Consider the following 55,900-nt stretch of genomic DNA (forward strand, 5'->3'; position numbering starts at 1 on the left):
GCCATGGCCGGGCTCGCGCCGCGCCCCATCATCGACGAGGTGGTGATGATGCGGCCGTATTTGCGGGCGATCATGCCCGGGGTGACCGCGGCCAGCGTGTTGAACACTCCGGTGAGGTTGCTGCCGATCACTTCGTGCCACAGCTCGGTGGTGTGCTCACCGATCGGCGCCACCCCTGTTACCCCCGCATTGGCGACCGCGATATCCACCGAGCCGAGTTCGTCTTCGGCGCGCCGCACCAGCTCGTCCATCGCGGCCCGGTCGGCGGTATCGGCCCGCACGCTCACGCACCGCCGGCCGAGGGCGGTGACCAGCTCCTCGGTATGCGCGAGGTCGGCGGGGGTGGCGAGCGGATAGTCCAGGGCGGCACTGTCCGCGCACCGATCACACAGGACGATATCGGCACCGCGCTCGGCGAACGCGAGTGCGTGGGCGCGGCCCTGACCGCGTGCGGCGCCGGTCACCAGCGCGACCCGGCCCTGGAATTCCTGTGACATCGGTGTCCTCCTCGGGTGCGCGACCCGCGCACAGCAGTAGGTACGGCCACGATCTGCGCGCGGACCGCGGCGCTCACGCTAGGGGTGCGCGGCCGGTGCCGCGGCCGCCGCTCTCACTGGTCGGGACCGCGACCACCGGGCGGCGGTGCCGGGTCGGTAGCGTCGAGTCCGCGGCGGGCGGTCCCACCCGAGGAAGAGGCCCGCTGCCGGTCTCGGGCGGCCGGTGCCGACGTGACGGATACCGGGTGGTGGGACGAGGAAGGGGAGATATGCCGAGGATCGCCGAGACGCGCGATGCCGCGGCACCGAGTTCCACCGAGCAGCATGCCCGGGTGGGCCGGATCCTCGACGCCGCCGCGACGCTGGCCGCCGACAAGGAACTCGACCGCGTCCAGATGCACGAGGTGGCGAAACTCGCGGGTGTCGCGGTCGCCACCCTGTACCGGTACTTCCCGTCCAAGACCCATCTGTTCGTGGCGGTCATGCTCGATCAGATCGACCGGATGCGCGCGAAGTACGCCCGGCGGCCCCATCCGGAGCAGAGTGCCCGGGACGCGGTCCACGACCGGTTGCTCCAGGTGGTCCGCGTACTGCTGGGCCGGCCGCTGCTGGCCACCGCGATGATCCAATCCAACAGCGCGGCCCGGGCGTCCGCGGTGCCGGATACGGCCGGGGTGGACCGCAATTTCCGGCAACTGCTGTACGACGCCGCCGGGATCGAGCAGGTCACCGAACGGGATGCCCGGCTGCTGCGGGTACTGACTCATGCGGTCTTCGGCATCATCCAGTCGTGTCTCAACGGCCGGCTCACCATCGCCGACGCGGAAGCGGACCTGCGGACGGCATGCGATCTGCTGCTCGCTGAGTGGCCTGAGTCGTTCACGCGGTGAGACCGCGCCGGATCACCTTCCCGGTGGCGTTGCGCGGCAGCGGGTCGGTGGTGATCCGCCAGCGGCTGGGCACTTTGTAATAGGACAGCCGCGCGACGGCATATTCGTGCAGTTGTGCCTCGTCGACGGTCGCCCCCGGGCGTACCACCACGATCGCCGCCACCTCCTGCCCCAGATCCTCGTGCGGGACACCCACGGCCGCGCACTCGGCGACGTCGGGATGTTCGTCCAGGCACTGTTCGATCTCGGTGGGGTAGACGTTCTCGCCGCCGCGCAGGATCAGATCCGAGCGACGCCCGGTCAACCGCAGCCGACCGTCTTCCAGGACGCCGAAATCGCCGGTGCGCAACCAGCGGTCCGGGGTGATCGCGGCCGCGGTGGCCGCCTCGTCCGCCCAGTAGCCGAGCATGACGAAGGGGCTGCGCACGCACACCTCACCCTCGGTGCCGTCGGGGACCCGTTCGCCGAACGGATCACGGATCTCCACCGATACCGTGAGAATCGGCCGGCCGAGCGTCCCGGGGTGCTGTTCGAGGTCGGCTGTCGTGGCGACCGCGATGGCGGTACTGCATTCGGTGAGACCGTAGCTGTCGACCAAGGCGTTGCGGGCGAACGGGAACCGCTGCCGCAGCCGGTTCTTGAGCGCGATCGACGACGGGGCCGAGGCCAGCGCGAAGGCCGTCAGCGACGAGAGATCGTAGCTGTCGATATCGCCGTGCTCGAGCAGACGGGCGGCCATGGTCGGCACCGCGCCCCAGTTGGTGACCCGTTCCCGTTCGATCAGTCCGAGCACCGTATCCGCGGCGAAGGCGCCCTGATACATCACCACGGTGCTCCCGGTCGCCAGCCGTGGCACCACCAGGTTGTGCAGGCTGGCGATATGGAACAGCGGTGAGGTCAGCAGATAGCGCTGGGGGCTCGGCTCGGTGTCGGAGTAGACCCGTCCGGTGAACGCCGCCGCCAGCGCGTCGGAGAAACGGTGGTAGTCGACGACCGCGAGCAGGTTGCGCTGGGAATGCAGCGCGCCCTTGGGCCGGCCGCTGGTGCCGCTGGTGTAGAGGATGACCGACGGATCGTCCTCGTCGACCTCGGCCCGGGGCAGTTCGGCGCCGGAGTGGGCCGCGACGAGCCGCGGCAGATCGTCCTCGACGGTGAGTACGGCGATCCCGGTGGTATCGATATCGGCCAGTAGCGCGGCACGTTTGGCATCGACGATCAGCACCCGCGGCCGGCTGTGCCCGAGTCCGTACTCGATCTCCCGGGGCATCCACCAGCTGTTCAGTCCGACCGCGATCGCACCCAGGCACTGCGCGGCCCAGAACGCGGTCACCCATTCGGGGGAGTTGGCGGCCAGCAGCGCGACCCGGTCGCCCCGGCCGACCCCGTACTCGTCGCGCAACGCGGTGGCCAGCGCGGCGACGGCCTCCGCGTGCTGCGCATAGGAGATACGGCGGTCGGCGGTCACCAGGTAGTCGCGGTCCTGCCAGGCCCGGGACGCGGCCACCAGGTCGCCGACCGCGCGCCCGCGCTGCCGCAGCACGGGCATGGTGGTGCCGAGTACCTCTTCCACGGTGATCTCGAACCGGCCACCCGGACCGGTCAGCCGCGTGATGACTTCGTTGAGGAACTGCTGTGCGTCTGCCGGTGTCGTCATGGTGGCGACCCTCTCGTTCACGGTGCGTAGCGGCTGACAACCTCTCACGACGCGCCGGAAAGGCCGGCGGTCGTTGCCACTGAGCGAGACCACCGTCCGCGATTCGTTCGGCCCCGCGGCTAGCGTCCGGTCTCGCGGTGCGGGCGCGTGGTCCCGCGGCACCTCGAGCAGTGGGAGACGATATGGGTTCTTTGGACGGCAAGGTGGCCATCGTCACCGGGAGCGGGCAGGGCGTGGGGCAGGGGATCGCCTACGCGCTCGCCGCGGCCGGCGCGGCGATCGCGGTGGTGGGACGAACCGAGAGCAAACTCCTCGCCACCACCGAGCATATTCGCGCGGCCGGTGGGCGGGCCGCGCCGGTGGTGTGCGATATCGGCGCGACCGACCGACTACAGCCCCTGGTGGAGCAGGTGGCCGAACTCTTCGGCGGAGTGGACATCCTGATCAACAACGCCAATCAGAGCGCGCTCGGGCCACTGCTCGACATCACGCCGAAGCATATGAACGAAGCGCTGACCACCGGGCCGGTCGCCACCCTGCGGCTCATGCAGGCCTGCCACCCGTATATGAAGGCCCGGGGCGGCGGGGCGATCGTCAATATGGTCACCTCGGCGGCGGTGCGCTGGGATGCCAGCGGTTACGGCCTGTACGCGGCCACCAAGGAGGCGATGCGGTCGCTGACCCGGACCGCCGCCAGCGAATGGGGCCGGGACGGTATCCGGGTGAACGCGGTCGCCCCGCACGCCCTGTCACCGGGCCTGAAATGGTGGACCGAACGCAATCCCGAGGAGGCGGCCGAATTCGTGGCCACCATCCCGTTGGGCCGGATCGGTGACTGCGAGAACGATATCGGCCGCGCGGTCGCCTTCCTGGTGGGACCGGACGCGGGCTACCTGACCGGGGCGACGATTCCGTTGGACGGGGGTCAGGCGCGCTGGTCCTGAGGGCCGAGCAGGTCCACGGGGAGAGAGGTACGCGCGGCGGTTGCGGGCCTGGTCCGGACCGGGTCACGAGCTGTGCTCGCAAGTAACTCGTCATTTCCGCTCCGCGGGAGCCGACGGGTGTTACTCTGACGCGAGAATCAATTTCAGTTTTTGCCTATGAAAGGCTTCTGAGCAGCTCTTTTGGAGAAGTCGATGACCATCATTGATTCGGGCGACGCCACTGCCGAGCAGTCCGGCGAGCCGGACCTGCCGCTGTCCATGGTCGAGCGGATGACCCGGATCCTGGATGCGTTCGACAATCGGAGCTCGCGGTTGTCTCTCGAAGAGGTCGCGCGGCGCGCGCGGCTGCCGCGCTCCACCGTCTACCGCATCCTGCACCAGCTCACCGAGTCGAGCTGGGTCGAGCACACCTCCGTGGGGTACGCGCTCGGCCGCCGCGCCCGCGGTCTCGGCGGTGACGGGCACGACCGGATCCGGGCGGCGGCGGCCCCGCTGCTGCACGAACTGCATCTGCGGACCGGTCTGGTGGTGCACCTGACCGTTCTCGACGGCGGCGACACCGTCTATCTCGACAAGGTCGGCGGTCGATTCGCCACCCGGCTGCCCTCCCGGGTGGGCGGATCCGCGCCGGCCTATTGCACGGCCGGCGGCAAAGCGATTCTGGCGGGTATGGAACCGGAGTCGGTCGATCGCCTCTATCGCCCGGCGCTGCCACGCCGCACCGGCAAGACGATCGCCGAGCGCGCGAGCCTGCACCACGAACTCAGCCGCATCCGGTTGCGCGGCGGGCTCGCCTTCGACGACAGCGAATCGGCGCCCGGGGTGGCATGTGTCGGTGCCGCGGTGCGCGGTGACGTCGGTCCGGTCGCCGCGGTCTCACTGTGCGGTGACGCGCGCACCGCACAGCTCGACCGGGTCGCGCCGTTGGTGATGAACCTGTCCCGCGAGATCTCACGCACTCTCTTCCCCGTATCGGGTGACCGGACGGAGCCGCCCACGGGCATTCGACCGCTGGCGGCGCTGGGATCGCACTGAGCTGCCGAACTCCGGTGATCGTCTCGCTCATCGGACGGCTCTGTGACAGAACAGCGAAACGGCTGGCAGCCTCGGCGGTGGAAGACGTGGGCGGCGGGATATCGAGCAGGAAGTTGGAGCGATGGGTCAGGTAACGGACCGGATCGAGCAGTACGCGGAAGAGATCCGCGCCGCGGGTGCCGAAGGGGACAGGCTCATGCGGCTCGCCGACACCTCGGCGCGCCGGCTGCGCGAATCCGGTGCGATACGGATGCTGCAGCCCAAGACGTACGGCGGACTCGAATGTCATCCCCGGGAATTCGCGGAGACCACCATGGCCATCGCCGCGATGGACGGAGCGGCAGGGTGGGTCACCGGTATCGTCGGCGTGCACCCGTGGGAGCTCGCCTTCGCCGATCCCCGGGTGCAGGAGGAGATCTGGGGCACCGATCCCGACACCTGGGTCGCGTCACCGTACGCGCCGATGGGTGTGGCGACTCCCGTCGACGGCGGCTACCTGCTCAACGGACGCTGGTCGTTCTCCTCCGGAACCGACCACTGCCAGTGGGCGTTCCTTGGCGCGCTGGTCGGCGATGCCGACGGGAAACCGGTCCTGCCGCCGGACTCGCTGCACGTGATCCTGCCCCGGACCGACTACGAAATCGTCGCGGACTCCTGGGACGTGATCGGGTTGCGCGGTACCGGATCCAAGGATCTGATCGTGCGGAACGCGTTCGTTCCCGCCTACCGCACCCTGTCGGCCGCGGAGGTGATGGACGGTACCGCCGTACGCCGGGCGGGCCGCACCGAAACCCTGTACCGGATGCCCTTCTCCTGTATGTTCCCGCTGGGTATCACCTCCGCGGTGATCGGTATCGCCGAGGGAGCGCTGGCCTGCCATATCGCCGCCCAGCGCGAGCGCGTCGCGGTGACCGGTATCCCGATCAAGGAGGACCCGTACGTGCTGTTCGCGATCGGCGAGGCGGCCGCGGAGATCGCCGCCTCCCGGGCCGCGCTGCTGGAGAACGTCGACCGGTTCTGGGACAGTACGGAAAAGGGCCGGGAAGTCGACTTCGAGGAACGTGCGATCGGCCGGCGCACCCAGACCGCGGCGGCATGGCGGGCGGTCCGCGCGGTGGACGAGATCTTCGCCAGGTCCGGCGGCGGGGCGCTGCACTACCGGTTCCCCATGCAGCGGTTCTTCCGCGACGCGCACGCCGGACTGGCGCACGCGATCCATGTGCCCGGCTCCATCTTCCACGCTTCGGCCTTGACACAGCTGGGTGGGGAACCACAGGGTATGCACCGATCGATGATCTGAGAAGACCGATCGATGTCGCCCGAGTGACAGCACTGTGCACCGTTCGTGAGAAGAGTAGTCATCGACCCGTCTCGCCCAACTCGCCCGCTGCTAGCGCCGGTGGGTGATCTCGGCGAGGCGTAGGTCGCGGGTGCGGGACTGGTAGGTCGCAATAGTTTTCGCCGAGCGTTCGGGGCCGCGGGCGCGGATGGCCTCGAAGATCTGGATCTGCTCGTCCTCGAAGAGGTCCAGGTCGTCCCTGGTGCGCGAGACCGCGCGGCGCGAGGTGAGGGCCGGTACGCCGTGCCGAAGGCCTCATCCAGTCATCCAGCGCGCCGACCCTGCTACCCGGGAGCTCGGGTCCGGCCAGAGTCTGCCGGAAGACCTCGCGGTCCTGTTCCGGCCGGATCTGGAGCACCCGCTCGGTCATGTGCTGCCGGTCGGCTGGGTGGACCCGCTGGACATCAGTAACGCGATGCTCTTCCTGGCTTCCGACGAGGCGCGCTACGTCCCCGGGGTGCCCCTCCGGTGGATGCCGGCAGCCCGCTGAAATCAGCGTCGCGGGGTGATCGCCCCGCGACGCTCGGCCGGTGGTGCGGTATCGCCGTCAGCGGTCGCCGGACGGTCAGTCCCGCAGCGCGCGGGCGCGCAGGGTCGCCAGCGTCCGCGACAGGACGCGCGAGATCTGCATCTGGGAAACGTTCAGTTCGGCCGCGATCTGGGCCTGGGTGCGGTTCTCGAAGAACCGCATGTGCAGCACCCGCTGGTCGCGGGTCGACAGCTCCCGCAGCAGGGGCGCGAGGGTCATGGCGTTCTCGGTGAGCTCATACGACGGATCCTCGTCGCCGAGCGAGTCGGCGCTCTTGGCCGCCGCCCCGCTGTTGTCGTTCTGTTCGACCGAGGCGTCCAGCGAATCGGTGCGATAGGCATTGCCGGCCAGCAGCGCCTGGGTGACCTCGTTGAGGTCGAGATTCATCGCCACGGCGATATCGAGCGCGGTCGGGGTGCGGCCGAGCTCCTGGCTGAGGCGTTCGATGGTGGGGCCGAGGGCGAGCTGGGTCTCCTTCAATCGCCGCGGGACGCGCACCGCCCAGGTGTGGTCGCGGAAATGGCGGCGGACCTCACCCATGATGGTGGGCACCGCGAAGGCCAGGAAGCTGGCGCCCCGGGAGGCGTCGTAACGGTCCACGGCGAGCACCAGACCCAGGGAGGCGATCTGGTGCAGATCCTCGTAGGTCTCCCCGCGGCCGGTGAACCGGCGCGCGATGTGATCGGCGAGCGGCAGACAGCGGCGCATGATCTCCTCGCGCAACTCCGGCCGCCCGGGGTCGTCGCCATCCATCGCCGCGAGCTGCTCCAGCAGCGGCTCGATCCCGTCGTAGCTGTCGGTACCGCGGCTGGCCCGCCGCGCGGTGGTGGGGGAGTCGTATGCGGCCACAGTTGTCATCGAGAACCTCGCTTTCCGTTGCCTCCGCCTCGATCGGCGCCGTCGGAGGGCGACACGACCCCCGGCTACCGCCGGATGCCGAGAGCAATCAAGATCGGCACACCTTCTTCGTTTTGTGAATCCCCGAGGTTGGCGGGTTTCGTTTTCCGGACAGCCGAGCCGGTCGATCGGTCGCTCCGCGCATCCGGGCGGCGCCGTTCACGGATACTGGGCATCTCCGGGCATCCCGTCCGGAGGCGACAGCACGACCTGGCAATGCGCCGGCCCGGTATCGGCTCGGTGCGCGGCGGTCATGAGCGTGGTGCGGGCTTCTCCGTGACATCGCCCCGTCGGGAATCGGAGGGTCGGCCGGGCCACCGCGTTCGCCGACCGGTTTGCCCGGGACGACGACGCATGGTGTCGTAGAAGAGAACGACCAGCGTTCCACTTGCTCGGCGGCCGGTGGCGCGTTCGAACCGGCGAGAGGCTGTACATGCGGAGTTTGGCGTTCGACAGCGAGGACCTCGGCGCGACGGAGGCATTCCTCAACGACGCCTACACCAGCATGCAGATCGGTAACGACAGCCCCCGCGGGGTGCGCACCCGCATCCGCCGCGACATGCTCGGCCCGGTCAGTCTCGACCGACTGGACCTGGGTTTCGATATGGCCTACAACGCCGACCCGCTGAACAGAGTCTGCCTGGTGACCGTGCACTCCGGGACGGTCGAAGAGGAATATCACGGTGTGGGCCGCGACACCTTCGCCCCGGGCGACTCCGGCCTGCTCACCCCGCACGACCTGCCGTACACCGGGGTGATTCGCTCCGCGCGCTACGACATCACCATGTTCGGCCCGGCATTGCTGGACCGTCTCGCGACCACCACCGATGCGGCCGACCCCGTCCGCCTCAGTGGCCACCGGCCGGTGAACCAGGCGGCGAACCGGCAGCTGACCGCGGTGATCACCCATCTGCAACGGGTCGCCACCGACCCCGCCACCGCGGACAGTCCGCTGCTCGCCGCGGCCGGCGCCGATTATCTCGCCGCTACTGTGCTCGCCACCATGCCGACCACGGCGGCGACCGAGGCCGCGGCCACCGACCGTCGCGACGCCCATCCCGAGACGGTGCGCCGCGCCGTGGCCTATCTCGAATCGCATCTGCACGAGGATGTGACGATCACCCAGGTGGCGGCCGCGGCGTTCGTGACGCCGCGCGCCCTGCAACTGGCGTTCCGGCGCCATCTCGGCACGACACCGCTGCGATATCTGCGCAGGCTGCGGCTGGCCGGCGCGCACGACGACCTGTGCGCCGCCGTGCGCGGGGACGGGCGGACCGTCGCGACCATCGCCTACCGATGGGGTTTCGCCCATCCGGGCCGTTTCGCGATCGCCTATCGCCATCACTACGGACGCTCGCCGTCGGAGGTTCTGCACACCTGAATCCGCAGCGCCGCGATATGCGCTACTCCGCCGGGAAACGTCCCGGCGGCGCAGGTGTGCGTGGCCGGCCATCGGGTAGCACGCCGGGGAGATCCGTCGACCCGACCGAGGAGCACACCATGACGCATGCGGCCGAAATGCTGGACCTGTACCCCCACGACCTGGACGGAATCGACCGCACCGCCCTGACCCGGTGTATCGAGGAATGTTTCTCGTGCGCGCAGGTGTGTACCGCGTGCGCCGATTCCTGCCTCAGCGAAGCCGTAGTCGCCGACCTGGTGACCTGTATCCGCACCGACCTGGACTGTGCCGAGATCTGCGATACCACCGGTCGCGTGCTCACCCGGCACACCGGGGGCCGTACCGCGCCGACCCGGCCGCTGCTCGAGGCCTGCGCCGCCGCCTGCGCGGCGTGCCGGGAGGAATGCCTGCGGCATGCCGGCACGCATGAGCACTGTGAGGTGTGTGCGGAGGCGTGCCGCCGTTGCGAACAGGCCTGCCGGGACCTGCTCGCGACGCTCGGCTGACCGCCCGTGGTGAACAGCCGGGACGAAGCGGCGGGCCGCTGTGGCCGTGCTCATCGCCGCGCGGCGTCCGCGGTTCTCGGGGCACCGGGCACGACCGTGAACTCGAGCCCGTAATTGTTCAGGGTGGCGGGCAGTGGTGCGGCCGGGCCGAGTGGTGGATGTGAGCGCAGGCGGAGTTCGGGGCCGGACACCATATGCGCGAGCAGTGCGCTGGTGGCGAACAGGACCAGATTCCGTCCCGGGCATTCGGCGGGGCCGGCGCTGAACGGCACCAACTGCGGGTACTCCTGCGCTCGCCCATCCAACCAGATGTCGGGTACGAACCGGTCGGCGAAGGGTAGCGTGTCGCGATCGCGGTGGAAGGCCGGCGCCACGATCACCGGCGCCGCCCCGGGCTCCAGCGCGAACTCCGCCGCACCAGCCGCCACCACGCGGCCGTGAACGTGCCGACGTCCAGTAGCCCGCGCCCCCGGGTACGGGTGAGCAGATCCTGTGCTTCGTCGGCGACCTTCGCCGCGAAGGGGGCCGCGAGACGATGCAGTGGTGCGCCGGTATCCAGCGCCGCCTCGCTCCACCATGCCGCGGTCCAGGACGCCGTCACCCACGACACCCCTGCCGGGATCGCGTCCGCGCCGGCGGTGCACTGTTGCCACCTCGACCTCGGGCCGTTCGCGGCCATCGGCGCCTGGAAGGACCGATATGTGCCGGGCGGGTGGGCGCGTCCGTGGCGCGGCAAGGTCGGGTCGAAGGGCCGGATGAGCGCCGCCGCGGCCCTGACCGCGCTGGCGGGCCGACCCCACGGAACGGGGCACCACCGACCGCGCATGTTCGGTCCGCAGGTGCGGCGATCGGTCCCTCGGACGCGGTAGGGTTCCGGTCGTGGCCGGGCGGCGTCGCAGTTCCCGCCATCCGCCCGCGCTGCGCGCGGACCGCGTGCCCCTCGTCCTTCATCGGTATTCGCGGAGGTACATGATGTCTCAGGCCATCGAGGGCATCGACCCGGCCGTGCCGCCCAGCGGCCCGGGGTGTGTCGAATGCGAACGGGCCCAAGGCTGGTGGGTGCATCTGCGGCGGTGTGCCCAGTGCGGACATATCGGCTGCTGTGACTCGTCTCCTGCCCGGCACGCCACCGCGCACTTCACCGCGACCGGGCACCCGTTCGTGCAGAGTTACGAACCGGGCGAGGACTGGTTCTGGGACTATCGGTCCGGCGAAATGTACGAGTCAGGGCCGGAACTCGCGCCGCCGCGGAATCATCCGAGCTCGCAGACCGTGCCCGGGCCGCGGGATCGGGTACCGGCGGACTGGCAGGACCACATCCACTGAGGTCGGCCGGCCCCCCTCGCGTCCGGGGCGCCGATCCGGCGCGGCACTCCGGCCGTATCGAACCCGTAGTCGCGGTGCGGCCGGAACCTGCGCGCGACGGGAAACCGCTGACCCACTCCGTCCCCCGCGGACAAACCCTCCAGCGAATCGAGCACCGAGTCGATGCGCATTGCGTCGAATGGTGGCCGGATCGGGTACTCGACCGATCACCAGCACAGCGAGCGACCTGGAGGCGGCGTGCACGGCGAGGCGGACGAGAACACCAGCGACGGCGTCCACACATTCGCCGAGCTGTACCACTATCGGATGTTGTACAACGCGCTCGTATTCAACGAATGGGCGCGCGGCGACCGATACGACGTGCACAAGAGCATCCGGCACAGCGACGGGGAACTCTGTTTCGGTGGTGGCTGGTTCGTCGTGTACGCGACATTGCCGACCGGGCAGATCGCCAACCACTACCGGATGCGGCACTGGGGGCTGTTCCGGATCCCGGTACGGCCGGTGCCCGCTGTATGGGACGGGCACAGCGCGCACGAGGCCGCCGAGCGGATGCTCCGGTTCCTGCGGGAACCGCCGCCGGGATTCAGTCGGACGCCGGTGACCTGATCGAGGTCGCGCGGTATCGCCGGCGTGCGGTTGCGGCGCGGTCTGCCGAGGTGGCGGCCACCGTGGGTGCGGTGGAACACGCCCGGTCCACGACAGTGCCGAAGCCTTTCCGGGGCGGTGGGGGCACCCGTCCGGAGGCGCGGCCGCGCGCCGGCACTCTCGGACGAGAGTCCAAGTGGCTCTTTCTCATTGGTTTCTCAGCGTTTCTGAGGCGGTATTCGAGGGTGATACCAGTACGGTGTCGCGTGCCGGGTCGGCCGGTGGTGTAGTGAGTGAAGGGATGTGGGTGTGGCGCGCAGGGTAGTTGTCACGATGGTCGATGATCTGGATGGCGAATCCGTCGCGGCGGAGACGGTGTCGTTCGGCGTCGACGGATTGCTGTACGAAATCGACCTCTCCGAGGAGAATGCGCGGGAATTCCGCGCGGCACTGGACAAATGGGTGCCGTTCGCGCGCAGAGTCGGCAAACAGCGCCGGGCGAAAGGTCAGGTGCCGGACCGTCCGCAATCGGCGAAAACGGTGCGGGAATGGGCTCGGCGCAACGGGCACGAGATACCCGATCGCGGCCGTATCCCCGGTGCCGTGCTGGCGGCGTATCAGCGCGCCGCCGGCTGACGCCCGGGCACCACGGTAGGCCGTGGTGTTCCCCGGCCGGCGATCAGGTCGCCGGCTCGGGCGGGGCGTGGACGGCGATCTCTCCGCTGAGCGTCCGGCCGCCGTTGAGCCGCAGGCGGTCTCCGCTCCAGAATCGGCCGGGGTCGTACCAGTCGGGGCGGCGGGTCTCCGGGAGCAGACCCATCGCCTGGTAGGTGGCCGCCACGATCTCCGCGCAGTAGGCGTTCTCCACCTCGCGGGCGGCGGGCGGGCGGGAGCGGCGGCGCGGCAGCCTGACCCGGCCGCGGAACCAGCGCCCGGCGAGTGCCGCGGTGGACGGGAACGGGGTGCCGTCGAGCCGCGCCACCGTGCGTAGCACACCGTCCTCCATCTCCTGGGTGGCGGGCGGTTCGAGCTGCCGCAGCCAGGCCTGCTGACCGTAGCGATTCGCCCAGGTCAGTACCGCGTCGCGCAAATTGTGCAATTGAGCGCCGCGGTGCGCGGTGCCCGACCACATATCGGGTAGCGACCGGCCGAGTTCGGCGTGCCAGATCAGCGCGGGAAGATCGTCGATCACCACCGACATGCCCACGTGGTTGACCGGACTGTTCGTTGTCATCCGGATCATCCGATCGGCCGTGGAATGCCCACGGAACAACCAGATATCGCCTGTCCTGGTGATCTCGACAGCCCGGTCGAGATCGAGATCCGCACCCGCCATGGAAGTAGCCTATGCGCTATGAGGTGGTGGAAGGTATTGGGTTTGGCGGGAGCGGCCGGTGTGGTGGCCACCGGTGTGGTGGTGGTGCGCGCCGAACGCCGCCGTCGCGCCTACACTCCGGACGAGGTCCGCGAGCAGTTGCATGCTCGGTTCGCGCAGGCCGTGGCCGCCGAGCAGACAGTGCGGATTCCGGACCCGGAACCCCGCGCCGCCCGGCTCCGCGCTCAGGTGCGTCGGCTCTTCGGGCGCTGACGGCCCGCGCGCCGCCGCCGTTCAGACGACGGTGGCGGTCCGGGTCTGCGCGTAGGTGATGATCTCCTCCGCGAACTCCGACGCCGCGCGATCGGCGAAGCAGGTCCGCAGCCGGCGGATCGCCGTGTCGAGGTCCGGGCCGGGCCCGCGGTCGGCGAGCAGCACGACGATCGCCTCCCGGGTGCCGATACGGTCACCGGGTTGGGCCAGGAGTTCGGTCAGGTAGCGGTCGGGGTCGGCGAGCTGGATCGCCCGGCGCGCGTAGGCGTGGACGCGGCGGGGGAGTTCGGCGCGGATGGTGTCGAGATCGGTCTGCAGTGCGTGCCCGCCCGGTTGCTCCGGGTCGACCCGCAGCGACCACGGCCGGGTGAGTTCCTCGGGCAGGCCGTGATCGTCGATGAGGTCCGGGCCGGTGGCCTCCTCCAACGGGATCGGGGCCAGACCCAGCCGTTCGTTGCGCCAGTTGCCGAATTCCCACCAGGCCCGCGGCGTGGCGTCGAGATGCAGTCCGAATCGCAGAACCTGCTGACCGTCGGCCCAGATCCGCGACACCCGGGTGCGGCCGACGGACGCGACGCCCTCCGGCTCGACCCGCACCCAGGGGGCATCGGTGCCGTGAAAACCATACGGCTGGAGCAACTTTCCTGTTTCGCGTAGCAGGCGCCGCAGTGCCGGATCCGGTCTGATCATCCCGGCAGACTATCGATTCGCCCCGACACCTCGCCGCACCCGGCTCGCCCGGCGGGTTCGCGCGGGTCCGGCCGGACGATGTTCGGGACGCCGCCGCGGCCCCGGTCGCCGGCGCACCGGCATGGCCCGGAACCGTGTATCCAGCTGATGGGCGCACTGTCCAACGAAATTTGCCGGAGACCGCGACTTCATGCGCCGTGGACGGTGTACCGGTCGGCCGGAACGATCTCACTGCCGGAGGGAAGCGCCGACGGCGGAGTGGGCGCGGGGGTCCTCGGCGATCTGGGCGCCGGACTGACCGGTCCCGACGACCAGTACGGCACCGGTCGCGGCCCGCCGAGGTGCCGGTGATCATCACCCTCTGGCGGATCCCGTCGAGACGGACGGCCGCCGCCGCGACTTCGGCGAGCTGATGGGGGCGTTTCACCGCGACCGTCTGCCCGGCGGTGAGCGATGCCTCGATCGCACAGAAACGGCAGCGTTGGTCGGCGGTGTACCGGACACAGGTCTGCACCACGGTGGTGGCGAGTACGTCCGCGCCGTGCAGCCGGGCGATCCGGTCGTAGGCGACGCCGTCGGCGGTGCGCAGATCGTAGAAGCGCGGGCGCTGTACCGGTTCCACCGTGACCCCGGCATCGGCGCCCTCGAACAGCAGGCGGTCCCCGCGTATCGAGTACGGACTGTCGGACCGGATGGGGACGGCGGCACCGGCGCCCTCGAACAGCGCATGCCCGTCGTCGCTGGGACCGGCCCCGGAACGGCGCTGCACCGGAACGTCGACGCGGATACCGAGCAGTGCGAGGTCTACCCGGGTGGACACCTCGGTCATGACGGCGTCCTGGACCTGGTAGGTGGAATTGATGATGGCGCCCTTGCGGGCGTAGTGGATCAGGGCGTCCTGCACGTCCAGCGGATGTGCGGGAACCACCCCGGCGATGAGATCCTCCTCGCGCGCACCGTGCAGAGCGAGCCCGAAGCGGCGGGCGAAGACGGTGCCGCCTTCCTCGATGAAGGCCGCCAGCGCGTCGTTGCTGTTCTGGGCTCCGGGGAATCCGCTGTCACCGGTGCGTGGGAAGCCACGGTTGGCGATGCAGTTGATCGCGCCGGGACCGTAGAAGTAGCTGGCGGATTCGAAGCCTTTGCGCAGCGCTCGGGTGGCCTGCGGTGTAACCGTGCTCCTGCGGTTTCGCGGCCGGCGTTCACAGTACGCCTACGCGCGGCGCCGGATTTCGTAACCGGCGCGAAACCCGGCGCCCCGTCGCATGGATGCTCAGGCGGTGGTGGCCCGTTCGAGGTTGCCGATGATGCGTGCCATGACATCCATCATCTGGGCGAACTCCTGCTCGCTCACGCCGTCCGCCGAGAGGTCGCGGATGCGGCCGACCGAGTCGGCGGCTGTCGCCCGGGCGGTGCGTCCGGCTTCGGTGAGGACGTATCGTCCGTCGCCGTCGCGGCCGACCCATCCACGCGCGATCAGCGCGGCGACCACGTCGCGCGGGTCCTCGTTCTCGACCTCCCAGAACGGGCGGAGCGCGTCGGTCAGTTCCGCGTCGTCGGCCGGGCCGGCGGCGAGGGCGTTGAGGGTCTGCCATTCGCGCCGGGAGAGGCCGGCTTCGGCCACCAGCCTGTCGAAGGTCAGTTCGATCAGCTGGTCGAGACGTTTGACCTGGTAACCGATGAGCCGGTTCTCGCCCGCGGGTGCCGCTTCCGCCGGGGCCGGGTCGGTAGCCGGTTCGCCGCAGGCGGCGGCCAGCGGGATGAGCAGTGCGGTGGCGGTGCCGAGTAGCAGGGTGCGGACGTTCATCGAGTCTCCTATCAGATACATGAACAACCATAATTAGTTGATATTCGACATGTATATATCCGTAATAGCATGTCCGGGTGGACGATGTCGAGCGCGTAGAACGAGCGATGATCGCGATCCGCCGTCGGCAGACCCGGCGAGCCCTCGCGAAAGAGGGCGAAGCGGCCGGCCAGTCCTTCGAAGTGCTGGACGTGATCGAGGCGACGCCGGAACCCACCGTGTCGGCGGTGGCATCCGCCCTGGCCGTGGATCAGCCGCGGGCCAGCAAGCTGGTGGCGGCCGCAGTGTCCGAAGGCCTGGTTCGCCGGGTCGCCGATCAGTCCGACGGCAGACGTTCGGTGCTGGTCCTCACCGAACGCGGCCGGCAGATCCTCGAGCGGTCCCACGCGCGGCGCCGGGCCGCCTTCGATACCGCCATGGACGGCTGGACGGCGGGCGAGCGCCGCGAATTCGCGCGGTTGCTCGATCGTTTCGTGCGGGCGATGCCCTGATGCCCCGGCGGATGGAGATGCCGGGGTACCAGGGGTATCCGGGACCTGGTTCGGTCCGAGCACGGTGAGTCCGGTCGGCACCGTCCCCGGGTCCGCAGGGCCGGGTCAGGTCCGGCGGCCAGGTGCCCCGCCTGCGCACTGTCGCGGAGCCCGCGCCGGAACGCTCCTCCAGCGACCGGCCCTCCGGCGGCAGCGAACCCGCGACAACGTACTCCTCGCGGATCGGGACCTTCCCACGCCCCCGGCGTTCGATCAGACCGTCCCGGCGCAGCAAGGGATCGAACCGGTGAGCACCCCGGTCAGGGTTTCCGCCATGCGGGCCCGGAACACCGGGGGAGCGAACGTTTCCGCGTGCTTGCGAATCCCGGCCGGATCCAGATCGGTGGTGGACGGGTCGCGGAGGGCGGCCGCGAAACCATCGATCACCTCCTCGTCGACTCCGCCCGCGATATGTCCGCCGGTGCGCCCGGGAATCACGGTGTCCAGGGCCCCGCCCGCCCCGACCGCGAGGACGGGCGCCCCGCAGGCCATCGCCTCCACCGGCACGATCCCGAAGTCCTCCACTCCGGGCATGAGCAGGGCGCGGCAGCGACGGTACATATCGGCCAGGACGGCGTCCGGGGCGGCGCCGAGGAAGGTGGTCTCCGGGCCGGCGATCGCCTCCAGCCGGCGGCGGTACCGGCCGTCACCGACCACGACCAGGCGCAGGCCGGCCCGCTGGGCGGCACGGATCGCCAGGTCGGGACGTTTGTAGGGGACCAGGCGGCCGGCGAAGAGCAGGAAATCCTCACGCGGTACCGACGGATCCGCGGCGAAGCGGTCCAGGTGCACCGGGGGATAGACGACCGTGGCGGGTCGTCCCCACCAGTCCCGGACCCGGTCGGCCACCGCGCGGCTGTTCGCGACCACCGCCGCGAGCCGGGGCGCCGCGGCGGTTTCGGTGCGCCGGGCCAGTACACCGAGCGCGGCGAGCGCGGTGCGCCCGGCGGGGCCGTCGGCTTCCCGGGCCCGGAACGCCGGATCCCAGGCCCAGCGGGCGGGGCTGTGTACGTAGGCGATCACTGGGGCGTCGGTGGCGAAGACCGCCTGGGTAGCGAAGGCATGATGGCTGACCACCACCGCGTCGTACTCCGCGCGTAGGGGGAGCCGGCGCAGCGCCCGGGGGACCAGGGGCAGTAGCGGTGCGTGGGACCGCTTACCGGTGAGCGCGTAGAGGCGCGACAGCCGGGTGCCGGCGACGGTGTCCCACGGTGGATGCGCGAGGGCCGGTGCGGCGGCGGGATCGACGATCGGCGCGAACACCCGGGCGTCCGGCCAGGTCCGGCACAGTTCCCCGACGACCGCTTCCGATCCGCCGTATTCGGTGAACCGTTCGTGCACGATCGCCAGCCGGGGGCCACCCGGCCGGGCGGTCGCCGTGGGCCGACCGCTCGGGTCGGCGGGCGTGGGCGGGGCAGGGGTGGCGGCGTTCGTGGTCACCGGGCGACCTCCGCGAGCAGCCGGCGAGGTGCGGCGTGGGCACGCAGCGCGGGGGCCACCGGGCGGCCTTCGAGCAGGCCGGTGACAGTGCCCTGGTCGAGGGCCCGCCGGTAGACCGCGGCGGCGTGGCGGCAGGCGACGATCGTGTGGTCGATATCGCGGTCGGTATGCGCGGCGGAGGTGACGAACGATTGCCCGAGTACGCCGTGGCGCAGCAATTCCTGGAGGAAGAGGGTGCGGAACTCCTGGGACGGGTTGCCGTCGGGATCGAGTGTCCGGAACAGCAGGCACGATGGGCGCCCGGCGAGACACAACCGGTCGCCGATACCCATTTCGGCGGTGATCTCCTCGACCCCCGTCCGCAGTCGCCGACCGGCGGCCTCCATCCGGCCCACCGGATCGGTGGTGGCGTAGGCGTGGACGACGGCCCGGAAGGCGGCCAGTCCACCCGTTTCCGGGCCGTGGGTGGTCGACAGCAGGAACACCCGGTCCGCGTCGGTCCGCAAGCCGCCCAGTTCGAGATATTCCCGGCGCCCGGCGAGGGCGGCGATCGGGAAACCGTTACCCATCGCCTTGCCCCAGCACGACAGATCCGGCACCACGCCGTATACCTGCTGCGCTCCGCCGGCCGCCCACCGGAAACCGGTGATCATCTCGTCGAACACCAGCAGCGTGCCGTAACGGTCGCACAGTTCTCGCACGCCGAGTAGGTAGCCGGGCGGCGGTTCCTGGAGCGCGGTCGCGGCTTCCATGACCACGCAGGCGATCTCGCGTCCGGCCAGGACCTGTTCCAGGGCGGGTAGGTCGCCGTAAGGGAAGGAGACTGTCGGCTGGGGTGGGATCCCGGCCGACATCGCGGTGGTCCCGATGAACCAGTCGTCCACGGAGAAGAAGGGTTGCGCGCAGACCGCGACGGTGGTCCGGCCGGTCACCGCACGCGTCAGCCGCACCGCGGCGGTGGTGGCATCGGAGCCGTTCTTGGCGAATTTCACCATATCCGCGCCGGGCACCAGCGCCAGGAAATCCTCGGCGGCGGCCAGTTCGGTGACGGTGGGCCGGGAGAAGCCGACACCGTCGGCGATGGCGGCGGTTACCGCGTCGACGACGGGTCGGTAGCCGTGCCCGAGCGTGACCGACCGCAGGCCCATCCCGTATTCGACGAATTCGTTGCCGTCGCAATCGGTGACCCGGCAACCCTGTCCGCGCACCAGTACCGGCGCCATATGCTCGGGGTACTGGTCGGCGCCGCGGGCATAGGTGTGCGCGCCGCCGGGTACCAGGTCGTGCAGCCGCGCCTGGACGGCGGCGCTGCGGCCGAAATCGGTGATCACACTCGCTCCTTCGCGGCTCAGCAGCCGGATTCGGTGAAGGCCTTCAGATACCCGGCGGTCTGCCGCACGTACATCCAGGCCTGGAACACGGGGTCGGTACGGCTCGGGCTGGCGACCATGGTGAGTTCACCGTCGAAGCAGCGGCCGACGATATAGCGGGCCCGGGAGACGTGCGGGGTGAAAGTGACGACGATGATGTGCCGCCAGCCGCCTGCCTCCGCCCGGCGGCGGATCTCCTGGGCTTCCCCGCGGGTGGTCCACGGGTGTGGTTCGAAACAGGTCACCCGGAACGGGTATCCGGTGCGGCAGTAACGGTCCATCCGCGGATCGTCGAGACCGGTGGACGCGGCGATCAGCAACTCCGGTGCCCACTGTTGCCGCACCAGCTCGAGTCCGACATCGAATCGTTCGTACGGGGTCCCGCCGAGCACCACGATGGCATCGGCGCGGCGCAGCGGGTCCACCTGCGGTCGTACGAACACCGGCCCTCCGGCGACCGCCGCCAGGGTCGCCAGGACGACGAAGGCGGCCGCGACCCGCCACCGCCGCGGCCGGCGGGTTCCCGGGATGTGCGCGGTCATCTCAGCGCACCGGGCGGTCACGGCCCAGCGGCGCGGTGCGCAGGGCGCCGTCGGGAGCGACCACCAGGCGCCAGTACCCACCCTCCGGATCCCGCAGGACGACACCGGCGTCGGCGTGGTCGGACAACCACGCCCCGCTGGCCAGCACCGAGGCCAGGCCCGCACCGTCGGGGGCGACGGCACGCAGGATCTCCTCCGCGCCCTCGGCGCGGGCGGTGACCGGACCGGTGAACGTCGGCCGGTGGGTCTGGCCGCGGCCCAGGACCTGCCAGTTGCTGGGGAACACCCGCGGGCCGATTTCGGTGCCCGCGCTGGAGATCAGGTTCACCGCGATCCCCTCCGGGCATCCGGCTTCGGCGATCCGCAGTTCGACCGGGCTGCCGCCGGGGTCGGCGTCGAAGGCGATATTCGCCAGATACGGCTGCCGGCAGTAGATCAGGTCGATATCGCACGAGCGCGCCGCGACCTTGCAGTTCACCATGCCGAACTGGGACGGGCCGCCTTTGCCCGCGGTGCCGACCTGCACCGCGATATCGGCGCCCTCGAACCACACATTGGTGAGCCACCAGTTGTTGGCGGCGCCGTCGACGAACAGGTGGCGGTCGGTGGTCGCCGGGTCGTTGTCGGAGACGAATTCGACATTGGTGAGCGATAGTCCGGCGTTGTGGTCGTTGCCGGTGCCGAGCACCCCGATCCGGTTACCGGAGAACTTCGAGGAGGTGACGTAGTTCTGGATACAGGAGGTGGCCAGGCCGATACCGAAATTGTTGATATCGCAGTCGATGAACGAGGTGCCGCCGGTGTTCGCCTCCAGCACCACACCCGTCTGCGCGGCGTAGCGGGGATAGTTGTCGGAGAGGTGGTTGCCGCGGATGAGGACGGTATCGAAACTGCAGCGGAAGCATTCGGTGAGCCGGACCGCGGTGGCCTCCGGGCCGGACAGATAGAACCCCATGCGCGCGAACCGGACCCGCTGTTTGCCCTCCAGATCGACCAGCGTGACGTCCTGGTCGCAGAACACCGTGGTCACATCGGCGCCGTCACCGTAGACCACGGAGTGGTCGGGTAGGTCGGGCCAGGCGGTGACCCGGTAATCCCCGGCGGGGAGATACACCACCGGTGGGGCGCCGTCGGTGCGGCAGGCGGCGGCCAGCGCCTCGGTATCGTCGGCTTTCCCGTCGCCGACCGCGCCGAACGCGCGGATATCGCGCACGGTCGGCGAGGCGGTGCCGGTGGCCAGCACGATGGGCGCGGGCGGACCCGACGCGGCCAACGGTACCGTGACGGCACCGATTCCGGCGGCGCCCAGGCTCGCCGCGAGCAGATCACGCCGCTGGATCCGCCGCCCGCCCTCGTCCCGGCGTGCTCGCTTGTCGCTCACGAGCGCCGCCACCAGGTCCGGCGGGGCGCCACCGCGACCACCCCGGATACGGTGGCCCCGGCGGCGGTCAGCGCGGTGAGTGCCGACTCGATCCGGCCGCGGCGGCCGCTCCCGAGCCGCACCACCGCGACGGTGCCCGCCGCCTTCGGCGCGACGGCCGGGGCGTCGGCGTCGGCGATATCGACGATCACGCGGTCGAAGCGTTTCGTGACCTCGCCGAGGATCGTCTCGAAGCGTGTGGAGGCCAGCAGATCCGGTGTCCGTTCGTCGGCGCTACCCAGGGCCAGCACGACCACCGACCGCTGGGGCCAGGCGACGAAGGCTTCGTCGAGATGGACGTCCTCGCGCAGGACGGCGGCCAGCCCGTCCGCCGCCCACGGGCCGGTCTCGGTGGGGACCGCCGGCACGGATGCGGGCAGTTCGTCGAGCGCCGCGGCCGGTTTGGTCCGCAGATCGAGTTTGACTGTCGGCGGGTCGAAGATCTCCCCGCGGATCGCCGCGGAGGTACGGCCGGACGCGGCGGTCACCAGCTCGCGGGCCTGCTTCCTGTCCCGGACCGGCCAGTCGCCGGTCGTCGCGGGCGACTGGAGTGCGGATTCGGGCAGCAGGGCCGAGACACCGTGCCCGGTCGTGTTCGCATCGATCACCAGGACCTCTGCGCCGGTGGCGCCGAGTACCGAGGCCGCGCCGAGGACAAGTGCGGGTTCGTAATTCGCGTCCAGTGCCGTGAAGACCAGCGGCTTGGCCTCGGGCAGCCGGGCCCGCAGCGCCCGCAGCCCGGCCGACTCGCGGTCGGTGCCCGGCGCGACCGTGGCCAGCACCGGCTGTCCCAGCGCCGCGAGTTCCGCGCTGTCGCGGACCCGGGTGTTCAGCCGATTCAGCAGGTAGGCGAGGGCCGCGCCGAGCAGCAGGCCGCCCAGCGCGCCGACCGCGTACAGCCGGGACCCACCCGGGCCACTCGCCTCGGCGGGAGCCTGCGCGGCGTCCACGACCGCCACGCGCGCTGCGGGGGCGGCGGTGACCTCGATGGTCTCCAGTTCGTCGACCAGCGCGCGGAACTGGGCGACCACCTGATCGGTGAGCACCCGGCTGGTCTCGGGATCCTCGTCGGTTACCGAGACCCGCAGCAGCGAGGTCGCCGGCGGGGTATCGGCGGTGATCGCGGCGCGGAGTTCGTCACGGTCCAGGTTCAGCCCGAGCTGGCCGATGACCCGGTCCACCACATGGTCGCTGGTGATCAGCTCGAGATAGGACCGCACCCGTTGCTGGGCGGCCAGACCGCCCTGATAGGAATCGGCCACCGAGGTACCGGTGGCCATCGATACGTACAGGGTACTGGTGGCCGTATAGGTGGTCGGCGTCGATTCGACCTGATACGCCGCCAGACCCACGCCCAGCGCCACGCCCGCCAGCAGTACCGCCCAGTAGCGGCGCAGCAGGCGCAGGTAATCGGGCAGTTCCATCATCGTGTTCCTTCACTTCCCACGCTTGCGCCGACCGGTACCGCGACGGGTCCGGCCGGTGGTTGTCCATCGGGTGCAGCGGGCGGCCCGTGGACGCGCCGCCACTGGCCCACGGCCAGCCGGACCAGCCAGGCCAGCACCACGACCTGGAGGTATTTTCCGAGAGTTTCGGCACTGCCGAGCATGCCGCGTTCGAAGACGACCGGCACCTCGATCAGCGCGATACCGAACAGCGCCGGCACCAGATGCCGCGCGTAGAGCGACCGCGCCCAGCCCACCAGGACGACCGCGGTGAACATCACCCCGACGACGACCCCTGGCAGGCCGGCGATCACATAGCCCTCACTGATATTGCCTTCCGCCAGCGATACCGACACCTGGCTCATATCCACCGAGGCGCCGCGTACTTCGCTCGCCCAGGCGGTTCCGGCGTGCAGCTTCTCCTCGGCCAGCAGTTGCGCCGGCACCATGCTGCGCGCCAGGTGCCCGATCACTTCGCCGGGGCTCAGCCACGAGTTCGGCCCCAGGTAGTAGGCGTCGGTGGCGGCCTCGAGCAGGTCGAACCGGCGCAGCAGGCTCAGGAACGGGCGCACCCCCTCGGGATATGCCCCGTCCACGGCGGCCGCTTCGGCGCGCAGATACGGTGAGGTCTTCAGCGATTGCAGCCAGTCGAAGCCGGCGATACCGGTCATCGAGACCGCGCCGATGCCGAGCACCTTGTCCCGGGTCCAGCCGGTGAGCGCGAAACGTACCGCGACCGCCAGTGCGGCGCCCAGGATCGGCGTTTTCGATTCCGTGGCCGTGGTCCACCACAGTTCGCCGGCCATCAGCACGCCCAGTACCGCGATGGTGCCGGACTGCCGGGGCGGGCGGGCGAAGACGATCAATCCGATCGCGCCCAGGATGGCGGGCATGGTGAGCAGGCTCAGCACCGGTGAGGCGCTCTGCACATCGCCGGCCTGTCCGGCGGCGCCGGTGGCCACGCTGAGCAAGCGGGCGAAGGTGCCCAGTAGGTAGAGGACCCACAGGGTGGCGATCAGATCCGGATCACCGGCCAGCGGTGCCCGCCCCGGCCGGGGCCGGGTCCGGGTCCACAGGGCGAAAACCAGCACGATCAGCGCGTAGACGGTGAGACCGAAGGCCACCGGACGCAAGGCGGCCTCGATCCCCACGTCGTATCCGATCTCGGCCAGCCGCGGGTCGGCGACATTGTCACCGAAATGCGGATCGGGCCGCACGGTCAGCAGCACCACGGGGCGGGCGACATACGACATCGCCCAGTACACCGCCTGCGCGATCAGCAGCACCCGCAGCACACCGTGGGTGAGCAGGGCGGCGCACACCATGGTCGCCAGCGCCGCGACGACGACGAGCAGCGGCTCGTTCGAAGTGATCAGGTCCGGGATCACCATCGGCACCCTCGCGCGATCCGCGATTCAGTCCAGCGCACGCAGGATCTCCTTCGCCCGGTCGGTATAGGTGTGACCGCCCTCGACGATCCGGCGGTACCCGGCCTCGGCGGTTTTGGCCGCCTGATCCGGGTACAGCGCGCAGCGTTCGAGGATCTCGTCGAGTTCGTCGCGGCTGGAGAAGAGGAAGGCCTCGGTGCCGTCGTCGAGCAGTTCGGCGTGTTCGTCTGTGCGTTCACCGACGAACAACCCGCCCGACGCCGGCACCTCGAAGGTGCGGCAGGTGTGGGTGTCGCGGTTGGCGGAGTTGAGCAGCACCAGGTTCGCCGTCACCGACGCCACCGCGATCGCGAAATCCTCTCCGTACACCGGTCCGGCGACCGCGGCCCGGGTGGTCTGCAATTGGCGTACCCGCCGCCAGCCGGGACCGCGCACCAGCAGCTGGGATCCGTAGGTGCGGGCCAGGGACACGATGCCGGGCCGCCGGTCCGGGCGGCAGGCGCCGATGAAACCGACCAGGAACTGCCGGGTACCGCGCCGGGCCGCCGGATGATGCCAGGCCGGATCGTAGGCGCTGCGCACGAAGAGGGTCCGGGAGACGCCACGGCCGGCGAGTTCGGGCAGGTTGTGGCGTTTGGTGGTGACCACCATGTCCCATTCGGACTCGTGCGCGAGATAGTCCGCGGTGGTGTTGTCCGGATTCGAGACGTCGTCGGGGCTGTAGTGCACGTGATGCGCCGCCGGGATCTCCAGTAGCCGGGCCTGATCGAGATACACCGATTTGAAACCGAACACCAGGTCGGGGTGCAGTTCGGCGGCGGCCCGCTCCAACCGGGTGTGCACCCGGTCCACTGTCCACGGCGCCCGGCGCCCACCGGTTTTCGCGTACAGCCACGACGGTGCCAGCCGGGGCGGCAGGGTCACCGGGGTGGAGTCGACCACGATTACCTCGTGGCCGAGCCGGCGGAACCCTTCGGCGAGTGAGCGGGCATTGCTGCCCAGCCAGTCGTCGCCGACGAACAGAATCCTCATCGTGTCCCTCTCCTCTGCGCACCGACGGGCAGCGCAGTGCCCGTGGTACGTTCCCGCACGATCAGTGCGCGCATCCGCGCGAGATACCAGATCGCCACCGCGAATTCCGCGGCCACGATCCCGGCGGCCAGCGTCCACACCGAATGGGTGCGCAGGGTGAGCAGCAGTGCGCACCCTGCCACGACGGTCCCGGTGGCCGAACCGATCAGCACTCCGACGGTGTCCTGCCGCACCGGCAGGACCGCGGTGGTGACGAACGAGGTGACGGTGGTGGCGGGCAGTATCAGTGCCTCCAGGCGCAGGACACCGGCAGCGCCACCGAACTCGTCGCCGAAGACCAGCCCGATGATCAGCGGCGCCGCCACCCACAGCGCCGCGGTCGCCACACACGCCGCCGCCACACAGACCCCGAGCGCGCGCAGCGCGTCCGGCCAGAACCGTTCCTCACCACTACGTTTGGCCATCCGCGGCAGCAGCGCGAAACCGATCGGGTCCAAGAGCGACTGCACTGCCCGCACCAGCCGGTCCGCGGCGGAGTACAGCCCGAGCGACGCCGCGTTCAGGACCGCGCCGTAGACGGCGGCCGCGCCCTGCCCGTAGCTGGTGGTCAGCAGCCTTCCCGTCACGACCGGCAGGGCCGCGCGGATCAATTTCCACGCGCCGTGCGGACGACCGGGCGGACCGAACGCACGCCAGGTGTCCCACCAGGTCAGGGCCAGGCTGATCACCGAGGAGGCGAGCAGGCACAGCATCGCCATGGCGGCGCTGGGGAACCGGGGCAGCAGGGTCAGCAGCGCGACGAGATAGCCCACCCGGGCGATCGACTGGTACAGGGTGGACGCACCGAAACGGCCCTGGCCGATCAGCACCCAGTCCTCCGACATCGACCAGAAACCGCCGACGAACAACCCCAGCAGCACCATGCCCAGGTAGTCCGGCGCGCCCGCGGGAACTGCCGTCACCAGCGCCACCGCGAGCACACCGAGGATCCCGCCACGGATCGCGAGGTAGGTGCCGCGGGTGTGGTTCACGACCTCCCGGTCGGTCCCCGATTCCTGGATACGCGCGGCCAGATAGGAGGTGATACCCAGGTCCACGATCAGCGAGCCGAGGAAATACGCCGACATCCCGATGGCCAGCAGTCCCATTCCGGAGGCGCCGAGCAATCGCGCGATCAGCGGCAGGGTCGCGACCGTGACCAGGTACTGGCCGTATTTGCCGAAGCTGACGTAGGCGATATCGCGGAGGACCGTCGCCAGTTCCCGCAGTCGTGTCGCCTTGGTCCGCGGCTCCGTCTCCGCCGGCGGGATCGTCGTGATCAGCGGGAGTTTCTCGGTCGGCCAGTCGGCGAAGGCCGGGATGATCTCGGTCGGCAGGTCGTAGTCGGGGACGCGCAGGCCGTCCATCGACACGGGGTAGTGGCGGTGGACGATGCGGATCGGAATGGTGTGCGGGTCGGCGGGGTTCATCGTGCGCGCACCGTCCGCTCTCGGGTGACCTGTTCCAGTAGCCCGGTGACCGCCCGCGCGGTGGCCGCGATCCCGAAGTCGGCGCTGCGTTCGCGCGCCGCCGTACTGAGCCGGGTGCGCAGTGCGGGGTCGGCGATGAGCCGGTCCAGCGCGGCCGCGAGCGCGGCGGGGTCGCCGGGTGTCGTCAGCAGACCGTCGACCTCGGACCGCACTATCTCGGCCGGGCCGCCCGCGTCCGCCGCCACGACCGCGCATCCGGCGGCCATGGCCTCCACCACCACCTGTCCGAAGGGTTCGGCGAGCACCGAACAGTGCACCGCGATATCGGCGCGGGCGAAGTAGGGACCCGGATCGTCGACATGGCCGGTGAATTCGACCGGCAGTCCGAGCGCGGCGGCCGTGTGCTCCAGTCTCGCGCGGTAGTCCTGTTCGCCGAAGAACGTGCCGCCCACCAGCGCGACGGCCGCCGGCCGGTGGCGCAGCAGGGGGAGCGCGCGCAGCAGGATCTCCTGCCCCTTCCACGGGGTGAGACGGCCAACCATGGCGATCCGCACCGCATCGGGATCGCGCTGGTCCGCCCGGTGCGGGGCCGCGAGCGATTCGAGGCCCGGGTGGGCGATCGCCGCGACCCGGCCCCGGGTGTAGAGCGTGCGCAGCGTGGACCGGCTGTTGGCGACGATGCCGCGCGCGACCGTCCAACCCAGCACCCGTAGCGCGCACGCCAGTGCCCGGCCGAAGTATTCGCCGCTGATCCGGTCGTGGACCTGCCAGACCAGCGGGACTCCGGCGCGCCGGGCGGCCACGGCGCCCATCAGCAGAGCCTTCGTGCTCTGCGCGACCACCACGTCGGCACCCTGGGCCCGGACGATCGCCCCGAGCCGGACGCCCAGTCGAGCCAGGCCGGCCGCGCCGGTGAGCAACCGCAGCGGGCCGGAGCCGTCAACGGTCAGCGAGCGGCTGTCGAAAGCGCTGCCGCACATCGTGACCGGTATCCGGTGGGCACGGAACCGGTCCACCAGCGGGCCGGGGGCGGTGAACAACATCGACGGGTCCACCGTGCCGCTCGCGCGTAATGCGGTCAGCAGCCGCAGTGTCGCGAGTTCGGCACCGGAGGGCGCGGCGGTATGGGAGAGGAATACGGCGCGGATCATCCGGTCAGCTCCCGGTAGAGAGCGATATGCCGGTCGGCGGCCGCCGCCCACGAAAAGGTCTCGGCGTGCGCCCGGCAGCGGTCCGGAGCAGGGACCGCGCCGTCGAGCGCGGCGGAGAGCCGGGCGGCCAGCGCGCCGGCATCGCCCGGGGGCACGATCAGCGACGGGTCCAGGCCGCGGACCGAATCGGGCAGGCCACCGCACGCGGTGACGACCGGGGCGCGGCCCGCCGCCAGCGATTCCAGCGCGATGAGCCCGAAACCTTCCAGCGCCACCGACGGCACCACGGTGACCGCGGCCCTTCTGTACCAGCCGGTGAGTTCGGCGTCGGTGACCCGGCCGGTGAAGGTGACGCCCGAATCCGCGCCGCGGGCCTGTTCGCGCAACGACGACTCGGCCGTACCCGCGCCGACCAGTACCAACCGCGCCTCCGGGTGGGCGTCCCGAACCGCGGGCCAGGCCCGCAGCAGTACATCGATACCCATCCGGTGTTCCAGCCGGCGCACGCACAGCACCAGGGGTGTGGCGTCGCCGGGCAGTGGAGCGGGGCGGAACCGGTCCAGGTCGACACCCGGCGCGATCACGGCCACTCGGTCCGGTCGTACGCGGTAGTCGTGCACCAGCAGGTCCCGGAAGTGTTCGGACAGGACGACGAACCGGTCGGCCGGTCGGGCGCGCAACCTCTCCAGCGCGTACTTCGCGCCGACGGCCAGCGCATTGCCGCCGGCTGCCCGGCTCTCCGCCGCCCACGGCCCGTGGAAATGCACTACCAAGTGCCGAGTGCGGGCGTCGGGGGGCCCGTACAGCGCGAAATGCCGGTCCAGCACGGCCGGCCGGCCGGACGCGCCGGATGGGACGTCCCGGAACGCAGTACGCGCGCGCTGCCACGTGGAGCCCCCGACGGGTCCCCATGACAGCCCACCCGCGGGTGCGTCGCCGAACGCGGCAGCCGAGACCTCGACCTCGGGCCGGTCGGTCAGCGCCGCGAACAGATCGGTGAAGTAGCGGTTCAGCCCACCTGCCGCGGCCCCGAACCACTCCGAGCCGGTCATATGGATCCGCTGCGGCGCGGCCGGCGCGCTCATCGGCGCGACCCGATCCGGTCCCGGGCGAACTGCCCCGCCCGCACCCGCAACCGTTCCAGTGCCGTCCGCGCCAGCCGCAGATCGCCGATGGCCACATCCAGCGGCGAGAGCAGCAGCGGGCAGTCCCGGGCCAGTCGGTGGTGGAACCGCAGGGTCTCGCTGAGTTTGCTCACCGTCGAGGTGCGCGCGCAGAGATTGAACGACGAGGCCCGCCAGGCCGCCGCGACGTCGGTGAGGCCGAAGAACAACCCGAACTGCCCGACCCGCGCGAACAAGTCGACGTCCATGGGGAACACCAGGTCCCCGCGCAAACCGCCGACCCGGTCGAAGTGTTCGCGCCGGAACATCGCGGCGGCGGTGGGGCCGAAATCGGCGGGCCCGCGGCGCACAATGGTGCGGGCCAGCGCCCGGGAGGTGCGGACCCCGTCCAGACCCGGCAGGCCGAGACCGGTCTCCAGCAGCTCACCCTGTTCGTCGATCACCTGGAACCGGCTCGAGCTGATGGCGAACGCCGGATCGGACATCACCTCGAGCTGCGCCGCGAGCGAACCGGGCAGCAGGATATCGTCGGCGCACACCACTTTCACCAGGTCACCGGTGGACAACGCGATCGCGCGATTCCAGTTGTCGCCGATGGCCAGCGTGGTGGCGTTGCGTTCCACCCGGACCCGCGAATCGTGGAAGGACGCGGCGATCTCGCCGGTGGCGTCGGTGCTCGCATTGTCGAGCACCAGCAGTTCGAAGTCGACGTCCTGACTCAGAATCGAACGCAGCGTCTGTTCGAGTGTCCGCGCGGCCTCGTAGGCCGGGACACAGATCGACACGCTGACCACTGGTGATCCTTTCGATGAAATGGGAGGGGATACGCCGGGAAGGCCGGCGTATCCGAGGCAACGGTTCGCTGTCCGCGGTTCGGGGTGGTCCGATCCGCGGATCGTGTGGTTCCGCGGAACCGTCCGGGGTGCGGAGGAGCAGTGGTCCGCACGCCCGCGGGGTGTGGGTACTACCGGATGGGCCGCTCCCGCACCGGGTCGGCCGGCTCGTCGGTGAACCAGCGTCCGGCCAATTCCGGGAAACGCTCGGATACCTCGGGGAGCAGGTCGGGTACCGTCAGCAGCACCCGATCCGGCCGGGCCGCGACGAGGTCGGCCGGGGCGATGATCGGCACATCCGTCCCCGGCATCCGCCGGCCCTGTTTGGCCGGTGCCGCGTCGGCGACCCCCGCCAGCAGTTCCCGTCGCACGCCCGCCCGGCAGAGCAACGCCACCGCGCGCGAAGCCGCTCCGTAGGCGTACACGCGCTCACCGCGCGCCGCCGCGGATTCCAGGGTGGCGCGCAGGCGCTCCGAATGCCGGTCGGCCGCACGTTGCAGGCCGCGCAGCACCTCCGGGTCGGCCGCGGCCGCTTCCCGGTCCAGGATCCGCCGCACCGCCGCACCGGGTTCGGCGGCACCGTGCACCGCCGCCAGCAGCACCGTGCCCCCGTAAAGGTCGAAATCCCAGGCGTCCACCACCGACATTCCGGCGCCGCGCAGCAGCTCCCGCAGTGCGGGCAGGGAGTAGTACGCGAAATGGCCGTGCCGCAGCGCGTTCCACTGGCCCTGCGTCACGATCGTGTGCAGCGGATGGTACTGTAGCAGCAGCACACCGGTGGGCGCGGTGGCCGCCGCCCGGACGGTGACGGCCGCGGCCTGATCACGGTCGTGCATGAGACCGAACGAATCCAGCACCACATCGGCGGGTCCGTCGGATACGGCGAAACCGCGCTCGGCCAGCAACTCCAGCCAACTGCCCCCGTGCGGGCTGGCGAACTCGCGCACGGTGTGGCCCCGCAGCAGGCCGGCATCGCCGACCCGCCGCACCGCGTCGCCGGCCTGATCCCGCAGCGCGCGGGGTTCGACGCCGCGCGGTTCGGCGGTCACGGTGTCGTCGTGCGCCAATTGCGCCAGCCCGCAGCGGCGGCAGACCACCATCGCCAGTGGATGGGCGGCCTCGTCCGGCCGCGGGACGGTATCGGCCGGCGGAAAGTGATCCGCCGCCGGCATCGCCCCGAGATCCAGTACCGTCACCAGGTCCGCGGCGCGGCAGGCCCGGCAACCCGGCGGGTCGGCCGGGGGCGGTTCGAGCAGGGCCGCGCGGCCGCCGCGCGCCGTAACGGATCCGCTCATGGCACCATCACCCGGTGCGAATCGAACAGGCGGACCTCGCCGATGTGCTGATCCTGGTGCCCGAACCCTTCCGCGATGCCCGCGGCCTGTTCACCCGCACCTTCGACACCGAGGTCTTCGATTCCCACCTCGGTCCCGGCGCGTCCGCGGCCTTCGTGCAGGATTCGCAGTCGCGGTCGGCGCGCGGGGTGGTGCGCGGTATGCACGGCCGCGGCGGGCGCGGTGAGGCCAAACTGGTGCGCTGCGCGCACGGCGCGGTGCACGACATTCTGGTCGATATCCGGCCCGATTCGCCCACCTTCGGGCGTAGCCAGGCGTTCCTGCTCGACGACGCGGAATTCCGGCATCTCTACGTGCCGGCGGGGTTCCTGCACGGCTTCCAGGCGCTCACCGATATCGCGGATGTGTGTTACCGCATCGACCGCCCGCACGATCCGGCCGAGGACCTCGCCGTCGCCTACGACGATCCCGAGCTCGCGTTGAGCTGGCCGGAGGAGGTCACGCTGGTCTCCGCGCGCGACCGCGCCGCGGGCAGCTGGCGGGAACTGCTGACAACACACCTCACACACCGGTCCTGACCCGCCGCAGCGTCGCGTCCACCGCACCCGTTTCGCCCAGCTGCCGCAACCGCGCCAGGCGCACGAACCGGCCCGAGAAATCGGCCGCGGTCAGTCCACCGGCGGTGTACTCGGTGTAGAGCTGCGCGGCTCCCTCGGCGATGGTCCAGCGCGCCTCGAACCCCAGTTCCCGGCGCGCCGCGCCGAAATCGACCCGGTAGGACCGCGGATCGGCCCCCGACTCGCCGGTGATCAGCACCTCGGCGCCGGGCACCACCTCCGCGACGGCCTGCGCGATCTCGGCGACCGTGCGGTTGTTGGTCTCGGTGCCGATGTTGTAGGCCCGGGCGTGGATCGCCGCGACCGGCGCCTCCAGGCAGACCGCGAACGCTTCGGCAATATCCGCGGCGTGCACCAGCGGCCGCCACGGCGTACCGTCCGAGAGGACTTTCACCACGCCGTCGAGCACGGCGTGGCCGACCAGATTGTTGAGCACGATATCGGCGCGTAGCCGCGGCGAGAACCCGAACGCCGTGGCATTGCGCAGGAACACCGGTGCGAAACGGTCGTCCGCCAGCGCCACCAGGTCGTCTTCCACCCGCACCTTGCTCTCGGCGTACGGGGTGAGCGGGCGCAGCGGTGCGCTTTCGTCGACCAGTCCGTCGCCGGCCGCGCCGTAGACCGAGCAGGTCGAGGCGTACAGGAAGCGACGCACCCCGGCCTCTTTGGCCAGCCGGGCCAGCCGCACCGACGCGTGATGGTTGATGTCGTGGGTGATCTCGGGGATCAGGGAGCCCAGCGGATCGTTGGACAGCGCCGCGAGATGCACCACGGCGTCGAAGCCCGTGAGCTGCTCAATCGTCACATCCCGCAGGTCCACGGCCAGTTGGGGCGGATCCTGCGGTGCGGGGCCCAGGACGCAGTCGGCGAACCAGCCGGTGTCCAGTCCGATCACCTCGTGGCCCCGGGCCCGCAACACCGGAACCATGACGGTGCCCAGATAACCCTGATGACCGGTGACGAGAACGCGCACTTCTACAGACCTCCCAGATCGAGGACGGCTTTGGTCAGTTCGAACCCCTCCGCGTACTCGCGGTGGCACTGCACGCCACGGATTCGCGCCAGACCGAGGAAGGCGGCCTCGTCGAACCAGTCGCGGTGTGCTTGCGAGGGATAGCATTCGGCGAGCAGCCGGGCCTTCTCCGCGGCGATCTCCGGTGCCACCGGATGCAGGACGACCGGCCGGGGCGTATCGGTCTCCCATTTGAGGATTTCGTAGCCGAGCACCAGATGATCACGGAACTCCGTGGTCACGAGTTCGGCCAGCAGGCGGTGGTCCTGGTGGGCGTCGCCGCGCTGGGGGGCGAAGACGAGCTCCGGGTCGGTATCGCGCCGGAACTCGGCGAGCGCGCTCTTGATCCGGTCCCAGTGTGCCGGAGCCCGCCCGTCCGGTATGTCGAGCACCGTCAGGTCCAGATCGGCGTCCGCGCAGAAACGTTCGAGGGCGGCGCTCTCCTCCGCGGCGCGGGCGGTGCCACCGCCGGACAGGACGAGTGCGCGCACGTGCAGCCCCGGGTTTCCGCGGGTCAGGGTCAGCAGGGTGGCGCCCATCCCGATGGCGATATCGTCGCAGTGCGCGCCGAGCAGCGCGACCTCGTCGAGCCGCGCGGGAGCGAGAGTGATCACGAAGCGGCCCGCTCCCAGACCATCCACGGGCGGTCGCCCCGGTGATATCCGGCGTCGAGTTCGGCGCGTTCCTTGAACGTATCGGCCGGTTTCCAGAAGCCGTCGTGCCGGTAACCGTAGAGCCGGCCCAGCGCGGCCAGCGCTCCGCAGCTGTCCTCCACCAGGTCACCGCCCTCCGGCAGATGATCGAAGATCTCCTGGGTGAGTACGAAATAGCCGCCGTTCTCCCAGATCGGCAGCTTGCCGACCGCGGTGATCTGCTTGACCTCACCACTGGGCAGCACGTCCACGCAATGGAACGACGACTGCGGCGGCACGATCATCATCGATGCGGCGGCTCCGGACGCGGTGAACCGGTCGATCATCACATCCAGCGGGGCGTCGGTGAGCACATCGGAGTAGTTGGCCAGGAACATCTCGTCGTCCCCGAGGTAGGGCCGTACCCGGCGCAACCTTTCCCCGATGGCCGATTCCAGGCCGGTATCGACGAAGGTGATCGTCCAGTCGGCGATATCGGAGTGCAGTAATTCGACCCGGCCGTCACGGATGACGAAATCGTTGGACATCGTCTCCTGATAGGTCAGGAAGAAATTCTTGATGTGGTGGGCGCCGTAGCCCAGGCAGAGAATGAATTCGGTATGCCCGAAATGCGCATAGTAGCGCATGACATGCCAGATCAGCGGCCGCGGGCCCACCATCTGCATCGGTTTGGGCGGGCTGTCGTTCTCCCCGCTGCGCATCCGCATTCCGTACCCACCGCAGAACAACACGACCTTCATCGCGCGGTGACCTCCGCCGGGCTCGGCGCGACCACCCGGACCGTGGGCAGTGGGATCACCAGCTGTCCACCCCATTCCCCGATATGACGCAGCTGCGCGGTGAGTTCGGTTTCCAGATTCCACGGCAGTACCAGCACGAAATCGGGTCGGTCGGCGTCGATCCGCTCCGGGGGATGGATCGGTATGCGGGTGCCCGGGGTATACCGGCCGTGCTTGTAGGGGTTGCGGTCCACCGTGTACTCGAGCAGGTCGGGACGGATTCCGCAGTAGTTGAGCAGGGTGTTGCCCTTACCGGGTGCGCCGTAGCCGACCACCCGCCGTCCGGCCGCCTTCTGGTCGAGCAGGAAGCGCAGCAGATCCTGGCGTACCCGTTCGGCCTGTTCGCGTAGGGACCGATAGCCCTCGACCGCGTGCAGACCGGTATCCGCCTCGATCGCCAGCAGTTCCGCCACCCGCACCGACGGTTCGGCCACCGCCTCGGGGCGCGCCCAGATACGCAGCGATCCGCCGTGGGTCGGCAGTGTTTCCACATCCGCGACCGCCAGCCCGGCCGTCGCCAGCGCTCGCTGAGCCGAGGCGAGGGTGTAGTACTGGAAGTGCTCGTGGTAGATGGTGTCGAACTGGCCGTGCCGCACGAGGTTCAGCGCGTGGTGTACCTCGATCGAGATCCAGCCGTCCTCGGCGACCAACGTGCGCAGCGCTCGGGTGAAACCGCGCAGATCGGGGATGTGGGCGTACACATTGTTCGCGACCACCAGGTCCGCGGCTCCGTATTCGGCGCGCACCCGCCGGGCCGATTCCTCGGTCAGGAACTCGGTCAGCGTCGGCACGCCGGCCGTCCGCGCGGCCGCGCCGACATTCGCTGAGGGTTCGATGCCCAGGCAGGTGATACCCGCAGCCACCACATTGCGTAGCAGGTAGCCGTCGTTGCTGGCGACCTCCACCACGAACGAGTCGGGGCCCAGGCCCAGCCGGGTGATCGCCGCGGCGGTGAACTCGCGCGCGTGCCGCATCCAGGATTCGGAATACGAGGAGAAATAGGCGTATTCGGTGAATGTCTCCTCGGGCGTGATGAGTGCCGGGATCTGCAGCAGCAGACAGTCCGCGCACACCCGGAGATGTAGCGGATAGGTGGATTCCGGCAGGTTTAGCCGATCCTCGGAGAGGAAACTCTCGCAAGGAGGTGTCGCACCCAGATCGACGACACTGGCCAGCCGGGACGACTCACACAAACGACAATGCACTCGGGCTCCACTCGAACGGTCATGTACATCGGCGGCGCCCCGCAGCCCCGAGAAGCAACTTCTCTCTGCCGATCGACGGAAAAAATAGCACCAATCCGGCGCATCTGCGACACGGTCCGAGCGGACTTTTGCGCAGAAGTGACCTTCGGCATACCTTCAGCAAACTGTGTAACGATCCGCGCTCGGATAACGATGGTGGACAACCGAAATAGGCTATTTCCCGGTATTCGGCACCGATACGGAACGGTATGCGGTGGCAATTCCGATTCCAGCACTTGTGTCCGGCGTCGATGGGGGCAATACTTCTGCAACAAGATCGGCCCGGCCTTCCTGTTCTGCAGGCCGGGCTTCCTGGAAAAAGCGTGTGATCTGCTGTCGCGCATGACAGCCGGGGCACGGTCGTTCGAAGTTCAAGCGGGTACGTTTCATGGTTCTGGATCTCCATGTGGTCGGTGGCGCGGTCGATTTGCACCTGCCGAATCCCGGTGACCGGGACTCTTGGCGTGCCGGATATGTCCGCCGGCTCGCCCGGACCGATATCGCGGTGGTCACCGCGGCCGCCCTGTGCGCGCAACTGTTCAGCATCGCGCCCGGGTACTCCCTGGGCTGGGAATTCGAGCCGCGCAACACCGCGCTCACGCTCGGTATCGCGGTCGGCTGGTCGATTCTGCTGGGTTGGAATGGCTCCCGCTCCCCGCATACCGTGGGCGCCGGTGCCGACGAATACCGGCGACTGCTCTCGGCCACCCTGCAGCTGTTCGGCACGATCGCGATCGTCTCGCTGATCCTGCGCGTCGATATCGCGCACGCCCACCTGGTGATCGCGCTACCGCTCGGTCTACTCGGCCTGATGGCGACCCGGGCGCTGTGGCGCGCGCACGCGGTGCGGCGCCGGGCGCTGGGCCGTTATCGCCGCTCGGTCCTGGTCGTCGGCAGTCCGGAGGCCGCCCGTGCCGTCGCGACCGCGCTATCCGCGCAGGAGATGCACGGCTATCACGTCGTCGGGGTCTGCACCCCTACCGGTGACGCACTCGACGAACCCGCCACCCTGCGCGTGGGGCAGCGCGATATCCCGATCGTCGGCAACGACCGGTCGGTACGCAGCGCGGTCCGCCGCAGTGGCGCCGATACCGTCGTCGTCATGGCCACCGACCGGCTGGGCCCGCGGGATATCCGCCGGCTGGCCTGGGATCTCGACGCGTTCGGCACCGAACTCATCGTCGCGCCCGGCATCATGGACATCTCCGGGACCCGGATGTCGAGCCAGGTGCTGGCCGGTATCCCGATGCTGCACATCGAACGGCCCCAGTACGACCGGGCGCTCTCGTTCGGCAAGGCGGTATTCGATCTGTGCTTCTCCGTCCTGGTCCTCGTCGCTATCGCCCCGGTACTGCTGGTTCTGGCCGCCGCCGTGAAATTCACCAGCGCCGGGCCGGTGTTCTACCTGTCGGAGCGGATCGGGATGGACGGTAAACCGTTCCGGATGATCAAGTTCCGCAGTATGTACGTGCGGGCCGACCGGCAAGCCGCCGCACTCATCAGCGCCCACGGCGGCAATCCGTTGTTCTTCAAACTGAAGGACGATCCACGGGTGACCCCGGTCGGCCGGTTCCTGCGCCGGTACAGCCTCGACGAACTGCCGCAGTTCTTCAATGTGCTGTTCCGTGATATGAGTGTCGTCGGGCCGCGGCCGCAGGTCCGCCGCGAGGTGCACTCCTACGACGGCGTGATGCGCCGGCGGTTGCTGGTGCGGCCCGGGATCACCGGGCTGTGGCAGGTCAGCGGACGCTCGGACCTGTCCCCGGAGGACTCGGTCGAACTCGATATCTCCTATGTGGAGAACTGGTCCATGCTGCTGGACCTGCGAATCATAGCCCGTACCCTGCGAGCGGTCGCCAGGGGCGACGGCGCCTACTGACCCCCGGGCGGGTGCCGGGGCCGGTCAGAGCAGGACAAGCGCCAGGCTGACGAAGGCCATGAGGGCCATCCAGGCGATCAGTAGTGAGCGTGCGGACCCCGGACGTCCGAACCTGGTCGCCATCATGGCGGCCGGTCGACGGTTCCTGTGTGTCGTGGCGACGGTGCTCACGGTCCACCTCCTCGAAAGAGTTTGTGTACCTGTCGAATCCGGGCTTCCCAGAATCCGTCCGATCAATCCGCCGATTCGATGCTCGGTAGCGGGTTTGTGCCCCGGGGCCGGGGTAGTCGCTCGACGTACCGAAGCCGACTGTCCGGCCGGCCGCGCGCCCGGATCGCATTCGCCATACCCGCCCGCCCCACCGATCCCCTCGATCAGGCCGATCCGGCCCACTGCTCCACCGAGATCCGGCCGGTGACCAGCAGTAGTATTTCGGCGATCGGTGCGACCAGCGGAGCGCCTGTGCCGGGCCGACAACGCCACCGATTCGAAATTGATGAGCCCGCCGCCCGTCAGCGTCGCCGGGCGGTGACCAGGCCGTGGCGGGACGCCTCGGCGAAACGTGCCATGACGGTGTCGCCGAGCGTAGGTAGGTCCCGGTGGTAGGCGGCGGCGCGTTCGTAGGTGTCGGAGACCTCGGCGTCCCAGCCGTGCCGGGCCAGCCACGGCTGTGCGGGCTCGGCCACGCCGCCGCCCTGCCACATCGCTGTGATCTCCGAGCCGTCCTCGCCGGCCGCCGCGGCGGCCATCAGCGCGACCGAGTCCATGTGCAGATACTCGATCGACAACCGGCTCCCGGCGGCGGACAACCCACTGATCTCGGCCAGCAACCGATCGTTGTGCTCAGGACTCAGATAGAGGAGCAGCCCCTCGACGAGCCAGGTCGCCGGAGCGGACGGATCGAACCCGGCCGCTACCAGCCGGGCACCCCAGTCCTCGCGGAGGTCGGCCGGCACCGTCACCCGGCGGCCGGCGGGTTGTGCGTCCTGCGCGTCGAGGACCTGCTGTTTGAAGGCGAGCATTCCCGTGGTGTCCAGTTCGTACACCACGATCTCCGGCGGCAGCGGAAGCCGGAAGGCCCGGGTGTCCAGTCCGGCGGCGACGATCACGACCTGCTCGACAGTACGGGTGGCGTCGAGGATGTAGTCGTCGAAGTACCGGGTTCGAATGGGCAGGTAGCTGCTGAAAGAGTCCCACATGCGTGCCGCGTCGGAGCCACCGGCGAACTCCTCACCCCCGGCGGCGGCCAGGAAATCGGCGGCGTAGGGGTCGACGAACAGGGCGTCCGGTCGTACCGACTCGGCGGCCCGGGCGGCGGCGACCATCAGCGCGGTGCGGCCGACGCCCGTGGGGGCCGGCGGTGCGGATTCGCCGGGCCTGCTGGAGGAGGAACCGGAAGTGGTCACGACTTCAGCCTAGGGCGCTCCCATGGGCTGTCCCGGGACCGACGCGAGTGTCGCGGCACCGGGCTCGACCTGCCACTATCCACGTGGCGCCGCCCTACCGCCGCTGCCACCCATGTGGACGTCGCGCCGGTGGTGTGTCCCGGCGCCGGGAAGTCGACCGGCGGGAGATACCGGTCTCGCCACCGATCGCGGCCATGATGCGCCGGCGGTCCGCACCGCGGTATCGAGTCGGTCCCGGGCGCGGGTGGCTGGGGACCACGAAACCTTCCCGCCGGCCCGACTCGGATTCGGTGTTCGTGAGGTGCGGTGGCTCACGCTTTCGGGAAGTGGCGGGGGTCTGTGGCATGCTGGAGGGTGAGTACGGGTTGTTGAAGTGATCGCTCGGCTCACAACAGGAAGTAAAACAACAGTATGTCGCAAGGCAGTGTGAAGTGGTTCAACGGCGAAAAGGGCTTCGGGTTCATCGCGCAAGACGGTGGCGGTCCTGACGTTTTCGTCCACTACTCCGCGATTTCCGGCTCCGGCTTCAAGTCCCTCGACGAGGGGCAGCGTGTCGAGTTCGAGATCGAGCAGGGCCAGAAGGGTCCGCAGGCTCAGAGCGTCCGCGCCATCTAGGAGCCGACCAATACGGAAACCCGCGCTACGGCGCGGGTTTCTTGCTTTTCGGGTGCCGTGCCGACCGGCGGCCATGAGCGTCCGATGATCGCGCGAACCATGGCTACGAATCGCTGTCGGCAAGTCGGCCACGGCGGAAAGAGCCCGGGCGCGGTGTGGTTTCCGCCGGTTGGTAGCGGGTAAGCCGGGCCGAGTGGGAGCGGCCGCGGGGTGCGGGAGTGCTCGCCGGAGCGGAAGAGGAGCCATAGTGGGTGTGATGACACCGGATTCGGTACGGAGCGGTAGAAGATCGGATGGTCTGGTTGTCGAGGTGGATCTCCAGACATCGCCGACAGCGCAGGTGCGGGCCGAGGTACGCGGCCTGGTAGGCCGTTGCGCGGGTGTCGAGCTCTGTGACGCGGTGCAGGTGAGCGATGAGTTGGTGAGCAACGCCTGCCGCCACGCCCGCTCGCCGCGTGCCTGCCGGCTGATGGTCGACGACCGCGGCCGGTTCCGTATCGAGGTGGATGATGCCTCGCCGACCCCGGCGCGGGTCCGGCGGCCGGACCGCACGGGTGGGCGCGGGCTGCTGCTCGTGGCGCAGCTCGCTACCCGGTGGGGAACCGACTACCGCGACGGCGGCAAAACCGTGTGGGCCGAACTCGACCGACACCCCCGGTAGCTGAGCCGGCGGCGACCGGCCGGGGTGCCGGTTCCGGGGGAGTTCAGGCGAACCAGCCGCCGACCGCCGGTGCGGTGTTGTGCCAGATGTGCTTGATCTCCTGGTACTCGGCCAGCCCGCTCGGACCGAGTTCGCGGCCGATACCGGAACGCCCGAACCCACCCCATTCGGCCGCGGGGGTGTAGGGGCCGAAATCGTTGAGCCACACCGTGCCGTGCCGGAGCGCGCGGACCATCCGTTCGCTGCGGGCCGGATCGCCGGTACGGACGCCGGCCGCGAGTCCGTAGGACGTGTCGTTGCCCAGCTCGACGGCCTGGGCCTCGGTAGCGAACCGTTCCACGGTGAGTACCGGGCCGAAGGTCTCCTCCTGGACTATCCGCATATCGCGGCGGCAGCGGTCCAGTACGGTCGGCAGGTAGTAGCTGCCGGCGGCTGATCGGGGGTCCTCCGGAGGTTTCCCCCCGGTGACCAGGACGGCGCCTTCGGCGAGTCCGCGGGCCACGTGGGCCTCCACCGCGGCAACCGCGCCACTCAGCACTACGCCGTCGACGACTACGACGGCACCGAGCACCGCCGGCTGACCCGGATCACGCTGGCCGGGGGAATCCCGGTCGGGGTCGACGGTAGGCCGAGCACCGTGGTTTCCGGCGACGCCCAATACTATTCGGCGGTCGACTCACCGGCCCGCGCCGCGTAGCCGCGCTCACCCGCCGAAACGGTTTTCACATGGCGCTGCCGCACAACGGATCGGGTATCGACCGTGTATTCCGTACGAATTCCGATCTGTTGCCGTCGGTCGTGCCGGGCGACGGAACAGATGTACCTCGAATATCCGCACGCCCGGTTGCGACTGTTATGAATTCCCGGTGAGCGAAACTCTGGACAGTGATGCGGCGTGTCGTGTTGCCGCCGGTAACGGTCGTGCACGCGCACGGATATGGCGGCGGAGTACCGTATCCGCCGCGTGCCTTCCCTGTCCGACCGGGCGGTATCGATTAGTCTTTTACAGCTTGCCCGTCCGATGACTCCGCACGGACCGGCGCCGAACGATTTCCGGCCGACGATGGGATTCCCGTGAATCTGTGGAGCTATATCCGAGGCCGGGGGGAGCTGCTGACATTTCTGACGTATCAGCATGCCTCCCTGGCATTCCAGACGGTCCTGGTCGGGACCGTCGTCGCAGTCCTCATCGCCGTCGCGGTCTACCGGTTGCCGCTGCTGTCGGCCCTGTCTCTGACCTCCAGCCGGGTAGCCCTGACGATACCCTCGCTGGCCCTGCTGGCATTGCTGCTGGTGCCCTTCGGGCTCGGCGTCGTCCCGTCGTTCATCATGCTGGCGTTCTTCGCGGCCCTGCCGGTGATCGGCAATGCCATCGTCGGTTTGCGGTCGGTACCGGCCTCGGTCGTCGAATCCGCCCGCGGCATCGGCTTTTCGCGGTTGCGCATTCTGCTCACCGTGGAGCTGCCCATCGCCTGGCCGGTGATCCTCACCGGGATCCGAGTGTCCACCCAGATGATCGTCGGTGTCGCGGCCATCGTCGCCTACGTGCTCGGCCCCGGGCTCGGCTCGCTGATCTTCAACGGACTGTCCCGCCTCGGCGGCGCAGGGGCCCTCGAGATGGCGTTCACCGGAACGATTCTCATCGTCGTCATCGCGTTGGTCTTCGACGCGCTTCTCGTCCTGCTCGGACGCCTCACGATCGCGAAGGGACTGTCATGACGCGGCACCCGCGCCTTCGCACCGGTCTCCGCGGACTGTATGTACTCGTTTCGAAGGAGGCCCTATGACCGGCGATATGACGAGCGGCGAGACGGTCACAGGGATAATTGAACGTACGGTCACCGGCGCATCGATCACCCTGGATTCGGTCGTCAAACGGTTCCGAGGCCAGCGCAAGCCGGCGGTGGAACGCTTGGACCTCGAGATCCCCGCCGGCGAGATCGTCGCCTTCGTGGGCCCTTCGGGCTGCGGGAAGACGACCACCCTCAAGATGATCAACCGGTTGATCGAACCCACCGAGGGCCGGATCTTCATCGACGGTCGCGATGTCACCCGCGAGGACCCGGACAAGCTGCGGCAGTCGATCGGCTACGTCATCCAGTCCGGCGGGTTGTTCCCGCACTGGTCGGTCGCCAAGAACGTGGGTGCCATCCCGCGCGTGCTCGGCTGGGACAAGAAGCGGATCGCCGAACGCACCGAATACCTGCTCGATCTGGTCGGCCTCGAGCCCGCCACCTTCGCCGACCGGCTCCCCAAGGATATGTCGGGTGGTCAGCAGCAGCGGGTCGGTGTGGCCCGCGCCCTGGCGGCCGATCCACCGGTGCTGCTGATGGACGAGCCGTTCGGCGCGGTCGACCCGATCACCCGGGCCCGCCTGCAGGACAGTCTCATCGCGATCCAGCACGAACTCGGCAAGACCATCGTGATCGTCACCCACGATTTCGAAGAGGCCACCAAACTCGGTGACAAGGTGCTCATCCTCTCCGAGGGCGGGCATGTGGAGCAGTACGCGAGCCCGGAGGATATTCTCACCGATCCGGCCACCCCCTTCGTGGAGGAATTCGTCGGTTCCGGAGCGAAATTGGCGTACCTGACCGTCTCCCGCGTCCGTGATGTCCCGTCCGACAGAGTGGTCACCGCCCGTATCGGCGAATCCGCACCGGCGGTGATCGAACGCGCGAAAGCCGCCGGGCACAGCTGGGTGGTCGTCGTGGACAGCGCCGGACGGCCGCGGTCCTGGCCGACGCTGACCGAACTGGCCACCAAACCCGAGGTTTCCGATTTCCTCGATCGGCGGCTGCCGGTGGTCGCGCGGTCCTCGACGCTCAACGACGCACTGGACGCCATGCTCGCGACCAGCCAAGGGGCCGCGCTGGTCACCGACGGCCGCGGCGCGGTGGTCGGCTCGCTGAGCATCGACTCGGTGACCGAGCTCATTCGGGACAAACTCGCCGATGCCCGCGCCGACGAGCCGGACGCGTCCTACATCACCTACGTCGACGGCACCGATCCGGCGCCGACCCCGGTGGTCGCCGCCGACGACGAACCCGGATCGGTCGGGCAATCATGAGCCGGCTCCGCCGCCTTCCGCTCGATGTGTGGTTCGAACCACTCATCATCGCGGTCATCGGTATCGGCTATCTGCTGTGGTATCGGTCGACGACGTTCACCGCGACCGAGCAGGCCTCGCTGGGCTGGGGAAACCTGCGCGACACCATCGTCGCGCATATCGAACTCACCGTGGTGGCCACGGTCATCGTGGTGGTGATCGCCATTCCGCTGGGTATCGCGCTGACCCGGCCCGCGCTGAAGCGGTTCGAGCCGATCGCGGTCAATATCGCCAATATCGGTCAGGCCGCGCCCGCCGTCGGCCTGCTCGTGCTGTTCACGTTCTGGTTGGGCACCGGATTCCGCACGGCGATAGTCGGTCTCGTCGTCTACGCCGTCCTGCCGATTCTGCAGAACACGATCGTCGGGTTGCGGCAGGTGGATCAGCGCACGATCGAGGCCTCGCGGGGGATCGGCTACTCCGGTACCCGGACCCTGCTGCAGGTCGAACTACCGCTGGCGGTGCCGGTGATCCTCAACGGTGTCCGCACCGCACTGGTCATCCTGGTCGGTACCGCCACGCTGAGCACGTTCATCGGCGCGACCAGCCTCGGCACGCTGATCACCACCGGAGTCACGCTGTTCCTGCCCAAACTGCTGATCTCGGGCGCGATCCTGGTCGGACTCCTGGCATTGACCATCGACTGGCTGGGCCGACTCGTCGAACTGGCCGCGACCCCGCGAGGTGTGTCATGAGTCCGGCACCGGCACGATCGGCCGCCACGGTTTCCGTTCTACTCGCGGTGATCTCGCTGCTCGCCGGCTGCGGCCTGGTGAGTTCGTCGGGCACCTTCCACTCCGCGCGTCTGCCGGACGGGCAGCTACCGCTCGACGGGGCGAACCTGGTGGTGACCTCCAAGAGCTTCACCGAGGGTGTGCTGCTCGGCAAGATCACCGCGACCTATCTCGCCGCCGCCGGCGCGCAGGTCACCGATCTCACCGGGGCGCCGGGTTCGGCCTCGTCTCGGCAGGCCCAGCTCAACGGCGACGCCGATATCCTCTGGGAGTACACCGGCACGGGCTGGGTCAATTACCACAACCAGACCGAGACCATCTCCGATCCCCGGGAACTGTGGCAGCGCGTCCACGATATCGAGAAGCGCGATTACGACCTGGAGTGGATGCCGCCCGCCGATTTCAACAACACCTACGCGTTCGGCGCGTCGACTCCCACTGCCCGACGACTGGGCGTGAAATCGCTGTCCGATGTCGCCGCGCTTCCCGTCGCCGACCGGACCTTCTGCGTCGACGACGAATTCTTCAGCCGCTCCGACGGTTTCATACCGATGCTGCAGAAGTACGGGATTCCCTACAACGACCCCGGCGGCGTTCCGGCGGGCAATGTCACGCGGATGGACGCCGGGGTCGTCTATACGGCGACAGCCAAGAGCTCACCCTGTAATTTCGGCATGATCTACACCACCGACGGCCGGGTGAAGAACCTGAACTTGGTAGTGCTCGAGGACGATCGGGAATTCTTCCTGCCCTACAGCGGCACAGCGGTCGTGCGCGGCGAGATCATCGACCGCTACCCGGAGCTGGCACCGTTGCTCGCCACCGTCTCCGAGCATCTGACCGATGATCTGATGCAGGACCTCAACGGCCGGGTCGATATCGACGGCGAGGATCCCGCCGATGTGGCCTACGACTGGTTGAAGAGCGAGAACCTCGTCGAGTAGACCGGATGCGCTGCCGGTCTTGTATGTTGGCCTTCGGGTACCGGATGCCCGACCGGCCGCGGGCGAGCGGGTCCGGCACCGGATCCCGAGCCCCGGACGGGCGGATAGCGGCTGTGGTCGCTCGGCGCCCACCGATCGGTTACGTTCCTGTCCACTCGCCGAAGGAGATCCGATGATCACCATCCTGGGAAGCGGTATCGCCGGCACGGCGTTGGCCGGCGCGCTGTCGAGGGCCGGGCGGCCGGTGACGGTCTACGAGCAGCGCGACGGTGGGGGCGGCGGCGCGTTCCTGATCCTCGACGGCCGGGGGCACCGCAGTCTCGTCTCCTTGGGCGTCCCGGAAGACGAACTGCACGCGGCGTCGTACCCGCTGAGCGAACTCCGGTACACCCCCGACGACGGCGTAACCCGGCGGCGGCCCAGCGAGGGGCACCGATTCTGGTTGCGCCGCGATCTGATCGCGGTGCTGAAGCGGTTCGCGGTGCACGCGGGCGCCGAGATCGGTTACGGAAGCCCGGTCACGGAGGTGTCGATCGACGCCGCGACCGGGCATACCACCCTGCGTATCGGTGATCACACGGTGACCGCGCAGGATCTGGTGATCGGTGCCGACGGTATCGATTCGGTGGCGCGCGCGGGTACCGAACCCGGCCGGACCCCGGAATACGCCGGAGACGTGGTGGTCTACGGAATGACCGCGACGCCTGTCGAATGCCCCACCGATCCGTTCGTCCTGCACTTCCACGCCGAATCGGCCGCCGGCACCCGCCCGGCGGCGACCTTCGGCCATATCTGGCGGCCCGGTGCCGATTCGGCGCTGTGGTTCCTGCGTATCGAACGGGACGCGCTGCCGATCGCCGAGACCGGGATCGTGCCGGTGCGGCGCTGGGCCGAGACGGTGGTGGAGGCGGCACCCCGCGCCGTGCGGGAGCTGACCGCGACGCTGGTCGCGGTCACCGAACAGGTCCATGTATCCAACGCGCGCAATGTCGCGCTCGCGACCGCGGCGGTGCCGGTGGCCCCGGTGATCCTGGTCGGCGACGCGGACCACGCCATCACGCCCGCGGCGGGGGTGGGCGCGCGGGAAGGTATCGAGGACGTCGAAGCGGTGCATCACGCGATCGTCGCCGGCGGCTCTCCGGCCGAGGCCATGATCGCCCGCCGTCGCACGATCACCGAGGAGCGTGACCGGGTGGCCCGCAGAATGCGTGGGTGATCGGCCGATCCCGATCGGGCGCCGCACCGCCGACCACCACGGCATTGTGGATCATCGGGCCCGCGATGCCGCGTAGTCGGGACCGAGAGGTCTCTCACCTCGTGGCCGCTCACGGCGCGAGCGGGGCCGGGACGGCTGTCACGGCGTCCGGGAGCTCGCTGCGATCGGTGACGCCGGGGCCGGCCGGGGCGCGCATCCGCTCCTTCCCCGACTGCCCCGAAACCACCTGCGGTGTCCGGCGCGGCAGATGAACGGCGGTCAGTGCGCTCACCACCGTCGAGCACACCGGTAGCAGCGCGGTGCGGGTATCGGCCCGGGCGATCCGGGCGAGGGCCGGAACGGCGGTGACCAGCAGGATCTCGATCCCTTTCCGCCGGAACTCCTGTGCTTCGTCGGACAGCGCGGCGAGGCTGCGCACCGACAGGAAGTCGAGTCGGGTGGTGTCGACGATCAGCGCGCCCCGCGGGCCGTTCACCGTCTCCGCGGCGGCACGTACCTGCTGCCGCCACAGCGGCAGTGTGAAAGCATCCGCCTGCCCACGTACTGCCAGTATGACGATGTCCCCGCGGCGGTGGACCCGGAAACTCAGCTGATCACAGGGTGACCGCCGGGGCGCGGAGGCCGAAGGCGGCGGGCGGCGGGCAGAGGGGCGGTTCATACAGCACTCGAATCGGCTCGAGACGCGTAACGCGTCCTGGTGGGAGCGGCCCTGTGCTCTCAACGCCGGTTCATGACCCTATCCGAAGCCTAGGCGTCGCGGGCGGTGTGGGCAGGGGCCGCGCCGAACCCTTCGTTTCGTGGACCTACCCGCTGTGCGATACCGGCCGCACCCGACGGCCGGACCCGCATCGCGGGCCCCGGTTCGGGACGACGAGGACCGGTCCGGAAGCGATTCCGCTCTTTTCGTTTTCCGGCTTGTTTCCCGGCCGCCGGTGGTGGGCGTCACAGATACCGGCGGATCGGCCACATCGCGGCCTCCCGGACGCGCTGCGCGAGCGAACGTCGCTGCCAGCGGGTTTCCTCGATCAGCACGCTGACCGTGGCGTCGGCGTCGAAATGCTCATCGAGCGTCGTGGTGAACTGTTCGTCGAGCACGACGAGCATGATCTCCTCGTCGTGGTCCAGCGAGCGCCGGTTGAAGTTCGTCGACCCCACCAGCGCCGCGATCCCGTCCACCGTGATGACCTTGGCGTGCATCATCGTCGGCTGGTATTGCAGGATCTTCACCCCGCAGGCGAGCAGATCGCTGTAGAAATGTTGGCCGGCCAGCTGGCATACGCGTTTGTCTGTGTGCGGGCCGGGCAGCAGGATCTCCACCTCCACCCCGCGTCGCGCGGCGGCGCAGAGCAGTTCGATGAAATAGGCGTCCGGCGAGAAGTAGGCCGTGGCCAGCCGGAGCCGCTGCTCGGCCGATTCGATGACGACCCGCAGCAGGGTCTGCATATCCTGCCAGCCGAGGCTCGCCGACCCCCGGACCACCTGGACGACCGCCGAACCGTGGTGTTGCTGTGGGGCGAAGCGGTCGCGCTCGTCGAAGAGCGCGTCATGGCATTCCGCCCAGTTCTGCGCGAAGGCGGCCGCGACCCCGTCCACCGCCGGGCCCTCGATCCGCACATGGGTATCGCGCCATTCGTGCTCGTTGCGCGCGTCGCCGCACCACTCCTCGGCGATACCCACCCCGCCGGTGAACGCGGTCCGTTCATCGACAACAAGCACTTTGCGGTGACACCGGTGGTTCTGCTTGAGCGGGGAGAGGGACACCGGTCTGCGGAACCAGGCGACCTGCACTCCCGCGCGTTCCATGAGTGCCAGCAGGTCTTTCTCGATCGATCGGCTGCCGAAACCGTCCAGCAGCAGCCGTACCCGGAGACCGGCCTCGGCGCGCTCGGCGAGCGCGTAGGCGAACTGCCGGGCGATATCGCCCTGCCAGTACACGAAGGTCATCATGTCGACGGTGTGCTCGGCGTCCCGGATGGCGCCCAGCATCGCCGGGAAGATCTCGTCGCCGTTGCGGAGCGCCACCAGCGCGTTCCCCTCGGTGGCGGCGACCCCGAGGAGCCGTTCCAGCCGCCTGCGCATCCGGACCCCCGCGGTGGGGGGCTCCGCCGCGGGAGACGCCGGCTCGGCGGGCTCGCGTAGATCTCGGGTACTGGTCACGATGAACTCCTCTGCCTGCACACCGAGCGTCATGCCGGTACGGGCGCTTCCTCGGTGTGCTCCGACCTTAACCGGCGGCACCGCCTCCGCTACGCGGTGCCCTGGGGTGATCACAGGTGCGCGGAACCACCTCGGCGAGCCATACCCGATCGCTTCGGCGAAGTATCGCCGCCGACGAGAATCACACCGTCCGAGCCGAGTGGGTGCCCGTCGTGGATGCTCCCGGGACCGGCGCGGCCCGGGCCGCGCCGCGGGCCGGACCGCCCACCCGGTAATAGTGGGAGCGTGATCTACATCGATCTGCCACTCACCGAGGACATCCGGGCCGCGGTCGCCGCATCCTGGGGATACGAAGGCGAGAGCGAACGACTCCACGGCGGCGAGGAATCGGCCGCATACCGGGTGGGCGAGGTCGTCGTGCGGATCGGATCGCCGCGGCGCGACCCGCAGGAGATGGAGTGGTGCCACGGGATCGCCGCCGCCGCACGCGCCGTACCGGAGGTCGTGGCACCGCTGCCCCGCGCGGACGGATCGACGGTGGAGGTGGTGGCCGGGCGCCCCGTCAGCGTCTGGCCGCTGGTCGACGGCCGCTGGACCGAGAGTGCGGACCGGATCCAGTTCACCGAGGCGGCCGGTCTGCTGGCCCGGGTGCATCGTGCTCTCGCCGAGCACCGGCCCCCGCCGCGGCCGCGGCCCTCGTTCCTCGAGATCGGTCTGGACGGTGCGCCCTCGGCCGAGCTACCGGACCCGGAGCTGGACCGCTGGCTGGCCGCCTTCACCGCGACGGCGCAGGCCCAGCCCCTGCACGGTGACTACTACGAGGGCAACCTGTTGTCGCGCGACGGTCATGTGGTGGCTCTGATCGATTGGGACGAGGCCGCGATCGGGCCGCCGGAACTCGAACTGGCCTCGGCGGCGCTCGAGTTCGCCGACGAGTTCGGCCGCGACCTGTCCGGTGCCCGGGCGTTCGTCGATGCCTATCTCGGCGCGGGTGGCACCGCGGGAGAACTCGACGACATCACACTCGCGCAGCTCATGCGCCACAGGTTGCGCCGGGAAGCGGTCTACTTCGGCATCGCCGTCGCCCGTGGGGTGCGGCACGACGAGGACGATCTCGAATACCACCGGCAGCGGCTGGCGGCCTTCCATCGGCTCCGGCCGGATCCGGCCTGCCTGGGGCCCACGGTGTAGTACTCGCGGGTGCGCGGACGGCCCGTGCCGTCACCGTATCGTTTCGATCCTGGCGAATTGCCGGCAATCAACCGGCGGCGTCATATCATGCCTGCATGACATCCAGCGATACGCAGTACGAGGGGCCGTTGCATCGACTGGCCCGCAGCGCGTGGCAGGCGATGTTGGTCATCGGCCTGGTATCGGTGGTCGTCGGTGTCGTGGTGCTGGTCTGGCCCGGCCCGACGATCGTGGTCCTGGCCGTTCTGTTCGGTATCTACCTGCTGGTGTCGGGTGTCTTCCAATTGATCGCGGCGTTCGGCGGTCATGTCTCGGGCGGCTGGCGGGTCATGCTGATCGTCAGTGCGGTGCTGTCGTTCATCCTGGGTTTCTTCGCCTTGCGCCATCTTGGCGACGCCGTGCTGCTGATGGCCCTGTGGATCGGTATCGGCTGGATGTTCCGCGGCGTAGCGGTGCTGGTCGCCGCCGCCGACGCGCCCTCGGGCACCTCTGGGCGCGGTTGGAACGTCTTCTTCGGCATCGTGCTGCTGATCGGTGGCGGAATGTTGATCGTCTGGCCGTTCAATTCCGTCGCGGTCCTGACCCTGGTGGCCGGTTGGTGGTTGATCTTCATGGGCATCGTGGAGGTCGTCGGCGCCTTCCAGGTACGTGGCCGGGCGAAGGTCACGCCGAATGTCCTCTGATCTCACGCCGTCGGCAACCGACTGGCAATCGTGCTCCCGGCCTACCGGGTACCGGTCGGACCGGTGATCACCGTCGCCTGGGTAGCAGCAATGCCGGGATCAGGGCCAGTGCGATCATGGCCGGGGCGATCAGGTAGGTGTGCTGGAAAGCTTCGGCCAGGGCGGGAGTCAGCGCGGCCCGCTGTGCCGGGGCCATGGTGTGCAGGGCCTGCAATCCGCCGTCGGCCGGCAGCAGCGCGGCCAGCGTCACCGAGGTCGTCGCGGTGCCGAGGGCGAGCGCGGTGGTGCTGATCATGTTCAGCACCGTCGATCCCGCGGGCTGTTGTTCCCGGTTCAGCGGCCGGGTCGCGGTCGTCAGCACCGGCATCATGGTGCCGCCGCCGCCCGCGCCCATCAGTAACATCGTGGCTCCGAGCGCCCAGTACGGCGTATCCGCGTCGAGCTGGATCACGAACAGCACGAAACCGGTGAGCGCCACCGCGATGGAGCCGGGCAGGTAGCGACCGGGCGGGATCCGGTCGATCAGCCTGCCCGCCACCTGCATGGTCGCGCCCGACGCCAGCGCGAACGGAATGCCCAGCGCACCGGCCACCAGCGCCGATTCGCCACGCACCACCTGGAAGTACAGGGGCAGCAACACCATCGATCCGAAGTAGCCACTCGCGAACAGCGCCAGCAGCGCGGCCGACGTGCCGGTGATCCGATTGCCGAGCACCCGCAGATCCAGTAGCGGCACCGCGGTGGTCAGCGAGCGGCGCACGAACGCGGCCACGAGCCCGCCGCCCATAAGGATGGGCACCCACACCGCCGGTGTGGCGAAACCGGCGTGTTCACCCGCGGCGGTCACTCCGTAGATCAGCAGCGCCAGTCCCGGCGACATCAGCAGCAGCCCGACGACATCCAGCATGCGCGGCGGCGCCGGTGCGTCGCCGGGCAGCACTTTCACCGCCAGGAGCAGAACCAGTGCGCCCAGCGGCAGATTGATGAAGAACATCCACCGCCATGACACCTCGTCGATGAGATAACCGCCGATCACCGGACCCAGCAGCGGACCGACCAGCACGGCCAAGCCCAGTGTGCTCATCGCCCGGCCCAGCCGCTCCGGCCCGGCGGCGCGCAACAGGATCGTCATCGCCACCGGCATCAGCAATCCACCGCTCGCGCCCTGCACGACCCGGAACGCGATCAGCGACTGGATGTTCCAGGCCAGCCCGGCCAGCACCGAGCCGAACGCGAATACGGCGACCGCGGCCAGATACAGCCGCTTCGCCCCGAACCGGCCGACCAGCCACGCCGAGGCCGGCACCACCGCGCCGAGCGCGAGCGAGTACCCGGTGGCCACCCACTGGATCGTGCTCAGGCCCGCGTGGAACTGCACGGACAATCTGTTGATGGCGACGTTCACTATGGTCTGATCGAGCGTCGCCATAATCGTTCCGACCACGAGAACAAGCGCGATGGTGAGCGGATTACGGGCGTCGGCCGATGGTGCCGGTGTGGTCTCGGTGGTGATCATGGCTCTGGCTTTCGGTCCGGGCGGGGCGGTGGTACCGCCGGGTCTGGAGACCCTCCGGAAAGCCTGTAACCTCAATCGTTATTGAGGTCAATGGGTGTGAGAAATGTGACAGTCGCGGAAGCGAATGCCGGTGATGGAGTTCGTGCCGGGGTTTCGGTATGTGCGGTAGCCGGTTCCTGTATCGGCCGCCGCGGTTTCCCGAGCTCCGGCGGCTCGGGACCGCGTCCGGGGAGCGATTATCGAGCGGAAGCCGACCAGCCGTAGTGGGTCGCGGTATGCCCCGCCGGCACCGTGGCCACGGGTGCGCCGCTGCAGTCCGGGGAGTTGTATACGTGGAAATCGCGAGTGCTGCGGTTGTCGAACCGGATCTCACGCTGGAAACCGCTCGCCCAGCAGGAATCGAGATCGGACAATTCCAAGTTGTTGTCGACGATCACCACTTCCCGGCCGTCACCGAGACCAGCCGATCCGGTGGGAAACGCGGCTGCGGCGGGAGCCGTGGCGGTTACTGCGGCGACTGCGAGAATAGCTGTGAGAGAGAATTTTTCGAATTTCATGTGCTCGATATTAGCTGAGCTCCGGTGAGTAATTGCCACCGGGGCCGGTTCGACGCTGCTCGATTCGACCGAGGAATTCCTCGGCCACGCGCACGAATTCGGCCGGCCGATCATAGGTGACGATATGGCCGGCTCCGGGTAAAGTGACCAGCTCTCCGCCGGGTGCTGCCGTGGCGGCGGCGGCGAGTTCGGTGTGGCCGACCAGGGTGTCGTGTTCGCCGCGCATCCAGAGGCTGGGCACCTCGAGCCCGGCCAGTTCGGTGAGGTAGTTGAGCCGCATGCGCCGGGGGCCGTACGCGTCGACCATCCAGTCGTCGAGTGCCGGTTCGCCGTACTCGGCCTTGGCGCGCGCTTCGGCCCGGACGAGGTCGAGGATCGTATCGAAGCCGGGTGTCTCGGCTCCGGCGGTGAGGCTGCCGATCATCGACTTCCGGAGTGTTTTCGGGCTGCGGGCGAGGTATTTGCTCGTGAGTTTCAACAGTCCCGGGGTGTTGATCATCGCCCAGGTGGTGAACTGGGCGGGCCGTTTCGCGCCGATACCGCCCGGTCCGATCGCGAGCAGGGCCGAGACCCGCTCGGGGTGGCGCAGGGCGTATCCGATACCGAGTCCGCCGCCGAGGGACAACCCGATGAGCGCTGTTCGGGGGAGGTCGAGCTGGTTGAGGAGGTCATCGAGGAAGTCGTCGAAGAACCGGCGGTCGAGGCGGCCGTGCCATGGTCGGCTGGCCCCGTGGCGGGGCAGGTCGATCGCATGAACCTGGTATTTCGCCGCCAGGCGGTGGGCGACATCGCGCCAGACGCCCGCGGCGGTATCGAGCATGCCGCCGTGTAGCAGCAGCACGGGTGGGCCGTGGTCGCCGGACCGGTAATGGCGGACCGGGCCGCCGCGGACGACGAGGTCGGTATGAGAGGTGAAAGCGGTGGTGGTCACAGAGGGTCTCCCGGTCGGGCGAGTTGATCGGACAGTTGGTCGAGCAGGGTGAGCTGGGCGTGGCGGGCGGCCGCGGCGTCCACCGGCCCGTCGCCGGCCAGTCCGCGGCCCGCCAGCTCCGCGAAGAGCGTGACGACGTCGCCGAACTCCGCCGGGCTCGCGGCGCCGAGGACGCCCGGGGCGTTGATCAGGCCGATGGTGAAGAAGCCGAGCATCCGGGTGATGGTCTCGCTCGGCACGGTGTCCACGACGACACCGGCTCGTTGCAGTCGTTCGATGTAGTCGGCGAGCCAGCCGAAACGCATGGCGTAACGCTGGTCGGCGACTCCGCGGACGTGTTCGCCCAGCACCGCGTCGTCGCCCAGATACAGCGCTCGCATGAGCGGTTCGGACAGCAGCGCCTCCACGCCGAACCGGTACACGGCGGGTAGATCGACCACGCCGTCGGTATCGCGCACCTGCTGGTGGACCTGTGTGGTCATCCGGCGCATGCTGCGGACGAGGACGGCGTCCAGGATGGCCGCTTTGTCGGCGAACTCGCGGTAGACGGCGCCTTTGCCGATGCCGGCGCGTTCGGCGATATCCGCGACCGTGGTGCGGGGCCATCCGGTTTCGAGGATCAGCTCGGCGGCCGCGGTCAGGATCCTGCCGCGCCGGTCGGGGACCAGAGGGCGGGGCATACGGCTCCTGCGGTTGTAGTGACCAGAATTCAATACCTGGTCACTACGGTAGCAGAGGTATACGGCGGTTCGACAGGCGAACTGGGCGGGATCGGGATAGCCAGTAGGATGCCAACCACTTCGAAAGGGGTTGTCGGGTCCGGCCGCGACGCGTCTTCCTGGCTTGTCCAGTGACTCCCGCGGGAAACCGGATACCGGTAGCCTTCTGTGTGCCGAAGGCGGGGGGATTTCGATGAATACAGCGACGAGAGCGATATCCGAGGCGGATCGCGAGAGGGGTCGCCGATGGCTACGAAAGCGGGGCCGACGCCTGCGCGCATCCGGCGCGGGTGGGTGGACCGCCGTGCCGAGGTTCCACACTTCGCCGCGCTTACGGTCGGAGTGTTCGCCGTCGTCGTCGCGCTGTGGAGCCTGTCCCCGATCTTGCGCAAGGTGTTGCACGTCCCTCGCGCGTACATCGACCATTACTACTTCGGCGCGCCGGATACGAGTGTCACCTGGGCGCTGGTCCTCGGCCTGCTGGCCGCCGCGCTGGCGCGCCGCAAACGAGTCGCCTGGTGGCTGCTGACGGTCTATCTGGCCGCGTTCACCCTGCTCAATCTGTTCGAGGTGATCACCGACCACAGTGTGCACGCCGGGGTGGCTCTCGGTGTGCACCTCGTGACGCTCGGCATCCTGATCGACGCGCACCGGGAATTCGGCACCCGGGTCCGGCGCGGTGCCGGCCGGCGCGCGCTGCTGGTGCTCGTCGGCCTGTTGTCGGCCGGGACGCTGCTCGGCTGGGGACTGGTCGAGCTCTTCCCCGGGACACTGGCCCCCGGGCAACGGTTCCTCTGGTCGTTGGCGCGGGTGACCGCGCTCGCCGCGGCGATCAGCCGGGAATCCGAAGTGTTCGACGGCCGTCCCGGACCGGGGCTCAACACTCTGCTCGGGCTCTTCGGCGTGGTCGCGGTGCTGGCCGCGGTTTTCGTGCTGTTCCGGTCCCAGCGCGCCGACAACGCGATGTCCGGTACCGATGAATCCGCTCTCCGCGGCCTGCTCGCCACCTCCGCCAACCCCGACTCGCTGGACTATTTCGCCACCCGCCGTGACAAGTCGGTGGTTTTCGCGCCCGACGCCACCGCGGCGATCACCTACCGGGTCGAGGCCGGTGTCTGCCTGGCGGGCGGCGACCCGCTCGGCACCGCTGCCCACTGGCCACAGGCGATCGCCGAATGGCGTGCGTTGTGCGCACGATACGGCTGGGAGCCCGCGGTGATGGGGGCGAGCGAGGCGGGCGCCCGCGCGCATGCGGCGGCCGGTGCCGCAGTCCTGCATCTGGGTGACGAGGCGATCGTCTCCACCCGCGCGCTGCGCACCCTCGGCGGCCAGCAGATGCGGTCCGTACGGCAGGCCGCCGCCCGGGCCCGCGGGCACGGCCTGCGGGTCCGGGTGCGCCGGCATCGTGACATCCCACCCGACGAGATGAGCGAGCTGATCCGGCTGGCCGATCTGTGGCGGGACACCGGGACCGAACGCGGTTTCTCGATGGCTCTCGGCCGGCTCGGCGACCGCCTCGACGGCGATTGCCTGCTCGTCGAGGCGCTGACCGCCGACGGCGAGTGCGTCGGACTGCTGTCACTGGTGCCGTGGGGTTCCTCGGGTGCGTCACTGGATCTGATGCGGCGCGGCCCGCATGCGCCGAACGGGTGCGTGGAGCTGATGGTGACCGACCTCGCGGCTGCCGCCGACGGCTTCGGCCTACGGCGACTGTCGTTGAATTTCGCGGTGATGCGATCGGTTTTCGAGGAGGGCGCGCGAATCGGTGCCGGGCCGGTCCTGCGGCTGTGGCGATCGCTGCTGGTCTTCTCGTCCCGGTGGTGGCAACTGGAATCCCTGTACCGGTCCAACGCGAAGTATCAGCCGCAATGGATACCCCGCTTCGTCTGCTACCAGGATAAACGCTCGCTACCGCGAGTCGGTTGGGCCGCTGCGCTCGCCGAGGGTTTCGTCACGATGCCGTGGCGCAACGATCGCGGGGACGCCGCGCGAGAGCACACCGGCACGCGGATCGCGGTGCCCGCCGCGGTGCTGGAATCCGGTGCGCTGCACGCCGACGGCAGCCCGCCTCGCCTCGCGGAACCCGCCCCGGCGTCGCGCCCGCGCCGCAGACCCGAGCAGGTCCGGGTCCGGATGGCCGAACTCGCCGCGCTCGGCGACGCCGGTATCGACCCGTACCCGGTCGCCGTGGCGCCGACTCATACGATCGCCGACGCGACCGGGACGGCACGCGGCACCACGGTGCGCATCGCGGGTCGGATTCTACGGCTGCGCGATTTCGGCGGCGTGGTGTTCGCGGTGCTGCGGGACTGGTCCGGCGATATCCAGGTGCTGGTCGACGCCGAGCGGGTGGGTCGCGGCCGGGTGCGCGATTTCGCCGGCTTCGATCTCGGGGACCTGGTCGGTGTCCGCGGTACGGTCGGGGCCAGCCGGAACGGAACGGAATCCGTCGTCGCCACCGAGTGGCGGCTGGACGGGAAATGCCTGCACCCGCTACCCGACAAATGGCGGGGGCTGGTGGATCCCGAAGCCCGGGTACGGCAGCGCTA

General features: G+C 69.5%; 55 protein-coding genes and 5 pseudogenes (2 of these 60 running past the window's edge). 25 read left to right on the top strand and 35 right to left on the bottom strand.

Annotation, left to right across the window (positions count from 1 at the left end):
- A protein-coding gene (locus NGR01S_RS00275; RefSeq protein ID WP_063034116.1) for a mycofactocin-coupled SDR family oxidoreductase crosses the window boundary here: on the bottom strand, positions 1-497 show its 5' portion. Its footprint begins 346 nt before the window's first position; only the first 497 of its 843 coding nucleotides appear in the window; it begins with the start codon at positions 495-497; its stop codon lies off the left edge, out of view.
- Positions 498-766: 269 nt separating this feature from the next.
- On the opposite strand from NGR01S_RS00275, the gene NGR01S_RS00280 reads away from it, so the two are divergent.
- Complete coding sequence (locus NGR01S_RS00280) at positions 767-1,387, top strand: TetR/AcrR family transcriptional regulator (protein WP_063034117.1); 621 nt, start codon at positions 767-769, stop codon at positions 1,385-1,387.
- On the opposite strand, the gene casG is transcribed toward NGR01S_RS00280, so the two are convergent.
- Positions 1,377-3,041 (bottom strand): steroid-24-oyl-CoA synthetase, encoded by a 1,665-nt coding sequence (gene casG, locus NGR01S_RS00285; protein WP_063034239.1) that lies wholly within the window; start codon positions 3,039-3,041, stop codon positions 1,377-1,379. The genes NGR01S_RS00280 and casG overlap by 11 nt on opposite strands.
- Before the next feature lie 182 nt (positions 3,042-3,223).
- Between casG and NGR01S_RS00290 the strand changes: the two genes are divergently transcribed.
- From NGR01S_RS00290 to NGR01S_RS29780, 4 genes and pseudogenes are all read left to right on the top strand, one after another.
- Positions 3,224-3,985 (top strand): SDR family NAD(P)-dependent oxidoreductase, encoded by a 762-nt coding sequence (locus NGR01S_RS00290; protein WP_063034118.1) that lies wholly within the window; start codon positions 3,224-3,226, stop codon positions 3,983-3,985.
- 192 nt (positions 3,986-4,177) lie between these two features.
- Positions 4,178-5,020, top strand: coding sequence for an IclR family transcriptional regulator (locus NGR01S_RS00295; RefSeq protein ID WP_084480247.1), 843 nt, complete (start codon positions 4,178-4,180; stop codon positions 5,018-5,020).
- A 121-nt stretch (positions 5,021-5,141) separates the two neighbouring features.
- Positions 5,142-6,320 carry an acyl-CoA dehydrogenase family protein gene (locus NGR01S_RS00300; RefSeq protein ID WP_063034119.1) on the top strand — a complete coding sequence of 393 codons (1,179 nt, stop codon included), beginning with the start codon at positions 5,142-5,144 and terminating at the stop codon, positions 6,318-6,320.
- Positions 6,321-6,693: 373 nt separating this feature from the next.
- Positions 6,694-6,851 (top strand): annotated as a pseudogene (locus tag NGR01S_RS29780) (SDR family oxidoreductase); the annotation flags it as partial.
- A gap of 73 nt (positions 6,852-6,924) precedes the next feature.
- Here the strand turns inward: NGR01S_RS29780 and NGR01S_RS00310 are convergent.
- A complete protein-coding gene (locus NGR01S_RS00310; protein WP_063034121.1) occupies positions 6,925-7,746 on the bottom strand; it encodes an RNA polymerase sigma factor SigF in 822 nt (273 codons plus the stop codon).
- Positions 7,747-8,218: 472 nt separating this feature from the next.
- Here NGR01S_RS00310 and NGR01S_RS00315 point away from each other — a divergent pair, with 472 nt between their 5' ends.
- Positions 8,219-9,166, top strand: coding sequence for a helix-turn-helix transcriptional regulator (locus NGR01S_RS00315; RefSeq protein WP_063034122.1), 948 nt, complete (start codon positions 8,219-8,221; stop codon positions 9,164-9,166).
- Positions 9,167-9,285: 119 nt separating this feature from the next.
- The gene (locus NGR01S_RS00320) at positions 9,286-9,693 is read left to right on the top strand and encodes a four-helix bundle copper-binding protein (protein WP_063034123.1); all 408 of its coding nucleotides are present in this window, start codon (positions 9,286-9,288) and stop codon (positions 9,691-9,693) included.
- Between the two features lie 50 nt (positions 9,694-9,743).
- On the opposite strand, the gene NGR01S_RS32090 is transcribed toward NGR01S_RS00320, so the two are convergent.
- Together NGR01S_RS32090 and NGR01S_RS32095 are read right to left on the bottom strand one after the other, a co-directional pair.
- The gene (locus NGR01S_RS32090; protein ID WP_245664362.1) at positions 9,744-10,073 is read right to left on the bottom strand and encodes a cytochrome P450; all 330 of its coding nucleotides are present in this window, start codon (positions 10,071-10,073) and stop codon (positions 9,744-9,746) included.
- Positions 10,070-10,294, bottom strand: coding sequence for a hypothetical protein (locus NGR01S_RS32095; protein WP_245664363.1), 225 nt, complete (start codon positions 10,292-10,294; stop codon positions 10,070-10,072). Before NGR01S_RS32095 ends, NGR01S_RS32090 begins: the two co-directional genes overlap by 4 nt.
- 371 nt (positions 10,295-10,665) lie before the next feature.
- On the opposite strand from NGR01S_RS32095, the gene NGR01S_RS00335 reads away from it, so the two are divergent.
- From NGR01S_RS00335 to NGR01S_RS00345, 3 genes are all read left to right on the top strand, one after another.
- Complete coding sequence (locus NGR01S_RS00335) at positions 10,666-11,019, top strand: UBP-type zinc finger domain-containing protein (RefSeq protein ID WP_063034240.1); 354 nt, start codon at positions 10,666-10,668, stop codon at positions 11,017-11,019.
- A gap of 162 nt (positions 11,020-11,181) precedes the next feature.
- Positions 11,182-11,628: a WDGH domain-containing protein gene (locus NGR01S_RS00340; protein WP_169811847.1), complete on the top strand. Its 447-nt coding sequence runs from the start codon at positions 11,182-11,184 to the stop codon at positions 11,626-11,628.
- Positions 11,629-11,916: 288 nt separating this feature from the next.
- The gene (locus NGR01S_RS00345) at positions 11,917-12,243 is read left to right on the top strand and encodes a histone-like nucleoid-structuring protein Lsr2 (protein ID WP_063034241.1); all 327 of its coding nucleotides are present in this window, start codon (positions 11,917-11,919) and stop codon (positions 12,241-12,243) included.
- Positions 12,244-12,286: 43 nt separating this feature from the next.
- Here the strand turns inward: NGR01S_RS00345 and NGR01S_RS00350 are convergent, their stop codons facing one another.
- Positions 12,287-12,943 carry a hypothetical protein gene (locus NGR01S_RS00350; RefSeq protein ID WP_063034127.1) on the bottom strand — a complete coding sequence of 219 codons (657 nt, stop codon included), beginning with the start codon at positions 12,941-12,943 and terminating at the stop codon, positions 12,287-12,289.
- An 18-nt stretch (positions 12,944-12,961) separates the two neighbouring features.
- On the opposite strand from NGR01S_RS00350, the gene NGR01S_RS00355 reads away from it, so the two are divergent.
- On the top strand, positions 12,962-13,195 hold the full coding sequence (locus NGR01S_RS00355; RefSeq protein WP_063034128.1) for a hypothetical protein: 234 nt from the start codon (positions 12,962-12,964) through the stop codon (positions 13,193-13,195).
- A gap of 21 nt (positions 13,196-13,216) precedes the next feature.
- Here the strand turns inward: NGR01S_RS00355 and NGR01S_RS00360 are convergent, their stop codons facing one another.
- The 4 genes and pseudogenes from NGR01S_RS00360 to NGR01S_RS00365 all read right to left on the bottom strand — a co-directional run bounded on the left by NGR01S_RS00360 (position 13,217) and on the right by NGR01S_RS00365 (position 15,689).
- Complete coding sequence (locus NGR01S_RS00360; RefSeq protein ID WP_063034129.1) at positions 13,217-13,885, bottom strand: hypothetical protein; 669 nt, start codon at positions 13,883-13,885, stop codon at positions 13,217-13,219.
- A 322-nt stretch (positions 13,886-14,207) separates the two neighbouring features.
- Positions 14,208-14,714 (bottom strand): annotated as a pseudogene (locus NGR01S_RS32100) (MSMEG_0568 family radical SAM protein); the annotation flags it as partial.
- Between the two features lie 12 nt (positions 14,715-14,726).
- A pseudogene (locus NGR01S_RS29790) lies at positions 14,727-15,047 on the bottom strand (MSMEG_0572/Sll0783 family nitrogen starvation response protein); the annotation flags it as partial.
- A gap of 108 nt (positions 15,048-15,155) precedes the next feature.
- Entirely contained in the window at positions 15,156-15,689 is a 534-nt protein-coding gene (locus NGR01S_RS00365) for a winged helix DNA-binding protein (RefSeq protein WP_157107061.1), read from the bottom strand.
- A gap of 77 nt (positions 15,690-15,766) precedes the next feature.
- Here NGR01S_RS00365 and NGR01S_RS00370 point away from each other — a divergent pair, with 77 nt between their 5' ends.
- The gene (locus tag NGR01S_RS00370) at positions 15,767-16,180 is read left to right on the top strand and encodes a MarR family winged helix-turn-helix transcriptional regulator (RefSeq protein WP_218020689.1); all 414 of its coding nucleotides are present in this window, start codon (positions 15,767-15,769) and stop codon (positions 16,178-16,180) included.
- A gap of 252 nt (positions 16,181-16,432) precedes the next feature.
- Here NGR01S_RS00370 and NGR01S_RS00375 read toward each other — a convergent pair whose 3' ends face one another.
- The 12 genes from NGR01S_RS00375 to NGR01S_RS00430 all read right to left on the bottom strand — a co-directional run bounded on the left by NGR01S_RS00375 (position 16,433) and on the right by NGR01S_RS00430 (position 30,728).
- A complete protein-coding gene (locus NGR01S_RS00375) occupies positions 16,433-17,569 on the bottom strand; it encodes a glycosyltransferase (RefSeq protein WP_063034244.1) in 1,137 nt (378 codons plus the stop codon).
- A gap of 86 nt (positions 17,570-17,655) precedes the next feature.
- A complete protein-coding gene (locus tag NGR01S_RS00380) occupies positions 17,656-18,987 on the bottom strand; it encodes a glutamate-1-semialdehyde 2,1-aminomutase (protein ID WP_063034245.1) in 1,332 nt (443 codons plus the stop codon).
- A 20-nt stretch (positions 18,988-19,007) separates the two neighbouring features.
- Positions 19,008-19,571, bottom strand: a complete 564-nt coding sequence (locus NGR01S_RS00385; protein WP_063034246.1) for a YdcF family protein — start codon at positions 19,569-19,571, stop codon at positions 19,008-19,010.
- Between the two features lies 1 nt (position 19,572).
- Positions 19,573-20,952, bottom strand: a complete 1,380-nt coding sequence (locus NGR01S_RS00390; RefSeq protein ID WP_245664364.1) for a glycosyl hydrolase family 28-related protein — start codon at positions 20,950-20,952, stop codon at positions 19,573-19,575.
- Positions 20,949-22,415: a hypothetical protein gene (locus NGR01S_RS00395; protein WP_063034130.1), complete on the bottom strand. Its 1,467-nt coding sequence runs from the start codon at positions 22,413-22,415 to the stop codon at positions 20,949-20,951. The genes NGR01S_RS00390 and NGR01S_RS00395 overlap by 4 nt, the downstream gene beginning before the upstream one ends.
- A complete protein-coding gene (locus tag NGR01S_RS00400; RefSeq protein WP_063034131.1) occupies positions 22,415-23,827 on the bottom strand; it encodes a hypothetical protein in 1,413 nt (470 codons plus the stop codon). The genes NGR01S_RS00395 and NGR01S_RS00400 overlap by 1 nt, the downstream gene beginning before the upstream one ends.
- Positions 23,828-23,851: 24 nt before the next feature.
- Entirely contained in the window at positions 23,852-24,856 is a 1,005-nt protein-coding gene (locus tag NGR01S_RS00405; RefSeq protein WP_063034132.1) for a CgeB family protein, read from the bottom strand.
- A complete protein-coding gene (locus NGR01S_RS00410) occupies positions 24,853-26,325 on the bottom strand; it encodes a lipopolysaccharide biosynthesis protein (RefSeq protein WP_245664365.1) in 1,473 nt (490 codons plus the stop codon). The genes NGR01S_RS00405 and NGR01S_RS00410 overlap by 4 nt, the downstream gene beginning before the upstream one ends.
- Positions 26,322-27,476, bottom strand: coding sequence for a glycosyltransferase family 4 protein (locus NGR01S_RS00415; RefSeq protein ID WP_063034133.1), 1,155 nt, complete (start codon positions 27,474-27,476; stop codon positions 26,322-26,324). Before NGR01S_RS00415 ends, NGR01S_RS00410 begins: the two co-directional genes overlap by 4 nt.
- The gene (locus tag NGR01S_RS00420) at positions 27,473-28,528 is read right to left on the bottom strand and encodes a glycosyltransferase family 4 protein (RefSeq protein WP_063034249.1); all 1,056 of its coding nucleotides are present in this window, start codon (positions 28,526-28,528) and stop codon (positions 27,473-27,475) included. The genes NGR01S_RS00415 and NGR01S_RS00420 overlap by 4 nt, the downstream gene beginning before the upstream one ends.
- 29 nt (positions 28,529-28,557) lie before the next feature.
- Positions 28,558-29,394, bottom strand: a complete 837-nt coding sequence (locus tag NGR01S_RS00425; RefSeq protein WP_063034134.1) for a glycosyltransferase family 2 protein — start codon at positions 29,392-29,394, stop codon at positions 28,558-28,560.
- Between the two features lie 170 nt (positions 29,395-29,564).
- A complete protein-coding gene (locus NGR01S_RS00430; protein WP_084480250.1) occupies positions 29,565-30,728 on the bottom strand; it encodes a class I SAM-dependent methyltransferase in 1,164 nt (387 codons plus the stop codon).
- 14 nt (positions 30,729-30,742) lie between these two features.
- On the opposite strand from NGR01S_RS00430, the gene rfbC reads away from it, so the two are divergent.
- Positions 30,743-31,306: a dTDP-4-dehydrorhamnose 3,5-epimerase gene (gene rfbC / locus NGR01S_RS00435; protein ID WP_063034135.1), complete on the top strand. Its 564-nt coding sequence runs from the start codon at positions 30,743-30,745 to the stop codon at positions 31,304-31,306.
- Here rfbC and NGR01S_RS00440 read toward each other — a convergent pair.
- The 4 genes from NGR01S_RS00440 to NGR01S_RS00455 are packed head-to-tail and all read right to left on the bottom strand — an operon-like array spanning position 31,290 to position 34,994.
- Entirely contained in the window at positions 31,290-32,318 is a 1,029-nt protein-coding gene (locus NGR01S_RS00440) for an NAD-dependent epimerase/dehydratase family protein (RefSeq protein ID WP_063034136.1), read from the bottom strand. The two genes, rfbC and NGR01S_RS00440, sit on opposite strands and share 17 nt — an antisense overlap.
- A 2-nt stretch (positions 32,319-32,320) precedes the next feature.
- Positions 32,321-32,971 carry a PIG-L deacetylase family protein gene (locus NGR01S_RS00445; RefSeq protein WP_063034251.1) on the bottom strand — a complete coding sequence of 217 codons (651 nt, stop codon included), beginning with the start codon at positions 32,969-32,971 and terminating at the stop codon, positions 32,321-32,323.
- Positions 32,968-33,750, bottom strand: coding sequence for a glycosyltransferase family protein (locus tag NGR01S_RS00450; protein ID WP_063034137.1), 783 nt, complete (start codon positions 33,748-33,750; stop codon positions 32,968-32,970). Before NGR01S_RS00450 ends, NGR01S_RS00445 begins: the two co-directional genes overlap by 4 nt.
- Positions 33,747-34,994 carry a class I SAM-dependent methyltransferase gene (locus tag NGR01S_RS00455; RefSeq protein ID WP_063034138.1) on the bottom strand — a complete coding sequence of 416 codons (1,248 nt, stop codon included), beginning with the start codon at positions 34,992-34,994 and terminating at the stop codon, positions 33,747-33,749. Before NGR01S_RS00455 ends, NGR01S_RS00450 begins: the two co-directional genes overlap by 4 nt.
- A gap of 427 nt (positions 34,995-35,421) precedes the next feature.
- Between NGR01S_RS00455 and NGR01S_RS00460 the strand changes: the two genes are divergently transcribed.
- Positions 35,422-36,912, top strand: coding sequence for a sugar transferase (locus tag NGR01S_RS00460; RefSeq protein WP_063034139.1), 1,491 nt, complete (start codon positions 35,422-35,424; stop codon positions 36,910-36,912).
- Between the two features lie 24 nt (positions 36,913-36,936).
- Here the strand turns inward: NGR01S_RS00460 and NGR01S_RS30700 are convergent, their stop codons facing one another.
- Together NGR01S_RS30700 and NGR01S_RS00465 are read right to left on the bottom strand one after the other, a co-directional pair.
- A complete protein-coding gene (locus NGR01S_RS30700; RefSeq protein WP_157107062.1) occupies positions 36,937-37,083 on the bottom strand; it encodes a hypothetical protein in 147 nt (48 codons plus the stop codon).
- Between the two features lie 341 nt (positions 37,084-37,424).
- Complete coding sequence (locus tag NGR01S_RS00465; protein ID WP_063034140.1) at positions 37,425-38,318, bottom strand: SAM-dependent methyltransferase; 894 nt, start codon at positions 38,316-38,318, stop codon at positions 37,425-37,427.
- A 411-nt stretch (positions 38,319-38,729) separates the two neighbouring features.
- On the opposite strand from NGR01S_RS00465, the gene NGR01S_RS00470 reads away from it, so the two are divergent.
- Both NGR01S_RS00470 and NGR01S_RS00475 read left to right on the top strand, forming a co-directional pair.
- Positions 38,730-38,933, top strand: a complete 204-nt coding sequence (locus tag NGR01S_RS00470; RefSeq protein ID WP_039825274.1) for a cold-shock protein — start codon at positions 38,730-38,732, stop codon at positions 38,931-38,933.
- A 310-nt stretch (positions 38,934-39,243) separates the two neighbouring features.
- Complete coding sequence (locus NGR01S_RS00475) at positions 39,244-39,594, top strand: ATP-binding protein (protein WP_063034141.1); 351 nt, start codon at positions 39,244-39,246, stop codon at positions 39,592-39,594.
- 43 nt (positions 39,595-39,637) lie between these two features.
- Here the strand turns inward: NGR01S_RS00475 and NGR01S_RS00480 are convergent.
- A pseudogene (locus NGR01S_RS00480) lies at positions 39,638-40,108 on the bottom strand (aldehyde dehydrogenase family protein); the annotation flags it as partial.
- Positions 40,109-40,114: 6 nt separating this feature from the next.
- On the opposite strand from NGR01S_RS00480, the pseudogene NGR01S_RS32105 reads away from it, so the two are divergent.
- From NGR01S_RS32105 to NGR01S_RS00505, 6 genes and pseudogenes are all read left to right on the top strand, one after another.
- A pseudogene (locus NGR01S_RS32105) lies at positions 40,115-40,291 on the top strand (taurine catabolism dioxygenase); the annotation flags it as partial.
- Positions 40,292-40,668: 377 nt separating this feature from the next.
- Positions 40,669-41,313 carry an ABC transporter permease gene (locus tag NGR01S_RS00485; protein WP_063034142.1) on the top strand — a complete coding sequence of 215 codons (645 nt, stop codon included), beginning with the start codon at positions 40,669-40,671 and terminating at the stop codon, positions 41,311-41,313.
- Positions 41,314-41,377: 64 nt separating this feature from the next.
- Complete coding sequence (locus tag NGR01S_RS00490; RefSeq protein ID WP_063034143.1) at positions 41,378-42,664, top strand: ATP-binding cassette domain-containing protein; 1,287 nt, start codon at positions 41,378-41,380, stop codon at positions 42,662-42,664.
- Positions 42,661-43,398 carry an ABC transporter permease gene (locus NGR01S_RS00495; RefSeq protein WP_063034144.1) on the top strand — a complete coding sequence of 246 codons (738 nt, stop codon included), beginning with the start codon at positions 42,661-42,663 and terminating at the stop codon, positions 43,396-43,398. Before NGR01S_RS00490 ends, NGR01S_RS00495 begins: the two co-directional genes overlap by 4 nt.
- Positions 43,395-44,381, top strand: a complete 987-nt coding sequence (locus NGR01S_RS00500) for a glycine betaine ABC transporter substrate-binding protein (protein ID WP_063034145.1) — start codon at positions 43,395-43,397, stop codon at positions 44,379-44,381. Before NGR01S_RS00495 ends, NGR01S_RS00500 begins: the two co-directional genes overlap by 4 nt.
- A 172-nt stretch (positions 44,382-44,553) precedes the next feature.
- Entirely contained in the window at positions 44,554-45,597 is a 1,044-nt protein-coding gene (locus NGR01S_RS00505) for an FAD-dependent oxidoreductase (protein ID WP_063034146.1), read from the top strand.
- 109 nt (positions 45,598-45,706) lie between these two features.
- Here NGR01S_RS00505 and NGR01S_RS00510 read toward each other — a convergent pair whose 3' ends face one another.
- Positions 45,707-46,255 carry an STAS domain-containing protein gene (locus tag NGR01S_RS00510; protein WP_063034147.1) on the bottom strand — a complete coding sequence of 183 codons (549 nt, stop codon included), beginning with the start codon at positions 46,253-46,255 and terminating at the stop codon, positions 45,707-45,709.
- A 284-nt stretch (positions 46,256-46,539) separates the two neighbouring features.
- Positions 46,540-47,754: a phospholipase D-like domain-containing protein gene (locus tag NGR01S_RS00515; protein WP_063034252.1), complete on the bottom strand. Its 1,215-nt coding sequence runs from the start codon at positions 47,752-47,754 to the stop codon at positions 46,540-46,542.
- Between the two features lie 285 nt (positions 47,755-48,039).
- On the opposite strand from NGR01S_RS00515, the gene NGR01S_RS00520 reads away from it, so the two are divergent.
- Together NGR01S_RS00520 and NGR01S_RS00525 are read left to right on the top strand one after the other, a co-directional pair.
- Positions 48,040-48,945 (top strand): phosphotransferase enzyme family protein, encoded by a 906-nt coding sequence (locus NGR01S_RS00520; RefSeq protein ID WP_063034148.1) that lies wholly within the window; start codon positions 48,040-48,042, stop codon positions 48,943-48,945.
- Positions 48,946-49,040: 95 nt separating this feature from the next.
- The gene (locus NGR01S_RS00525) at positions 49,041-49,628 is read left to right on the top strand and encodes an HdeD family acid-resistance protein (RefSeq protein WP_063034149.1); all 588 of its coding nucleotides are present in this window, start codon (positions 49,041-49,043) and stop codon (positions 49,626-49,628) included.
- Between the two features lie 67 nt (positions 49,629-49,695).
- Here the strand turns inward: NGR01S_RS00525 and NGR01S_RS00530 are convergent, their stop codons facing one another.
- From NGR01S_RS00530 to NGR01S_RS32115, 4 genes are all read right to left on the bottom strand, one after another.
- Entirely contained in the window at positions 49,696-51,144 is a 1,449-nt protein-coding gene (locus NGR01S_RS00530) for a DHA2 family efflux MFS transporter permease subunit (RefSeq protein ID WP_063034150.1), read from the bottom strand.
- Positions 51,145-51,380: 236 nt separating this feature from the next.
- Positions 51,381-51,701 (bottom strand): hypothetical protein, encoded by a 321-nt coding sequence (locus tag NGR01S_RS00535; protein WP_063034151.1) that lies wholly within the window; start codon positions 51,699-51,701, stop codon positions 51,381-51,383.
- 10 nt (positions 51,702-51,711) lie between these two features.
- On the bottom strand, positions 51,712-52,632 hold the full coding sequence (locus NGR01S_RS32110) for an alpha/beta fold hydrolase (RefSeq protein ID WP_063034152.1): 921 nt from the start codon (positions 52,630-52,632) through the stop codon (positions 51,712-51,714).
- Entirely contained in the window at positions 52,629-53,312 is a 684-nt protein-coding gene (locus tag NGR01S_RS32115) for a TetR/AcrR family transcriptional regulator (RefSeq protein ID WP_063034153.1), read from the bottom strand. Before NGR01S_RS32115 ends, NGR01S_RS32110 begins: the two co-directional genes overlap by 4 nt.
- Before the next feature lie 285 nt (positions 53,313-53,597).
- Between NGR01S_RS32115 and lysX the strand changes: the two genes are divergently transcribed.
- Positions 53,598-55,900: the 5' portion of a bifunctional lysylphosphatidylglycerol synthetase/lysine--tRNA ligase LysX gene (gene lysX, locus NGR01S_RS00550; RefSeq protein ID WP_084480252.1), read on the top strand. The gene runs 1,015 nt beyond the window's last position; only the first 2,303 of its 3,318 coding nucleotides appear in the window; it begins with the start codon at positions 53,598-53,600; its stop codon lies off the right edge, out of view.

Origin of the sequence: Nocardia grenadensis NBRC 108939, assembly GCF_001613445.1 — a bacterium.
Taxonomy (GTDB): Bacteria; Actinomycetota; Actinomycetes; order Mycobacteriales; family Mycobacteriaceae; genus Nocardia; species Nocardia grenadensis.

Excerpts from the sequence above, each read along its gene's own strand:
- NGR01S_RS00280 (WP_063034117.1), top strand. The coding sequence starts at position 767 with ATGCCGAGGATCGCCGAGACGCGCGATGCCGCGGCACCGAGTTCCACC.
- casG (WP_063034239.1), bottom strand. The coding sequence starts at position 3,041 with ATGACGACACCGGCAGACGCACAGCAGTTCCTCAACGAAGTCATCACG.
- NGR01S_RS00290 (WP_063034118.1), top strand. The coding sequence starts at position 3,224 with ATGGGTTCTTTGGACGGCAAGGTGGCCATCGTCACCGGGAGCGGGCAG.
- NGR01S_RS00295 (WP_084480247.1), top strand. The coding sequence starts at position 4,178 with ATGACCATCATTGATTCGGGCGACGCCACTGCCGAGCAGTCCGGCGAG.
- NGR01S_RS00300 (WP_063034119.1), top strand. The coding sequence starts at position 5,142 with ATGGGTCAGGTAACGGACCGGATCGAGCAGTACGCGGAAGAGATCCGC.
- NGR01S_RS00310 (WP_063034121.1), bottom strand. The coding sequence starts at position 7,746 with ATGACAACTGTGGCCGCATACGACTCCCCCACCACCGCGCGGCGGGCC.
- NGR01S_RS00315 (WP_063034122.1), top strand. The coding sequence starts at position 8,219 with ATGCGGAGTTTGGCGTTCGACAGCGAGGACCTCGGCGCGACGGAGGCA.
- NGR01S_RS00320 (WP_063034123.1), top strand. The coding sequence starts at position 9,286 with ATGACGCATGCGGCCGAAATGCTGGACCTGTACCCCCACGACCTGGAC.
- NGR01S_RS00335 (WP_063034240.1), top strand. The coding sequence starts at position 10,666 with ATGTCTCAGGCCATCGAGGGCATCGACCCGGCCGTGCCGCCCAGCGGC.
- NGR01S_RS00340 (WP_169811847.1), top strand. The coding sequence starts at position 11,182 with ATGCGCATTGCGTCGAATGGTGGCCGGATCGGGTACTCGACCGATCAC.
- NGR01S_RS00350 (WP_063034127.1), bottom strand. The coding sequence starts at position 12,943 with ATGGCGGGTGCGGATCTCGATCTCGACCGGGCTGTCGAGATCACCAGG.
- NGR01S_RS00355 (WP_063034128.1), top strand. The coding sequence starts at position 12,962 with ATGAGGTGGTGGAAGGTATTGGGTTTGGCGGGAGCGGCCGGTGTGGTG.
- NGR01S_RS00360 (WP_063034129.1), bottom strand. The coding sequence starts at position 13,885 with ATGATCAGACCGGATCCGGCACTGCGGCGCCTGCTACGCGAAACAGGA.
- NGR01S_RS00365 (WP_157107061.1), bottom strand. The coding sequence starts at position 15,689 with ATGAACGTCCGCACCCTGCTACTCGGCACCGCCACCGCACTGCTCATC.
- NGR01S_RS00385 (WP_063034246.1), bottom strand. The coding sequence starts at position 19,571 with ATGACCGCGCACATCCCGGGAACCCGCCGGCCGCGGCGGTGGCGGGTC.
- NGR01S_RS00395 (WP_063034130.1), bottom strand. The coding sequence starts at position 22,415 with ATGGAACTGCCCGATTACCTGCGCCTGCTGCGCCGCTACTGGGCGGTA.
- NGR01S_RS00400 (WP_063034131.1), bottom strand. The coding sequence starts at position 23,827 with ATGGTGATCCCGGACCTGATCACTTCGAACGAGCCGCTGCTCGTCGTC.
- NGR01S_RS00405 (WP_063034132.1), bottom strand. The coding sequence starts at position 24,856 with ATGAGGATTCTGTTCGTCGGCGACGACTGGCTGGGCAGCAATGCCCGC.
- NGR01S_RS00410 (WP_245664365.1), bottom strand. The coding sequence starts at position 26,325 with ATGAACCCCGCCGACCCGCACACCATTCCGATCCGCATCGTCCACCGC.
- NGR01S_RS00415 (WP_063034133.1), bottom strand. The coding sequence starts at position 27,476 with ATGATCCGCGCCGTATTCCTCTCCCATACCGCCGCGCCCTCCGGTGCC.
- NGR01S_RS00420 (WP_063034249.1), bottom strand. The coding sequence starts at position 28,528 with ATGACCGGCTCGGAGTGGTTCGGGGCCGCGGCAGGTGGGCTGAACCGC.
- NGR01S_RS00430 (WP_084480250.1), bottom strand. The coding sequence starts at position 30,728 with ATGAGCGGATCCGTTACGGCGCGCGGCGGCCGCGCGGCCCTGCTCGAA.
- NGR01S_RS00450 (WP_063034137.1), bottom strand. The coding sequence starts at position 33,750 with ATGAAGGTCGTGTTGTTCTGCGGTGGGTACGGAATGCGGATGCGCAGC.
- NGR01S_RS00460 (WP_063034139.1), top strand. The coding sequence starts at position 35,422 with ATGGTTCTGGATCTCCATGTGGTCGGTGGCGCGGTCGATTTGCACCTG.
- NGR01S_RS00470 (WP_039825274.1), top strand. The coding sequence starts at position 38,730 with ATGTCGCAAGGCAGTGTGAAGTGGTTCAACGGCGAAAAGGGCTTCGGG.
- NGR01S_RS00490 (WP_063034143.1), top strand. The coding sequence starts at position 41,378 with ATGACCGGCGATATGACGAGCGGCGAGACGGTCACAGGGATAATTGAA.
- NGR01S_RS00495 (WP_063034144.1), top strand. The coding sequence starts at position 42,661 with ATGAGCCGGCTCCGCCGCCTTCCGCTCGATGTGTGGTTCGAACCACTC.
- NGR01S_RS00500 (WP_063034145.1), top strand. The coding sequence starts at position 43,395 with ATGAGTCCGGCACCGGCACGATCGGCCGCCACGGTTTCCGTTCTACTC.
- NGR01S_RS00505 (WP_063034146.1), top strand. The coding sequence starts at position 44,554 with ATGATCACCATCCTGGGAAGCGGTATCGCCGGCACGGCGTTGGCCGGC.
- NGR01S_RS00510 (WP_063034147.1), bottom strand. The coding sequence starts at position 46,255 with ATGAACCGCCCCTCTGCCCGCCGCCCGCCGCCTTCGGCCTCCGCGCCC.
- NGR01S_RS00525 (WP_063034149.1), top strand. The coding sequence starts at position 49,041 with ATGACATCCAGCGATACGCAGTACGAGGGGCCGTTGCATCGACTGGCC.
- NGR01S_RS00530 (WP_063034150.1), bottom strand. The coding sequence starts at position 51,144 with ATGATCACCACCGAGACCACACCGGCACCATCGGCCGACGCCCGTAAT.
- NGR01S_RS00535 (WP_063034151.1), bottom strand. The coding sequence starts at position 51,701 with ATGAAATTCGAAAAATTCTCTCTCACAGCTATTCTCGCAGTCGCCGCA.
- NGR01S_RS32115 (WP_063034153.1), bottom strand. The coding sequence starts at position 53,312 with ATGCCCCGCCCTCTGGTCCCCGACCGGCGCGGCAGGATCCTGACCGCG.